The sequence below is a fragment of the Andreprevotia lacus DSM 23236 genome, assembly GCF_900176275.1.
Taxonomy (GTDB): Bacteria; Pseudomonadota; Gammaproteobacteria; order Burkholderiales; family Chitinibacteraceae; genus Andreprevotia; species Andreprevotia lacus.
In genome coordinates this window covers 1-48,483 of record NZ_FWXD01000025.1, presented here as the reverse complement: position 1 = coordinate 48,483, position 48,483 = coordinate 1, and the positions used below count along the sequence as shown (strand labels likewise).

Below are 48,483 nucleotides of genomic sequence, written 5' to 3'. Positions count from 1 at the left end.
TTGCCCGTGCGGCTTGATCCTATAACCTGAGGCGCGTTGCGTCAGGTGATGTTTGCGAGTGCAATCGAACCGAAAAATGAATTTGAGGGTAGCGTGAGAGAAATCTCACGAGACCGGGCAGTATGCTTCTTCTATCGAATCAGAGTCATGACTAACAGTCGTAACTCAACCAGTTACGTCTGGCGACCATAGCGAGTTGGCCCCACGCCTTCCCATCCCGAACAGGACCGTGAAACGACTTAGCGCCGATGATAGTGCGGATACCCGTGTGAAAGTAGGACATCGCCAGACTCCCCATGCAAACCCCCTGCCCAAGGCAGGGGGTTTTTGCTTTGTGGGCGCAGGCCAGACGGCAGCTCGGCTGCTGGTGGGCGGGTTTATGACTGGAATGCGGGAAAATCTTCCAGAATAAATCACTTGTGTGACAAATTTGGGTCTTGCTCTTGGCCCCGCCAAGCTAGTCTAATACGCAATTGGGTTTCATTTTTATCTACTAGTTAAGTTCGTCCGCAGGAGTCGATCCGGATGTTGTACCCGCAATTGTTTGCCGATCTTGAGAAAGCCCGCTGGAACATGGCTGATGATATTCCATGGGCCGAGTTCGATGCAGCCTTGCTCACCGATGAGCAGGCCCTCACGATCAAGATGAACGCGATCACAGAATGGTCGGCCTTGCCCGCAACCGAGATGTTCCTGCGTGACAACCGCGATGACAGCGATTTTTCCGCCTTCATGTCGGTGTGGTTCTACGAGGAGCAAAAGCATTCGCTGGTGATGATCGAGTATCTGCGCCGCTTCAAGCCCGAATTTGCGCCTACGGAAGAAGAACTGCATGCCGTGCGCTTCGAGTTTGACCCGGCGCCGCCGCTGGAAACGCTGATGCTGCATTTCTGCGGCGAGGTGCGTCTGACGCAGTGGTATCGCCGCGCGTCCGAATGGCATACCGAGCCGGTGATCAAGGCCATCTACAAGCATCTGTCCATGGATGAGGCACGCCATGGCGGTGCTTATCTCAAGTACATGAAGCGCGCGATCGAGCGCTGTGGTGATGAAGCACGTCGCGCCTTTGCCAAGATCGGTTTCCTGATGGCGTCGTCGAGCCGCTCCAACAAGCCGCTGCACCCGACCAATCTGCACGTGAACAAGGATCTGTATCCGAACGACACCGTGCAAAGCCGTTTGCCTGACCCGGATTGGCTGGAGCATTGGCTGGATAGCCAGATCCAGTTTGGCAAGGAATGGGAAGCGCGCGTGGTCGGCGGCATCTTGCGCAATCTGTCCAGCCTGTTCGACGTGGTGCTGGAAACCACCGGCGACCTCAACCGCTATCGCAAGCAACTGGGCGCCGCTGCATGAGCCAATACGCGCCCGCAGCGTTTGAAAGCAAGCTGTGCCCGCCAGAGCAGCTGGCGGAGCGGCTGCAGCAGCTGGCGCGGCCGCTGGTGTTTACCAATGGCTGTTTCGACATCCTGCACCGTGGGCACGTCACCTATCTGGCGCAGGCGCGCGCGCTGGGTGCCAGTCTGGTGGTGGCCCTCAATACCGATGCCTCGGTACGCCGGCAGGGCAAGGGTGACGATCGTCCCATCAATCCGCTGGCGCACCGTGCTGCGGTAATGGCTGCGCTGGAAAGCGTGAGCCTGGTGACCTGGTTTGACAGCGATACCCCGCACGCGCTGATCCTGACTGCCCGTCCGGACGTGCTGGTAAAAGGCGGCGACTGGCCGGTGGACAAGATCGTCGGCAGCAGCGAGGTGCTGGCCTGGGGCGGCAGCGTGCATTCCATCCCCTTCCTGTTCCAGACTTCGACCACGCAAACGCTGGAGCGCATACGTGCAGCCGGGCACTGAACGGCACAATCTGGTTGTCGAGCTACTGGCCGAGTTGAACCGCAGTGGCGCGTTGACGGCCTCAATGCTGTCGCAAGCCGGCATCCTGTTGCTGGCATTGGCGGTTGCCTGGTTGAGCAACCGCTACTTCAAGCCACACCTCGGGTTGGATCATGCGCGCTGGAAGTTTGGCGGCGAGGGTTTCTCGCGCGTTTACTTCCCGGTCAGCGCCTTGTTGCTGGTCTTGCTGGGCGGTGCGGCGCTGACGTTTGCGCAACCGCTGCCACATCACCTGCTGGCGCTGGCCAGCGTGCTGCTCACCGCCATGGTGAACATCCGCGTGCTGGTCTACATGCTCAAGCACGCGTTTTCGCAGGCGCAGTGGGTGCAGCGCTGGGAAAAATACATCGCCGGTATCATCTGGCTGATCTACGCGCTGCACGTGCTGGGTGTGCTGCCCGAGGTAGCCGACTTGCTGGACGGCATCAGCTTCCACCTGGGCAAGTCGCGGCTGTCGGTGCTGACCATCTTGCAGGGGCTGGCCTCGGTGGCGGGCACCTTGCTGGTGGCCATGTGGCTGGGGCGTCTGGTCGAATCGCGCCTGATGGCTGCGCAGCTGATGAACCTGAATGCCCGCGTGGTGATGGTCAAGGTAATCCAGACCTTGCTGGTGGTGCTGGCCGTGATGGTGGCGCTGCCGCTGGTAGGCATTGATCTGACAGTCTTGTCGGTCTTTGGCGGCGCACTGGGCGTGGGGCTGGGTTTTGGTCTGCAGAAGATCGCATCCAACTATATTTCCGGCTTCATCATCCTGCTGGACCGCTCGATCAAGATCGGTGACCTGATCACCATCGACAACCGCCAGGGCGTGATCAGCGGCATTACTGCACGCTATGTGGTGCTCAAAGGGGCCGACGGCACCGAGTCGCTGATTCCCAACGACACGCTGGTGACGTCTACCGTGGTCAACCAGTCGTACACCGACCGGGCGGTATGGGTAAAAATGCCGGTCAGCGTGGCCTATGAGTCCGATCTGGAGCTGGTGCTGCGCCTGTTGGAGTCGGCCGTGGCCGGCCATCCGCGCATTGCGGCCGAGCCGGCGCCGCGTGGCTATGTGGAAGCATTTGCCGACAGCGCCGTGAATATGTCAGTGGGTTTCTGGTTGCAGGATCCGGAGAATGGCACGTTAGGACTGCGGTCGGAGATCAACCTGAAGATCTGGCAATTGTTCCGTGAGCATGGCATCAACATCCCGTTCAACCGGCTGGATGTGGTGCATTTCAAACCCCACGAGCGGCTGGCCGGGGATGGAAACTTACAGGGATTGGAGTAAGCTAGAAGGGAACCATCCGTCTGCCCGCGTTTCAAACGTCGGCGCTTGGGGTAAAAATTGATTAGAATCAACCCCCTTGTGCACAGGCGGCGTTATTGTTCGCACCGCTAGGTTGCCTTCTGGAGAGTATTTGCATGGATTTGAGCTGGTTGAATGGTCTGGTAGACCTGCCATGGTGGGGTTATATCGTGGTCGCCCTGGTGTTCACACACATCACCATTGCTGCGGTTACCATTTACCTGCACCGCCATCAAGCGCATCGCGCGCTGGATCTTGGCCCGATTCCGAGCCATTTTTTCCGTTTCTGGCTGTGGCTGACTACCGGCATGGTCACCAAGCAGTGGGCGGCCATCCATCGCAAGCACCACGCCAAGTGTGAAACCGAGGAAGACCCGCACAGCCCGGTGGTCAAGGGCATCAAGAAGGTCTTCTTTGAAGGTGCCGAGCTGTATCGCGCCGAGTCCAAGGTCACCGAGACCATGGACAAGTACGGCCATGGCACGCCGGACGACTGGCTGGAGCGCAATATCTATAGCGCCCACAGCGCCAAGGGCCCGACCCTGATGATGATCATCAACCTGATGCTGTTCGGCCCGAACGGCATCTGGATCTGGGCCGTGCAGATGATCTGGATTCCACTATTCGCCGCAGGCGTCATCAACGGTATCGGCCACTACTGGGGCTATCGCAACTTCGAGTGCGAAGACGCATCCACCAATGTGCTGCCGTGGGGCATCATCATCGGTGGTGAAGAGCTGCACAACAATCACCACACCTTTGGTACTTCGGCCAAGCTGTCGTACAAGTGGTTCGAGTTCGACATTGGCTGGATGTATATCCGCATCATGGAAATGCTGGGTATGGCCAAGGTGCGCAAGGTTGCGCCGAAGATGAAGACCGCAGGCGTGCGCCCTGAGCTGGACGAACACGCGCTGGCCGCCATCGTTGCCAATCGCTACAGCGTGGCGGCCAACTATGCCAAGTCGCTCAAGCAGACCGTGGCCGACGAAGTGGACAAGCTGCGCGCCAATACGCACCTGCCGCAGTTCGACTTCAACCTGGCCCGCCAGATGAAGGTGTGGCTCAAGCAGGATGCCAAGGACACCCCGGCGGCACAACGCCCGCAGCTGGACGCCGTGCTGGCACAAAGCAATGTGCTGAACCAGGTTTACCAGATGCGCCAGGAGCTGACCCGTTTGTGGGAGCGTTCGTCGCTCTCGCGCGCCGAGCTGCTCAAGCACCTGCAGGACTGGTGCGCCCGCGCCGAGGCCAGCGGCATTGCTGCGCTGCAGGAATTCTCGCTGCGACTGCGTTCGGTCGCGGCGGTGTAAAAGCCGCATTACACTGAAAGGCGAGCCTGTGGCTCGCCTTTTTGTTTTTCATCGTCCCCTCATCTAAGGAGCGCACCATGTCCAGCATCCAGCGTTACCACGTCGGCCCGCGTCTGTCCGAAATCGTTGTCCACAACAACACGGTCTATCTGGCCGGCCAAGTGGCCGAGACACTGGAAAAGAGCGTGCGCGGCCAGGCCGAGGAAGTGCTGACCGCAATCGACCGTTTGCTGGGCGAAGTCGGCTCGGACAAGCAGAAGCTGCTGTCGGTCACCATTTATCTGGCCGACATGGCCGATTACGATGCAATGAACGAAGCCTGGTCGGCATGGGTCTCACCGGGGCACACGCCCGCGCGCGCCACCGTCGAGGCCCGGCTGGCCGATCCGCGCTACAAGGTTGAAATGAGTGTGGTGGCTGCGCTTTAATGTGTGCGCTGCATACCTTTCAGTATGCAAGCTCATTGCCGTGAACAGAGGAATCGAATGTCCAAGAAGAAAATGTTGCTGGCGTACATCGCCGGCTGGCAGCACTGGGAAGGACTGCCACTGGAGCGTGACGCCGAGCGCCTGACCCACATCTGTTATGCCTTTGCCAACATCCGTGATGGAGAGGTGGTGCTGCTGACGCAGGACGACCAGCATCAGGCACGCGATGAAAGCGGTCTGGCCAAGCTGGTGGCGCTGCGCGAGCGCCATCCGCACCTGAAGCTGCTGATTTCCATCGGTGGCTGGACGGCAGACGGCTTTTCGGAGGCGGCACTGACCGAAGGTGCGCGCGAGCGCTTCTCGCAGTCTGCCGTGGATTTCATGCAGCGCTACCAGCTCGATGGTATCGACATGGACTGGGAATACCCCAGCAACGACATGGCCGGCATCGTTGCGCGCCCGGAGGACAAGCAGAACTTCACGCTGATGCTGGCCTCCCTGCGCCGCCATCTGGATACGCTGTCCGACACGCAGGGCCGCAAGGGTGACGAGCGCTACCTGCTGTCCATTGCTGCCGGTGCAGGCCAGTATTACCTCGATGGTGTCGAAATGGACAAGGTCACCGCGCAGCTCGACTTCGTCAACCTGATGACCTACGACTACTACAACGGCTGGGCTACCCGTGCCGGCCATCACAGCAACCTCTACAACACGCCGGTTGATCCGGATGGCGACAGCTGCGCCAGGTCGGTGGCACTGTTCCTCGCCAACGGCGTGCCGCGCGAGAAGCTGGTGCTGGGGGTGGCCTTCTACGGCCGTAGCCTGGCCGGCACCACCGGCCTTGGCGAGCCGGGCGAGAAGGGGAGCAACGGTGCGCACAGCTATACCGAGATTGCCGAGACGTTGCTGCCGGCCGGCGCGGTTCGTCACTGGGACGATGCTGCCAAGGCCCCCTGGCTGTTGCACGAAGGTCGCTTCATATCGTATGAAGATGCCGAGTCGATTGCCGCCAAGACTGCATTTATTCGCGAACACGATCTGGCCGGCGGCTTCTTCTGGGAATACACCGAAGATCGCACCGATACCCTGCTGACCGCCTTGTGGCAGGGCTTGCAACACTGACGGCAGCTTGATCGCAGCTTGCCATTAGGCGCAGAAATGCCGTCGCCCGTCGGCGGCGGTATTTCCGCTCGCGCAGGAGCGGCCTACAGTGCAGGTACCGCTACCGAATGAGCAGGACTGATCGTGATGCTCTCGCCCGAACTGCCCGCAAACGAAATCGATCGTATTGCGACGCTGCAGCGCCTGCAGTTGCTCGATACACCGCCCGACCCGGTGTTCAACGAACTGATCGAATATGCCGCATCGGCGCTGGAAGTGCCGCATGCGCTGATCAGCATCGTGGATGAAACCCGCCAGTGGTTCAAAGCCAGCAGCCTGCCTGGTATGGATCAGACCGGCCGGGATATCTCCTTTTGTGCCCATGCCATCCTGAACCCGACCGAGCTGATGGAAGTCGAGGATGCGTTGCTGGATGCGCGCTTCTGGGACAACCCGCTGGTGATCGGCGAGCCGCACATCCGCTTTTATGCTGGCGCGCCCATCGTGCTGTCCAACGGCCACGCCATAGGTACCGTGTGCGTGATCGATACCAAGCCGCATGCGTTGACCGAAGAGCAGGCAATGATATTGCGTGCTCTGGCGCAGATTGCCGCTGGCGAGATCGAGCGCCAATACCCGCCCGAGCCGCTGGCGCACTGAGCCTGCCCCACCCATGAAAAACGCCTGCGGTTGCAGGCGTTTTTGTTGAGGTGCTCAGGCTGCTGCGGGCGGTGCCGTATCCTGAAACGAAGGGCGCTCGCCCAGTAGCGCGTACAGCCCGGCCAAGTTGGGGTGGCGCTCCGCCCAGTCCAGCTCGGGAAAGCGGAAGTTGAGATAGCCGAGGCAGCAACCGACAGCGATATCGGCCAGGCTGAAGTGCCCGCCATAACACCATTTGTGCTCGCCCAGATCGGCAGACAGCCCGGCAAGGCCCTGATCGATTTTCTGTTGCTGGCGCGTGAGCCAGTCGCCGCTTTGCTGGGCGGGCGGGCGGCGGCGCTCGTTCATGACCAGGATGGCGGCATCGATGATGCCGTCGGCCAGTGCTTCCCAGCGTTTGACGCCAACTGATTGGCGATGCTCGGCCGGCAGCAGCTTGCCCACCGGCGACACATGATCAAGGTAGTCCACGATCACGCTGGAGTCATACAGTGGCTTGCCATCGTCCAGAATCAGCACCGGCACCTTGCCCAGCGGGTTGACGCTGGCGATCTGGCTGTCGGGAGTGTTGGGCACGTCTTCAATCAACTGGCAGTCGATCTTTTTTTCCAGCAGCACCACGCGGACCTTGCGGCCGAACGGGCTGGTGAACGAGGTGTAAAGCTTCATCGTGTCGCCGGCATGGGGGGATGGACCGATTCTATCCACACTCGGCAGCCGGCACCATGTTGTGTTGCAGCGCAACCACGCTTGTTGGTGCCCGATCCGGCTTTGCTGCATCCATCGAATGTCAGCGGCATGCAAACCGGACGCAACCTGCCGCAGACCTGCCCCGGTTGTGCCGGGGCGGGTCTGATCAGATTTTCTCGTACAGCGGCAGGGTGAGGAACTCGGTGAACTGCTCGCTGGTGCTCATCTGCTCGAAAATGGTGGCGGCTTGCGTATACGGCACCTTGGCAAAGGTGGCATCGCCGTGTTCGTTGCGGATGTCGTCCAGCACCTGCGGAATGAGGGCGCGCACCATCTCGGCCGTGACCTTGCTGCCATCGTCCAGCACGCCCTTGGGCGAGCGTATCCACTGCCATACCTGCGAGCGGCTGATTTCCGCCGTGGCTGCATCTTCCATCAGGTTGTGGATGGGGACGCAGCCATTGCCGGCCAGCCACGAGCCAAGGTACTGGATGCCCACGTCGATGTTCATGCGCAGGCCGGCAGCGGTGATCGGCTGCTCGGGCTGGAAGTTAAGCAGGTCGGCTGCCGTGGTGTGGACATCCGGGCGCTGTTTGTCGATCTGGTTCGGGCGTTCGCCCAGCACTTTCACCCATTCTTCCATGGCGATCTGCACCAGCCCCGGGTGGGCTACCCAGCCGCCGTCGAAGCCGTCGCCGGCATCGCGGGTTTTGTCGGCACGCACGGCGGCCATGGCCTTGTCGTTGGCTTCGGGGTTACCCTTGATCGGGATCAGCGCGCTCATGCCGCCTATGGCCGGCGCACCGCGCTTGTGGCAGGTCTTGACCAGATTGAGCGCATAGGCACGCATGAAGGGCACGGTCATGGTGATCTGCGCCCGATTGGCCAGACAGAAATCGCGGTCGGTCTTGAACTTCTTGATGCAGCTGAAGATGTAATCCCAGCGGCCGGCATTGAGGCCCGCCGAGTGCTCGCGCAGCTCGTAGAGGATTTCGTCCATCTCGAACGCGGCCAGGATGGTTTCCACCAGCACTGTCGCCTTGATGGTGCCGCGCGGAATATTCAGCCCTTCCTGTGCGGCAACGAAGATGTCGTTCCACAGCCGCGCTTCCAGGTGCGATTCCATCTTGGGCAGGTAAAAATACGGCCCGGTGCCGCGCGCCAGCTGTTCGCGCGCGTTGTGGAACAGGAACAGTGCAAAGTCGAAGATGCCGCCCGATACCCGCTCGCCATCGATGGTGACGTGCTTCTCATCCAGATGCCAGCCGCGCGGGCGCACCAGCAGGGTGGCGATCTTGTCGTTCAGCTGGTAGCGCTTGCCAGCCTCGTTGCTGAAGCTCAGCGTGCGGCGCACCGCCTGCTTGAGGTTGATCTGCCCCTGGATCTGGTTCAGCCAGTTGGGCGTGTTGGAGTCCTCGAAGTCGGTCATGTAGCTGTCCGCGCCCGAGTTGAGCGCGTTGATGATCATCTTCTTTTCCACCGGACCGGTGATTTCCACCCGGCGCAGCGCCAGATCGGCCGGTAGCGGCGCAATGCGCCAGTCGCCATCGCGCACGGCCTGCGTTTCTGGCAGGAAGTCCGGGCGCTTGCCGGCATCCAGCTCGGCCTGACGCAGCTGGCGGTTGGCCAGCAACTCCTGGCGGCGGCCGTTGAACTTGCGGTGCAGCATGGCAACAAAGGCCAGCGCATCCGGCGAGAGGATTTCGGCAAATTCCGGGCTGAATTCGCCGTGGATCTGGATACCGTGGGGCAGGGCAGTCATGGTTGGCTCCGGGCGGTGTGGGTGGATGTCTCTATTATGGTGTGCGGTGCAGCAGATGGTGCGTTTAACGCCGCTGTATTGCGCGCGGCGAGGAGGCAATGCCGGCCCGGGAGCGTGGTCGGGCCGGCATTGCGGTTCCGGCCCGGGCGCCTTGTGGGCGCCGCGGCCGGTGTTGCGTGGTCTGGTACGGAACTGAAGGCGGCCTGATTGGCGCCCATGCAGCGCGTGCTCAGTGGAACTGCTCTTCCTCGGTCGAGCCGCTCAGCGCGGTCGTGCTCGACTGGCCTTGCTGGATTACTTGCGTTACCGAGTCGAAATAGCCGGTGCCAACCTCGCGCTGGTGCTTGACGGCGGTAAAGCCCTTGTCGGCAGCGGCGAACTCGGCCTGCTGCAGTTCGACGAAGGCCGTCATGCCGTTGCGGGCATAGCCGTGCGCCAGGTTGAACATGCCGTAGTTGAGCGCATGGAAGCCGGCCAGCGTGATGAACTGGAACTTGTAGCCCATGGCACCCAGCTCGCGCTGGAACTTGGCGATGGTGGCGTCGTCCAGGTTCTTCTTCCAGTTGAAGCTGGGCGAGCAATTGTAGGCCAGCATCTTGTCCGGGTATTCGGCGTGGATGGCTTCGGCAAAAGCCTTGGCATACGCGAGGTCCGGCTTGCCGGTTTCACACCAGATCAGGTCGGCATAGGGGGCATAGGCCAGGCCGCGCGAAATGGCTTGCTCCAGCCCCGGCACGGTGCGGAAGAAGCCTTCCGGTGTGCGCTCGCCGGTACAGAAGGGCTTGTCGTTGTCGTCCACGTCGCTGGTGATCAGGTCGGCGGCTTCGGCATCGGTGCGGGCGATCAGGATGGTCGGCACGCCCAGCACGTCGGCAGCGAGGCGGGCTGCGGTCAGCTTTTCGACGGCTTCGCGGGTCGGCACCAGTACCTTGCCGCCCATGTGGCCGCACTTCTTCACCGAGGCCAGCTGGTCTTCAAAGTGCACACCGGCGGCGCCGGCTTCGATCATGGCCTTCATCAGCTCGAAGGCATTCAGCACGCCGCCAAAGCCGGCTTCGGCATCGGCTACGATGGGGGCGTAGAAGTCGATGCTGTCATCGCCCTCGGCATGGTGGATCTGGTCCGCGCGCTGGAAGGCATTGTTGATGCGGCGCACGACCAGCGGCACCGAGTTGGCCGGATACAGCGATTGGTCCGGGTACATTTCGCCAGCGATGTTGGCATCGGCCGCCACCTGCCAGCCCGACAGGTAGATGGCCTTCAGGCCGGCCTTCACCTGCTGCATGGCCATATTGCCGGTGAGTGCGCCCAGCGCGTGCACATAGGGCAGGTCGTGCATCAGCTTCCACAGCTTGTCCGCACCGCGGCGGGCCAGCGTATGCTCGATGTGTAGTGTGCCGCGCAGTCTTTCAACATCGGCCGGCGAATAGGCCCGCTTGACGCCCTTCCAACGCGGGTTTTCACGCCAGTCGCGTTCCAGTGCTGCGATACGTTGTTCTCGAGTGCTCATGGCGTTCTCCCGCTACGGTATTGGCTTTGCGGCCATTTGGATGATGGTTTTGGTGTTGTTCCTGTTGCGCTGCAGAAAATTTTGCGTTGCACCATCAGTTTGTAGTCGTAATTTTATAACTACAACTTGGGGATAATCCGTATTTTGACGTTGGGCGGATTTTTTGAAATAAAATGCTTTTTATTCAATGCCTTGCGCGTGTTGCTGCGGTGCGGCGCAGTGCTGTCCCGACGGCATTGCAACGGGCAGACGCCTGCTTTCGCCATGCTTTCATTTTGTTGGTGTTTTGTTGCATCCGCGCAGTCTGCGGCGCTTGCTGGTCCGATTTGCGCAAACTCGCCGCCTGATCCCTTGAAAACCCTGCTGCCATCCCCACTTTAGCCGCTGACCCGGATTTCACGAGGTAATGACATGAGCAACGACCCGATTCAAAACGACAGCAACCTCGACGATGTGAGCGCTGTAGACACAGTGGCAGGCGAAGGCGTGGAAACGCCGGCCGTGGATGATCAGCTGGCCAATGCCCTGGCTGACCTCGACAAGGCCCGTCAGGACGTGCTGTACGCCAAGGCCGAAATGGATAATGTCCGCCGTCGCGCGGCCGAGGAAAACGACAAGGCCCGCAAGTTCGCGGTGGAGAAATTCGCCCGCGAGCTGTTGTCGGTAAAAGACGCGCTGGAAATGGCGCAGCTGGACAATACCGGTAATTTCGAGGCGCTGAAGATGGGTGTAGACCTCACCCACAAGGCGCTGGTGTCCGCGTTCGAGAAGTTCGAACTGACCGATATCGCACCGGCCATTGGCGACAAGCTCGACCCGCACCTGCATCAGGCCATCTCGATGGAGCCGTCCGAACAGGAGGCCAACACCGTCGTACGCGTGCTGCAACGCGGTGCCGCGCTGTCCGGTCGCGTGCTGCGCCCGGCCATGGTGATCGTGGCTGCGCCGAAATAAATGATGGCGGGATGATGTCACCGGCTTGAAATGATCGCCGACATCCCCACTTTCCCATCAAGGTTATTGAACAAACACCTGTTGGCTACGGCAACGGGTTGAATCAAAAAGGAAATCAGACATGGCTAAGATTATTGGTATTGACCTCGGCACGACCAACTCGTGTGTGTCGGTGATTGAAAACGGCCAGCCCAAGGTGATCGAGAATGCCGAAGGCACCCGCACCACCCCGTCCATCATTGCATATCAGGAAGACGGCGAAATCCTGGTTGGCGCCCCGGCCAAGCGTCAGGCGGTCACCAATCCGAAGAATACGCTGTACGCGGTGAAGCGCCTGATCGGCCGCAAGTTCACCGACAAGGAAGTGCAGAAAGACATCGATCTGATGCCGTACAGCATCGTCAAGGCCGACAACGGTGACGCATGGGTGTCTGTGCGCGACAAGAAAATGGCGCCGCCGCAAATCAGCGCCGAAGTGCTGCGCAAGATGAAAAAGACCGCCGAAGACTACCTCGGTGAAGAAGTGACCGAAGCCGTGATTACCGTACCGGCCTACTTCAACGACAGCCAGCGCCAGGCCACCAAGGATGCTGGCCGCATCGCTGGTCTGGACGTGAAGCGCATCATCAACGAACCGACCGCCGCTGCACTGGCGTTCGGCATGGACAAGCACGAGAAGGGCGATTCCAAGATCGCCGTGTATGACCTCGGCGGCGGTACGTTCGATATCTCCATCATCGAAATTGCCGATGTCGATGGCGACAAGCAATTCGAAGTGCTGGCCACCAATGGCGACACTTTCCTGGGCGGCGAAGACTTCGACCAGCGCCTGATCGACTACATCATCAGCGAATTCCAGAAAGAGCAGGGCATCAACCTCAAGAACGACGTGATGGCGCTGCAACGCCTGAAGGAAGCTGCTGAAAAGGCCAAGATCGAGCTGTCGTCGGCCACGCAGACCGAAATCAACCTGCCTTACGTGACCATGGACGCCACCGGTCCGAAGCACCTGGTGCTGAAGATTACCCGCGCCAAGTTCGAGTCGCTGGTGGAAGACCTGATCGAGCGCTCGATCGAGCCGTGCCGCGTGGCACTGAAGGATGCCGGCCTGAAAGTCACCGACATCCAGGACGTGATCCTGGTCGGCGGTCAGACCCGCATGCCCAAGGTCATGGAAAAGGTGAAGGAATTCTTCGGCCAGGAAGCGCGCCGTGACGTGAACCCGGACGAAGCCGTGGCCGTTGGCGCCGCCATTCAGGGTTCGGTACTGTCAGGCGACCGCAAGGACGTGCTGCTGCTGGACGTAACACCGCTGAGCCTGGGTATCGAAACGCTGGGTGGCATCATGACCAAGCTGATCCAGAAGAACACCACGATTCCGACCAAGGCGTCGCAAGTGTTCTCCACCGCTGATGACAACCAGAGCGCCGTGACCATCCACGTGCTGCAGGGCGAGCGTGAAAAGGCGGCGGCCAACAAGAGCCTGGGCCAGTTCAACCTGGGCGACATCCCTGCTGCGCCGCGTGGCGTGCCGCAGATCGAAGTGACCTTCGACATCGACGCCAACGGCATCCTGCACGTCGGTGCCAAGGACAAGGCGACCGGCAAGGAAAGCCGCATCACCATCCAGGCTTCGTCGGGTCTGTCGGAAGACGAAATCAACCGCATGGTGAAGGATGCCGAGCTGAACGCCGAAGAGGACAAGAAGCTGTCCGAACTGGTGGGCGCACGCAACCAGGGCGATGCAATGATCCACTCGGTCAAGAAGTCGCTGACCGAATTCGGTGACAAGATCGCTGCCGATGAAAAGGCCTCCATCGAAACCGCACTGAAAGAGCTGGAAGCAGTGGTGAAGGGCGACGACAAGGAAGTCATCGAAGCCAAGACCGAGGCACTGATGACCGCATCGCACAAGCTGGCCGAACAAATGTATGCGCAACAAGGCGGTGACGCCGGTGCGCAGCCAGCAGGTGGCGAAGTCAAGCAGGATGACGGCAACGTCGTCGATGCCGAGTTCACTGAAGTCAAAGACAGCAAGTAATCGGCAACGGAAAGGCACTGCGGTCCGCACAGGCGGGCCGTTGTGCCTTTTTGCTTAGGTAAAGATCATGGCAAAAAAAGACTTTTACGAATTGCTGGGCGTGAACGCCGATGCCAGCGAAGACGACATCAAAAAAGCGTATCGCAAGCTGGCAATGAAGTACCACCCGGACCGCAATCCGGACAGCAAGGATGCCGAAGCCAAGTTCAAGGAGATCAAGGAGGCCTACGAGATCCTCTCCGACGCGCAGAAACGCGCTGCATACGATCAATACGGCCATGCCGGTGTCGATCCGCAGGCGGGGATGGGCGGTGGTGGCGGCTTTGGCGGTGGCGGCTTCTCCGATGCGTTCTCGGACATCTTTGGCGACATTTTCGGTGGCGGCCAGCGTGGCGGGCGTTCCAACGTCTATCGCGGTGCCGACCTGCGCTACAACATGGAGATCACGCTGGAAGAGGCCGCGCGCGGCATTGAAAAGCAGATCAAGATTCCGTCGCACGAAGAATGTGGCACCTGCCACGGCAGCGGCGCCAAGCCAGGTACCGAGGCCAAGACCTGCCACACCTGTGGCGGTCATGGCCAGGTGCGTGTATCGCAAGGCTTCTTCAGCATCCAGCAAACCTGCCCGACCTGCCACGGCTCCGGCAAGTACATTCCCGACCCGTGCCGCCCGTGCAGCGGCACCGGCCGCATCCAGACCCACAAGACGCTGGCAGTGAAGATTCCGGCCGGCGTGGACGAGGGTGATCGTATCCGCCTGTCGGGCGAGGGTGAGCCGGGCGTGAACGGCGGCCCGCCGGGTGATCTGTATGTGGTGGTGCACCTGAAGGCGCACAGCGTATTCCAGCGTGAGGGCAACGATCTGCATTGCGAAATGCCGATCAGCATCACCGTGGCAGCGCTGGGTGGCGAGATCGAGATTCCGACGCTGGACAACAAGGCGCGCATCTCCATCCCGGCCGGCACACAAACCGGCCAGGTGTTCCGCCTGCGCGGCAAGGGCATCAAGGGTGTGCGCAGCGCGATTACCGGTGATCTGATGTGCCACGTGGTGCTGGAAACGCCGGTCAGCCTGACCAGCCGCCAGAAAGAACTGCTCAAGGAGTTCGAGGAGATCAGCCAGGGCGAACCGGGCAAGCACAACCCGCGCGCCAAGTCCTTCATGGACAAGGTGAAAGATTTCTTTTCTTCTTAGGGCTTGTTGCGGCAGGCAAGCAAAAAGGCGACCCTGAGGTCGCCTTTTTGCTGTCTCACGCGCCGATCAGGTCCACTGTGTGATCTTGTTGCCCTGCTTGTCGGTAAAGCTGCCGATCACGATCATGATGAAGTCAATCAGCACCCAGATGCCAAGGCCACCCAGGGTTACGATCTGCAGCAGTGCAGTGCCGATCTTGCCAACGTAGAAACGGTGTGCGCCAAAGGTGCCCAGAAAGAAGCACAGCAAAAAGGCGGGGAGAATGCGTTTTTCGGTCATTTGATTGGTTTCCAGCTCTTGTTATTTGATCAGACGCAGCGCGAACGGTACGCGGAAATTTTCTGTCTTGGGGCCGTTGACGGCGCCCAGGATGCAGAAAATCAGGTGGGCCAGGCCGATCACCGGCAGGATCAGCAAACCGATCAGGATGAAGCTGGTGATGGCGCCTGCGAAATAGCCGATGGTAGCCGTAATCGACCAGTTGAGGGCTTCCTTGGCTTGATCCTGTACGCGCGCATCGTCTTTCTGGGTCAGATAGAAGATCAGTGAAGGAATGAAGCCGAAGAAAATAGTGAGCACCCAGATCAACACAATGGTGTTGTTGACGTCGTTGGCAGATTTTGGGGCTGGCGTTTGGTTGTCGCTCATCTTTCCGTATCCCGATAAATAGGTGCGAATATCTTAGGCAGGGTGGGTTTGAATGGTCAATGTATTGTCAGCGGGTCGGTGGCATATGCAACAAAAAAGCCAGCTCAAGGCGCTGGCTTTTCTGCAGGGACGAGATCAGCGTGTTAGTGTCCCTGTGGGGGAAATCATCGTCAGGTCGATGAACTTGCTGCCCAGGCGGTTCTTTTCGTCGAAGTTGATCACGAAGCCACCGAGGTCATAGCGGTGCATCTGCGTCAGCGCGTTGTAGACGCCCGCACGGGTCGGCGCTTTACCAGCACGCTTGATTGCATCCACCACCAGTTTGGCCGACAGATAGCCCTCGAATACCGCATAGCTGGGGTAGTCACCCGAGCGCAGCACCGCATCGGTGTCCTGCTGGAATTCGCGGATGAACTTCATCTGTGCGTTGCCAGGGTAGGGATAGACCTGCGAGATACCCAGGCCGTGCGCGTATTTCTTGCCGATATTGGCAATCACTTCCTCGAACTGGATCGGCGACAGGCCATACAGCTGCGAGGTGCCGCCCAGCTCCTTGAATTTTTTGATGAAGGTGCCCGCCGGCTTGGAAATGGCCACCAGCACCACGGCCTCCGGGTTCAGTTTGGCGGCTTCCTGCGCAGCCTTGGTGGTGTCACCGGTGGCACGGTCATACCAGTATTCACCGGTCAGTGTCAGGTTGCGTTTTTGCAGCGCTGCCTTGAGCGCATCGACACCCGACTGACCATAGGCATCCTGCTGTGCCACCACGGCAATGCGGGTTACGCCCAGATTGCCGGCCAGCAGTTGCACCAGCCGGTCGATTTCCTGCTTGTAGCTGGCACGGGTCTGGAAAATGAACGGGTCACCCGGGTTGCGCACGGCTTCTGCGCCGCTATGCACGCCGACCAGCGGCACGCCAGCGTTATCCAGCACCTTGGATTTGATCAGCTCCAGCGTAGTGGCCGTGCCGTAGTAGGACACCAGCGCCAGTGCGCCTTTTTTCTCGACCAGCTCTTGCGTGTTGGCCACGGTACGCTTGGGGTCGTAGCCGTCGTCCAGCACCTGGTGGTCGATCGGCTCGCCGAAGAGACCGCCGCCGGCATTGATGCGGCCGAAATACAGCGAGGCGCCCAGCGCCAGCGCCTTGCCGGTGCCTGCCGCTACGCCGGTGGTCGGCACGGATTGGCCGATCACGATATCGGCCTGTGCCGTGGCAACGACAAGGCTCAGGCAGGCCAGCAGGGGACTTAACAAGGATAGGCGCAGCACGATGGGTCTCCTCCCCGTCTAGTGTTGTCCGGGCATCTTAAATGAGCGGGTGCTCACATACAAATCCGGCCATGTGCGCTGCACAATTCCGGCAGCTTGCAATGGTATAGTGACAGCCAATTCTATCGCTTCGAGCAGGCACAATGCGGCGTGGTGTTTATGCAGGCAGTTTCGACCCGGTGACCAACGGGCATCTGTGGATGCTCGAACATGGCGTGCGGCTGTTCGATGAGATGATTGTCGCCATCGGCGAGAATCCCGACAAGAAATACACCTTCAGCGTGGACGAACGGCTGGCCATGCTGCGTGAAACCACGGCGCATTTGCGCAATCTGCGTGTCGAGAGCTTCCAGAACCGTTTTCTGGTGGATTACGCGCGCGAGCAGAACGCCGATTTCATCCTGCGCGGCATCCGTGAAGCGGCCGACTACGAATTCGAGCGCAAGATGCGCTACGTGAACGCCGATCTGGCGCCGCACGTCGATACCGTGTTCCTGATGCCGCCGCGTGAAATCGCCGAAATCAGCTCGACCATGGTCAAGGGGCTGGTGGGGCCGGATGGCTGGGAAATGGTGGTTGGCAAATACGTGCCCGAGCCGGTGTTCCGTCGCCTGCTGGGCTGGCGCGCCTCCGGCACCGAAATTTAGCGGCTCTGGCGGCTGCCGCTGTAAAATAGCGGTTTGATTCAAAGACCTGCCGCCATGGCCAACTTGCAAGACTATAAAAACCGCCTCGCCAAGAACGCCAAGCACTGGGCCAAGTGGGCGCGCCGCCAGAATACCCAGGCCTATCGCCTGTACGACCGCGACGTGCCCGAGTTCCCGGTCATCGTCGATTGGTACAACGGCCGCATCCATCTGCAGGAAGTGCGCACCGGCTGGGTCGAGACCGAGGAAGACCACGAAGCCTGGCTGGCCGACATCTGGTATGCCACCGGCGAGGTGTTGGGCATCCCCGAAGACCTGGTGGCGCTGAAAATCCGCAATCGCCAGCGTGGCGATGCGCAGTACGAGAAAACCGGCCACGATGGCGAAGAGTTCATCGTTGAGGAAGACGGCATCAAGTTCATCGTCAACCTCGATGCCTATCTCGACACCGGACTGTTTCTCGATCACCGCAACACGCGGCGTACCGTGCGGGCCGAGGCAGCTGGCAAGCGCTTCCTGAACCTGTTCTGCTATACGGGGGCGTTTACCGTGCATGCCGCTGCTGGCGGGGCGCGCTCCAGCGTGTCGGTCGACATGTCCAATACCTATCTGGAATGGGCGCGGCGCAATCTGGAAATCAACGGCCTTGATACGCCGCAGCACGAGCGCATCCGCGCCGACGTGTTCCAGTTCTTTGCGCAGACCGGCCATCAGCTGGAAAAATTCGACCTGATCGTGCTCGATCCGCCATCGTTTTCCAACTCCAAGAAAATGGCCGGCATCCTCGACGTGCAGCGCGATCACCGCTTTCTGGTCGAATCGGCGCTGGAGCTGCTCAATCCGGGCGGCGTGCTGTATTTCTCCACCAACTATCGCCGTTTCAAGCTGGATGAAATGCTGGAACCCTTGTGTGCCGACATTTCTGCCCAATCGGTGCCGGAAGATTTCCGCAACAAGCGCATCCACCAGTGCTATCGCTTCGTGAAGGACTGAGCGGCGCGGCATGAATGCCTATTACAGCGCGCCGCTGGTGCTGGTGGATCTGGAAACCACCGGCGCCAATCCCGAGCGTGACCGCATTACCGAAATCGGCATCGTGCAGATCGACGAGGCAGGCGTGCGCACCTGGTCCAGCCTGGTCAATCCGCAGCGCGCCATTCCGGCCTTCATCCAGCAGCTCACCGGCATCGATGACGCCATGGTGGCCGATGCGCCGGCGTTTGCCGCGCTGGTGGATGAAGTGCTGCCGCTGTTGCAGGGGCGGGTATTTGTCGCACACAACGCACGCTTCGACTACGGCTTCTTGCGTGCTGAATTCAAACGGCTGGGGCTTGCTTTTCGTGCATCGGTGCTGTGCACCGTCAAGCTGTCGCGCGCGCTTTACCCCGATCAATACAAGCACAGCCTGGATGCCTTGATTGCGCGCCACGGCCTGCAACTCTCCGGCGGCCGCCACCGTGCGCTGACGGATGCCGAGCTGCTACAACAATTTCTCGACGTGGCCTTGCGCGAGCATGGCCACACGCACGTCCATGCCGCCATCGACGAGTTGACTCGCCAGCCGCCGCTGCCCGCCGCTATCGATCCGGCCCGCATCGACGAATTGCCCGAAGGGCCGGGCGTGGTGGCGTATTACGACGCGGCCGGCGCCGCGTTGTATGTCGATCGCCACAACAATCTGTACAAGGGCGTGCTGGCGCAGCTCAGCGGCGCACGCAAGGGGCAGGGCTATGGCGAGGCGCTGCGGCAGGACGTGGCACGTGTCGATGCGCAGGAATGCCCGGGCGAGCTGGGGGCGTTATTGCTGGAAGCGCGCTGGCTGCAGCAACTGCGGCCGCGCCTGAATCCGCAAACGCGTGCCGAGCATGCGCCGTGCTTTCTGCGTCTGATCGAGCGCGATGGCAGCCTCGTGTCGCAGGTCAGCCCAGCCGAGGATGTCGATCTGTCCGCCGGCGGCGCGCTGCTGTTCGGCCCTTTCCGCGCCAAGCGCGAAGTCACCCGCTTGCTGAACAAGCTGGCCGAGGGCTACGGCCTGTGCCGGCAAGTGCTGGGGCTGGACGCCCGCCCCAAGGCCGGCGCGGGCGCCTGCAATGCCGTCAGCCAGGGCAAATGTCGTGGCGCCTGCTGCGGCCGCGAACCGCTGGCCACGCACAATGCACGCCTGTTGATGGCGCTGGCCAAGCACCGCTTCGCTGCCTGGCCATACTCTGGCCCCATAGGCATTGCCGAAGGCCCGGAATGGGCACCGCAACTGCACGTGCTGGACCGCTGGATGTATCTGGGGACGGTGCACGATGACAGCGAGTTGCCATCACTGCTGGCCGAGTCTGCGCCCGAGTTTAATCTGGATGTGTACAAGTTGCTGGTGGCCGAGGTGAAGCGGGGGCGGAAGGTGATGGTGCTGGGGCGGGGCCTTGCAGGCTTGGCTGACGAAGACGGGGTTTAGCGCCTGCGGCGCGGCGTTTTAGGGCGGGAGTGCGTCCCGCAAGCCGCCTCCCTTTTCTTGCTTCGCCAAGAAAAGGAAGCAAAAGAAGGCGACCCTGCTAAAGCGCCCCTGCGGGGTACTCTGCGCTGCGCGCCAGCCCCGGCGGGGAAGGAACTCGCCCTGCGGGCTCAAACACCCTTCCCCTTGAATCCGGGTCTGGCTGTGCTGCTCGACGCTTCAGAAGGGATCAGGGTGGTGTGCCACCGGCAACACTTAATCGAAGCACCGCAGCCGTTCAGTCGCACACCACGCTGGCAGGAGCCGAACAGGAAAGAACGCCATGACAACGCATGAACTTAAAGATGTGCTGAAAGCACTCGAAGTCGCGCTGCACCAACCGGAGCGCCGGGGTGATGCCCACTTTGCTGGCAAGCTGCTGCACGATGACTTCGTGGAGTTCGGCAGTTCCGGCCAGGCGTATGACAAGGCCCGGATCATGGACTACCTCGTTCGAGAGGAGCCCGCCGCGCCGATCCGGGTCTGGTCGCAGGATTATCAACTGCAGGTGCAAAACGGGCAGCTTTGCCTGTTGCTCTACAAATCAGCGCATATCGGCGCAGAAGGGAGCCTGTCAGGCCATGCGCTCCGCAGCTCCGTGTGGCTGCAGACCGGCGAAGGCTGGCAGATGATTTTCCATCAAGGCACGCCGATGGCACCGTTTGACGTGGCACTGGTCAACGAATCGCAGCTTGGGGTAGAGCCCTGACCGAGTTTGCAGGACATCACGGTCAATCCGAATGTCGTACAGTGTAGTTGCAGGTGGGCAATGGCCTGGTGGGGGCCAGATTGGCTGCGCGCAACAGGTGCGAGGTGGGGCGATGACGGGTTGGCTCAGGCTGGGTGTCGTGCTTGGCGCGATAGGCGCCGTGCTGTTGCTTGTCTGCTTCGGCCCGATCCACTTCCAGTTCCGTGCCGGTGAGGAGCCACCACCGTCATGTGACGCGGGGGGAGATGGCCCGGTTGCATGGGCTTGCCAGCCGCACCCGGCGTGGGTCAACGGGCTGCGTCTGGTCCTGCTCTGGACACTGCCAGTCGCGTTTGCGCTGGCGCCGTTCGCGCTGCTCTATGCCATTTTCTGGGTGAGGGAGGGCTTTGCCAAGGCACCGCCTCAGGTCGAACACACTGAGTAGCCAGGCTGGCTGATTGCAGGGATGAAAAAAGGCAGCCCGCAGGCTGCCTTTTTGACTGGCTGTGACCCGATCAGGCCAGCACAGCCTTGATGTCGTCGCTGTCGCTGATGGTGTACTTCTGCGTGCTGTCCTGCAGCTTTTCACCGTCAAACTTCGTTACCTTGTAGATGGTGCCAAAGCTGAAGGTCGGCGCAGCGGCGCCCTGGCCGCCGCAGACTTCGGCGCCACGGCGCACGTTGTCGGCCATCCAGCCCGGCAGGCGCAGGTGGTAGGGGTTGCGGCGCACTTCTTCCACGTGGCAGGCCAGCGCGGCGATCAGGTCGGCGGTGTCGGTGTTGTTGGTGGCGATGAGTGCGTTCGGGCCATCCATCTGGCGCCAGAATTCGGTCAGTGCCACCACACAGTCGTGGCCGGCTTCTTTCAGCGCATCGACCACCAGATAGTGGGTGCCGATGTGGGCCGAGTGGTAGTCGTTGTCATGCGGGAATACACAGACGGCCGGCTTGTGCTCGGCGATCAGCTTGGCCACCACGCTGACCTTTTCGGCCCAGGCCACCGGGTCGCTGTCACGGGTCTTGGTGCCCACGCCCATCAGGCCACCCGGAATGGTTTCCAGCAGGTCCCAGCCGAGGTAATCGCAGGCGTTCTTCAGCTCGGCCCAGCGTTCCGGCTGGCGCTTGAGGTTGGAACCCTGCGTCACCGCCACGTTGATGACCTTGAAGCCAGCCTCGCGGCCCAGGCGCAGCGGCAGGGCGCCGATGATGCATTCGTCGTCCGGGTGCGGCGCGAAGATCATCACGACGGGCGCTTCGGTGCTGCCAGTGGCTGCGCTGGCAGTCAGGCCGGCCAGCGAGGAAAACAGCGGGGCATCCTGCTTTTGCAGCAGCGCGTCATGGGACTGGACGAGGGCGAGGTAGGGATTGCTCATGCAAGGCTCCGAACGGGAAGGCGGCAGGACGCCGCAAGAATGCGGGCAGTATAGGCCCGTTTGCGCGGCGCTTCCAAGCTGGCGGCAGGCTAGATCTTGTCGACAAACTGCCCGCTCATGCGGCGCAGCCGCTGCGACAGCACGCGGCTGATCTTGAGCAGCAGCTTCACGCCCAGCCCGGCGCGTTCGGAACACAGGCGGTAGAAATTGTCGCGGCTGAGCACGGCAATCAGCGTGGGTTCCAGTGTAGTGAGCGTGGCCGAGCGTGGCTCCTGATCCAGAATGGCCATTTCGCCGAATACCTTGCCTGGCCCCATCACATACAGCTCGCGCGCTTCGCCGGCCAGGTTGCGCTTGGTCACGCGCATGCGGCCGCTGATGACGATGCCCAGATAGCCGGCTGCATCGCCCTCGTTGAACAGCACTTCGTCGCCCGGAATCCTGTAAGCGCGTACAAAGCCGATCAGAGTCGTCATTTCGTCGCCGTCCAGCTCTTCGGTGAGCGGAATGGCGATCAGGTGGTCACGGATGACATCCTTGTAGGCCGTGCCTAGCCCGGCCAGTTCGCGATGATCAAGACTTCGGTCGTAGGGCATGGGCGCCGTGTCCCTTTACAGCTTTAAACTTACAAACTCAGTATCGGTCGCCCAGCGACAAGCGGTAGGCCGTATGCGGCATAATGTGCGACCGCTGATCGGAAAACTGCCATGTTTCACTACTTTCGCGACTCCTTCATCGTCACTGCGGTTGGCTTGGCGCTGGCCGGCGCCATCGGCGGCGTGACCGGCATCTGGCTGGCGTTCAACCTGGCGCTGCTGGAAACCAGCCTCAGTTTCGACAACGCCGTCGTGAATGCCTCGGTGCTCAAGGATTGGGATGAGAAATGGCGCAAGCGTTTCCTGCTCTGGGGCATGCTGGTGGCGGTATTCGGCATGCGCATCGTGTTTCCGCTTGTCATCGTTGCCGTCATCGCCGGCGTGGCTCCCTTGCCGGGGCCGGTGGCGCTGTGGGACTGGATCAGCAGCGGCCAGTGGGCCGGGCACGATGTGCTCTCGATGGCGATTGCCCGCCCGCATGAATACGCCAGTACCTTGCAATCGGCACACATCAGCGTGACCGCTTTCGGGGGCGCCTTTTTGCTGCTGGTGTTCCTGAATTTTTTCCTCGACCACAACAAGGATGAACACTGGTTCGTGCCGGTGGAAAAAGTGCTGGTGCGGCTGGGCCGTTTGCAGATGAGCGCGTTGCTGGTCACCCTGATCGTGCTGCTGGCTGTGGTGCGCCTGTTGCCGGCCGAGGATGCCATGCCGTTTCTGGTGGCCGGCCTGTGGGGCGTGATCGCGCACAGCGTGGTCGATGGTCTGGGCGACCTGATCGGTGATGAAGGTGCTGCCGCCAAGACCGGCTGGAGCGGTTTCATCTATCTGGAGCTGCTCGATGCCTCGTTCTCGTTCGACGGTGTGCTGGGCGCGTTTGCACTGACCACCAATATCTTCCTGATCGCCATCGGCCTCGGCATCGGCGCGATGTTCGTGCGCTCGTTCACCCTGTTGCTGGTCGAAAAGGGTACCTTGTCCACGCTCAAGTATCTGGAGCATGGCGCATTCTGGGCCATCGGTGCGCTGGCGCTGGTGATGCTGCTGTCGGCCCGCTGGCATATCCCCGAGGCGCTGACCGGCGGCATCGCAGCGGTGCTGATCGTGCTGGCCGGCCTGCATTCGTGGTGGGAGCTGCGGCGCAGCCAGCAGTAATGCCATAAGGCCCGCACGGGCCATGCAGGCGTTGCCACCGGGGGTATAATCGGCGTTTTGCTCCCGGCCTTGCCATGCCCCGTATCCAGGTCCTTTCCGATACCCTCGTCAACCAGATCGCCGCCGGCGAGGTGGTCGAGCGGCCGGCCAATGCGCTCAAGGAATTGCTGGAAAACAGCATCGATGCGGGGGCGCAAAGCCTGAACATCGAACTGATGGCGGGCGGCACCAAGTTGATCAAGGTGATCGACGACGGCATCGGCATCGAGAAGGACGATCTGGCGCTGGCGCTGCACCGGCACGCCACCAGCAAGATCAAGGATTTCGATGACTTGCAGCGCGTTGGCACCCTGGGCTTTCGCGGTGAAGGGCTGGCGTCGATTGCGTCGGTGTCGCGGCTGGTGCTCACCAGCCGTTTCGATGGTGGCGCGCATGCGTGGCGGGTCGAGGCCGATCATGGCCGGCTGTCTGATGCCGAGCCGGCCGCGTTGGCGCTGGGCACCAGCATCGAAGTGCATGACCTGTATTACCAGCTGCCGGCCCGCCGCAAATTCCTCAAGTCGGACAGCACCGAGTTCGCGCACTGCGCCGAAATGGTCAACCGGCTGGCGCTGGCCAACCCGGACAAGCAATTCACGCTCAGCCACAACGGCCGTGCCTCGCTGCGGCTGATGCGTGGCGACGTGCACAAGCGCTGCGCCGCCGTGCTGGGCGACGAGTTCGTGCAGTCTGCCGTCGCCATCGACGAACGCGCCGGCCCGCTGCGCCTGTGGGGGCTGGCCGGCTCGCCCACCTTGGGCAAGAGCAGCCGCGATGCACAGTATTTCTTCGTCAATGGCCGCTTCGTGCGCGACAAGGTGATCCAGCATGCGCTGCGCGAGGCCTACCGCGACGTGCTGCACCATGACCGCCATTCGGCCTATTGTTTGTTCCTTGAGCTGGAGCCGGAGGGCGTGGACGTAAACGTGCACCCGACCAAAATCGAGGTGCGTTTCCGCGAGAGCGGTGCCATTTACCGCTTCCTGCTCACCAGCCTGACACGCGCGCTGTCGGCCACCAAGGCGGGCGCAGTGCCGGCCGGCGTGGACCCGGAAACCGGCGAGGTACTGGCTGCATCGGCGCAATACACCGCCGCTACGCCCGCTACCCCGCAAAGCTATGCCGATCTGGCCGCGCGCGGCGCCTATCGCCAGCAGCCCATGCCGCTGCCGGTGGCCAACGAGCCGCTGGCGCTGTACGAGCGCATGTTTGGCGACCTGCGGCGTGATCCTGCCACAGCAGGTGCGCAAGCCAGTGCAGCGGCCGACATCGCCCCCTTCATTGCCACCGGTTTTGCCCCCAATCCGGTGCAGACCACCATGCCGGCCGACCGCGACGGCATTCCGCCGCTGGGCTTTGCCATTGCACAGCTGCATGGCGTGTATGTGCTGGCGCAGGCGGCCGAGGGGCTGATCGTGGTCGACATGCATGCCGCGCACGAGCGCGTGGTGTACGAAAAACTCAAGACCGCGCTCGATCTGGACCACATGCCGATGCAGCCCTTGCTGATCCCGCATGTGTTTGCGGCAGACCGGCTGGACGTGGCGACGGTGGAAGACCATCAGGAGGCACTGCGGCAGATCGGCTTCGATCTGTCGGCCACGTCGCCCACGCAACTGGCGGTACGCGGCGTGCCGCTGCTGCTCAAGGATGCCGATGCGGTCGAGCTGGCCAAATCGGTGCTGCAGGATATCCGCGAGGTCGGCATGAGCCAGGTGCTTACCGGCCGGCGCAACGAATTGCTGGCCACCATGGCTTGCCATGGTGCGGTACGCGCCAACCGGGCGCTGACCATCACCGAGATGAATGCGCTGCTGCGTGAAATGGAAGCCACCGAGCGCTCCGGCCAGTGCAACCACGGCCGGCCGACCTGGTTCCGCTTGAGCATGAAAGAGCTGGACGGCCTCTTCATGCGGGGGCAGTGATGAACAGTGCGATGCTGGTCAAGCTGTTTGCCGGGCCGGCTGTGATTGGTCTGGCCAGTCTGGCCGGCAAGCGCTGGGGGCCGGGCGTGGCCGGCCTGCTGGGTGGCATGCCACTGATTTCCAGCTGCGTCATTGCTGCTCTGTGGCTGCAATATGGCCAGGACTATGCCACCCAGGTGGCCAGCGCCTCGCCGGTGGGCCTGTGGGGCAATCTGGTTTACATGCTGGCGGTGGGCTACGCGTCCATCCGTTTTGATGGCCAGCGCTGGGGCTGGCTGGGCATACTGCTGTGTGGCTGGTTTGCTTATGCGGCAGTTGCGCTGCTGGTGGTATGGGCTGGCATCGAACGCAGCCTGCTGTGGGGGCTGCTGGTGTTGCCATCGCTGCTGCTGGCGGCCCGCTATCTGCTGCCCGCACCCAAGGCGGCACCACGGCTGATGCCGCTGCCGCGCGTCGAGCTGCTGGCGCGCATGCTGGCGGCCTTCCTCTTGGTGACGGTGCTGACCGGGCTGACGCAATTGCTCGGCCCCGGGCTGACCGGCCTGCTGGCGCCCAGCCCGGTGGTGGCGACGGTGTTGCCAGCCTTCACCATGGCCGGTGCCGGCAGCAATGCCGTGTTGCTGCAGATGCGCGGTTTCCTGATCGGTCTGGTCGGCATGGGCGCCAGCCTGATCTGTCTGGCGCCACTGGCCGTGCACCTGAATGCATGGGCTGCGCCCGTTGCCATCCTGATTGCGATTGCCAGCGGCCTGGGCGCCAACTGGCTGATGCAACGAGTATCCCGATGACTACCTTGTCCCCGGCAGTTTTCCTGATGGGCCCGACCGCATCGGGCAAGACCGCCAGCGCCATCGCACTGGTCGAGGCCGGCTTGCCGGTCGAGCTGATTTCGGTCGATTCGGCGCTGGTATTCCGCGACATGGACATCGGTACTGCCAAACCAGATGCCGCCGAACTGGCGCGCGCGCCGCATCACCTGATCGACATCATCAGCCCCGAGCAGAGCTATTCCGCCGCGCAGTTTCGCAGCGATGCACTGGCGTTGATGGCGGATATCACCGCGCGCGGCAAGGTGCCGGTGCTGGTGGGGGGCACCATGCTCTACTACAACACCTTGCAGCACGGCATACACGACCTGCCGCAGGCCGATGCTGCGCTGCGCGCCAGCCTGCATGCTGAGGCCGACCAGATCGGCTGGCCGGGCATGCACGCAAAGCTGGCGGGGCTGGACCCGGCGACGGCGGCCCGGCTGGCACCTAACGACCAGCAGCGTATCGAGCGCGCACTGGAAATCTGCCTGCTGGCGGGGCGGCCGATGTCCGAACTGCTGGCCCAGCCGGCCAGCGATCCGCTGCCCTATGCACTGAGCAAGATCGCGCTGGTGCCGTCCGACCGCGCCGCGTTGCATGCTCGCATCGAGCAGCGCTTTGACTTGATGCTGCAAAATGGCCTGCTGGACGAGGTGGCGCGGCTGCGCGAACGCTATACCTTGTCGCTCGACCTGCCGTCGATGCGTTGTGTGGGCTATCGCCAGGCGTGGGAATACCTTGATGGCCTGGTGAGCGAGGCGGAAATGCGCGACAAAGGCCTGGCTGCCACGCGGCAGCTATGCAAGCGCCAGCTCACCTGGCTGCGCGGCATGGATGACGTGCAGGAAATCGATTGCCTGCAGCCGGATGTGCCGGCGGTGGTGAGGGATGTGGTGTCGAAGGTGCTGGCTGGCGCTTGAGCCGGATTCAGTCTTGCGCGGCCTCGTCGGCATCGCGCTCCAGCCCTTCTGCGATGCTGCCGGCTGGCACGGGCGTGCTGGTGGTCGGCATGGCGTCCTCACGGTACACCATCACGCGGTTGCGGCCGGCCGCCTTGGCGGCGTAGCAGGCCTGATCGGCGTGGCGCAGCGCATCGGTGGAGGCGCTGTCCTGGCTGATCGTTGCAATGCCGATACTGGTGGTGACCGCGTAGCTTCTGGCCTCGCACACAAAGGGTTGCGCCGCGACGGCCAGCCGCAGCTTTTCGGCCACCTGCGCGGCCTTTTCTGGCGCACAGTCGTTCAGCAGCACGGCAAACTCATCCCCGCCCAGGCGCGCCACCACATCGCGCGAGCGCACCTGTGCGGCCATCAAACGGGCAATCTGCACCAGCAAGGCATCGCCCGCCGCGTGTCCACCCAGATCGTTGACGGGCTTGAACTGGTCAAGGTCAATCAGCAGCAGCGCAGCAAGGTCGCCGTTGCGGCGCGCGCGCGTGACCGCATCGGCCATCTGGGCCTCAAACTCGCGCCGGTTGGGCAGGCCGGTCAGTGCATCGTGGCTGGCTTCCCATTTCACCTGCCGGGCGATCTGGCGGCGGTGGGTGACATCCTGCAACACCAGCACGATGCCGACGATGCGGCCTTCGGCGTCGTGGATGGGCGCGGCCGAGGTATCGACTGCCAGCAGTGCGCCATCATTGCGGCGCGGCAGCGCATGGCCCTCCAGCATAAGGGCGCGGTTTTGCTGCAGCGCCAGCTGGGCGGGGGAATCGACCGCCTCCCCGTGCACCTCGTCCTGCAACGGTGCAACAGTGATGAAGTCCTTGCCGCGTGCGTCGTGCAGCATCCAGCCGGTCAGCCGTTCGGCAGCCGGGTTCAGGTAGTCGATGCGCCCCTGCGCGTCTGTGGTCAGCACCGGGTCACTGATGGCGCGCAGGGTGATTTGCAGCCTTTCCTTTTCGGCAAACAGCGCGTCCTGCATGTGGACCTGATCGGCCATCAGCTTGTTGAAGGCTTCTGCCACCGCGCCGATTTCGTCCTGCCTGTCCGGCAGGGCAATGGGCTCATAAGCGCCCAATGCGGCGTGCTGGCGGGTGATGCCGTCACGCAATTGCAGCAGCGGGGTCATCAGCCAGCGCATCAGCAACCACGCGCCCAGCAGCGCCACCAGGCTGGCGGCGGCAAGCGCGATGATCAGGCGCTGTTGGGCCTCGCGTATCGGTGCATAGGCTTCTCCGGTGGGCAACACGGCCACCATCCGCCAGTTGGCCTGTTGCATGCGCGCAAAACTGGCCAGCACGCTGCCGCCATCCAGCCCCGGGCCTTCGTGCGTGCCATCCGCTTGTTGCAGCCCCTGCGCGGCGACGTTGGGGGCTGCCTGCGTGAACGAGTCGACGTTGCGCAGCAGTGTGCCCGCATCCGGGTGGCTGATGATGGTGCCACTCCCCGTCATCAGGAACAGGTAGCCGGTCTTGCCGATACGGCTCTGGCCGATGGCTCCGATCAGGTTGGGTTTGAGCAGGTTGAAGCTGCAGCCTATCACCGCCAGCAGCCTGCCTTGCCGATCACGTACCGGTGCGGTGAACATGATCTGCGGGATGCGTGCAGCCCCGGCAAGGTAGGGGGCGGAGATGACGGGTTTGTTGCTGCCCAGCGTCTGACGGAAATGGGCGAGGGTGGCGATATCGCTGACCGGGGGGGCATCCGGCAGGGGATTGCGCCCCAGCAGCTGGCCATCGGGGGCGAATATCATCACGTCGTCGAAGGTGGCAGCCAGTGCCGGGCGTTCGTGCAGGAATTGGTTGTAGTCGACCTTGCCGGCGGCCAGTTGCTGGCTGAGCAGCTCGGCCACGCCGGCGAGCATGCTTTGCGTGAGTTGCAGGCGCTGGTCGAGGTTATGCGCAGCGGTGCTGGCCAGGCCGTATTGCTGGCTGGCCAGTACCTCGCCCACCTTGTTGCGTATCAGGTGCAGTTGCGCAAAGCCCAAGGACAGGACCACGGCAATGCTGAGCACTGCGGCGCACAGGGTGATCTTGGTCTTGAGGCTGCTCATGCCTGCACAGTGCCGCAGCGCGGCGTGCCTCCGCAATGGTTTTATGGAATATATGCGTAATTCTACGGCGACCTTGATGCAATGCCGATGAAATCAGTTGCTGCGCTGCGGCATGAACGCCGGATCGTGCAGCAGGTCGCTGGCGCCGTTGATGAGGAACTGCACGCCGATGCAGATCAGCAAAAAGCCCATGATGCGCGAAATGGCGTTGATGCCGTTCTCGCCCAGAAAGCGGTACAGCCGCGTCGAGGCACGCAACGTCATCCACGACAGCCAGGCGGTGATCAGGATGCCGGTGCTGACCGCTGCATAGCCCAGCCACACCGGCAGCCCGCCGATCTGGCTGTGCACGCCGGACGAGAGCGAAATCACCACCGCGATCGAGCCGGGGCCGGACAGCGAGGGCATGGCCAGCGGCGTGAACGAGATATCGCGCCTCGATACCGCCTCGGCCTGCGCGGCGTCGGTCAGGCTGCCGCCCTCGTGCGGAAACAGCATGGTGAAGCCGATATAAGCCACCACCAGCCCGCCGGCAATGCGCAGGCCGGGAATGGAAATGCTGAAGAAATCCATGATCAGCGCGCCGGCCAGCAAAAAGGTGATCAGGATGCCGGCCATGTAATAGCACGCGCGCTGCACCTGTTTTCTGCGTTCTTCCTCGGACAGATGGGCCGTCAGCCCCGGCAGGATGGTGACGGCAAACAGGGGGTTGGCAATAGGCAGCAGCGCCGCCAGCGTGGCGAGGATGGTGGAGAAGATTTCCAGCAGCATGGTCAGTCTCTGCGCACTAGCAGTGATCCACGGCAAGGTGCGGCAGGGCGACAGGCATGGGCTTGGCTCCGTTCACGGCTTATACCGCATTAAAGCCCGTCAGGCGGGGCGAAACCAGCTCGAATTGCCAGCTTGGGTAAGCGGGCAGCCCGTCCAGATAGGGCGGCGGGGCCTCACCCTGGAGCAGCGGCAAGAAATAGTCGCGGCCGGCCGCAGACAAATGCATGCCGTCGCTGGTGAGATATTCCAGCGGCAGCGGCTTTTCGCGGTTGGCCACGTCCAGCAGCGGCACCGGTTCCAGCCGCCAGCGATAGGGCTCGCTGTCCTCGCGAACGATGGCGGGCATCACGCTTTTGATGCCCGCCAGCGCGTAATGCACCGCTGCCTCGCCCACGGCGATGGCTTGCGCCAGATCGGTGGCGCTGGCGATGTGGCGCGCTGCGCGTTGCAGGTAGTCGGCCACGGCCCAGTGGCATTTGTGGTGCAGCTCGGTCTTGATGAGATTGGCCAGCAGCGGGGCAACGCCGCCCAGCTGTGCATGGCCGAAGGCATCGGTGCTGCCGGCATCCGACAGGAATACGCCATGCGTATCGCGCAGCCCCTCGGACGCGACGATGGCGCAATAGCCAACGCGGGCAACGGTCTCCTGTACCGCCTTGAGAAAGCGCCCGGCTTCAAACGGTACTTCCGGTGTCAGGATCAGGTGTGGCGGGGCGCCATCGCGGTCGCTCGCCAGGCCTGCGGCTGCGGCAATCCAGCCGGTATGGCGGCCCATTACTTCCAGAATGAACACCTTGGTGGACGATGAGGCCATCGATGCCACATCCAGCCCGGCCTCGCGGATCGAGGTGGCGACATACTTGGCTACCGAGCCGAAGCCGGGCGAGTTGTCGGTCAGCGGCAAGTCGTTGTCTATGGTCTTGGGCACGTGTACTGCAGTCAGCTCCAGCCCCTGGTACTGTGCGTATTCGGCCACCTTCAGGCAGGTGTCGGCCGAATCGCCGCCACCGTTGTAAAACAGATAGCCGATATCATGTGCGGCAAACACCTCGAACAGGCGCTTGAGCTCGGCACCGTGCTTGAGCTTGTGCCGGCAAGAGCCGAATGCGCCACCCGGTGCGTTCTTGAGCAGTGCCAGTTGGGCATCGGACAGTTGTGCGGTGTCGATCAGGCGCTCGTTCAGTATGCCCAGCACCCCGTTTTCGGCCGCATAGACGGTGCCGATACGATCACGGTGCTGGCGTGCGGCGTGAATGACGCCGAAGGCGGAGGCATTGATGACAGGGGTGACGCCGCCGGATTGGGCGTACAGCGCGTTCTTCGGCATGGAGCATACCTCGCTTGCGATGGGCGGTTCTGCGCGCAAACCCCGGTTGGGCTGCGCGGCTTCTATCGTGGCCTTGATTCATTGTGCGTGATGCTGCAGGGCACAACATCGGGAGTTTCCGCTAGGGGATAGCGGTAGTGACCACGCTTGGGGCGGCGCGCAGCATGCCAGAAAACAGCCAGTCAGGATACGCACAAATCCCTAGGGCTGCGGCGGCAAGCGCCCGCTATGCTGGAATTTCAAACACAAGGGAGAACAATCATGGGAGAGCGCCGTTTGAACAAGGCCGTCGGCACCGTCGAGGACGATTTTGCACTGCGCATCGTGTCCGACGTGGTGCTGAAACTGTGGGATTCGGTCGATGAGCTGACCCGGCTGCGCCCGGCCCACACCCCCTATTACCACGTGACGATCTTTGGCTCGGCACGCATCCAGGACAACACGCCGTCGTATGAGGCGGTGAAGCAGCTGGCCTCGCAACTGGCGGCCATGGGCTGCCGCATCGTCACTGGCGGCGGGCCCGGCCTGATGCAGGCCGCCAACGAAGGTGCCCGGCAAGGCGCGCCGGATAATCTGGATGCCTCGGTCGGCATCCGCATCGATCTGGACTTCGAGCAGAACGTCAACGACTACGTTGGCCGTACCTTCGAGCACAAAACCTTCTTCTCGCGCCTGCATCACTTCGTGCAGCGCTCGAATGCCTTCATCGTCACGCCGGGCGGCATCGGCACGCTGCTGGAGCTGTCCATGGTCTGGCAGTTGCTGCAGGTGCGCAAGCTGTATGGCACGCCACTGATCCTGGTGGGCGAGATGTGGCATGAGCTGGTCGACTGGGCCGATCACTATATGGTCGACAGCGGTGCCGGCCTGGCCAGCCCGGTGGACATGGAAATCCCGGTGGTGGTCGACACGATAGAGGACGCGGTGCAGCTGATCCGCGAGCACCACGCCAAGTGGCTGGCAGAGGGTCAAATGCTGGATGCCGATGACAGCGAGGATGACGAATGAGGTAGCCCGCTATGGTATTTGCATCATATCCCCACTGGCGAGGTTGAGTTTTTCGGTGTAATGGGGTGAAATCGGGTGCTTTCTTTTGTCTTTCGCCCAGAGATCACCCGATGCAATGTCCTCAGTGCAACCACGAAAACAAGAGTTCGGCCAAGTTCTGCCTCAATTGCGGGATTACGCTGCAACAACCTTGCCCGCATTGTGGTGTACCCAATGCACTGGGACGCAAGTTCTGCAACGGTTGCGGCAAGCCCGTGGTGGCGCTGGAGGCGTTGAACGACAACGCGCAGCAGCCTGCTGCGCCTGAGGTGGCCGGCAACCGCCAGCCGGATGCCATCGACGCCATACTGGGTGGTGCCCCCGCAGTGGCCGCACCGCATGCCGAAGTGCATGCAGCGCCTGCCGTTGTTGCCAGCCCTGTAGTCGCTGCTGCAGCGGCAGATCCGCTGGCCGACCTGCTGGGTGCCGCGCCCGCTGCCCCGGCGACATGGCAGCCTGCCGAGCCGGCAGCTGCTGACGTCCCCCCAGCGGTTTCCTACGCCCAAGCCACAACACCTGCCCACGCAGAGGCCCCCGCAGCGCCGGTCGCAGCGGCGCCAGCCGCCGATCCGTTGGCTGATTTGCTGCAGGCCGCTCCTGTGGCGCATGAACCGGTTGCGCCTCCGGCAGTGGCCCAGCCGGCAACGGCTGCGACCGCTGCCAATACCCATATCGATCCGCTGGCTGATCTGCTGCGGGCGGCCCCTGCCTCTGCCACGGTTGAGTCTGTAGCCCCGTCGATTGCACCAGCAGCGCAGCCGGACGTCGTCGCTACGGCGGAAGCCCGGGTCGATCCGCTGGCCGATTTGCTGCAGGCTGCCCCAGCCGAGCCAGCCGTTGCCCCGGTAGCCGACGCTGTTCAGCCGGAGGCCGTGGCCGAAGTAGCAGCGAGTCATGTCGATCCACTGGCTGATTTGTTGCAGGCCGCGCCCGTCGTGGCGGAAGCCGCTGCCGAGCCTCAACCTCAGCAAGCGATTGCATCGCATGTGGCCGAAGCTGCCGCCCCGCAAGCGGCGGTGGCAGACACGTTGGCCGACTTGCTCGCCCCGGCCCCGGCCCCTGCCGTTGTACCGCCGGCTGTCGGTCACGCGGCCGAAGTGGCCCATGTTGCCGATGAGGCTGCCGCAGCCGTGAGCAAGGCCGACCCGGTGGCTGACCTGCTGGCTGCTGCGCCCGGGCAAGCACCGCAACCAGCCTCCGTAGCGGCCCACCCGGCCGGGATGGACAACAAACCCGACCCCCTGGCCGACCTGCTTGCCGCCCCGGCAGCCGAAGCGAAGCCGGCAGCCAAGGCCGAAGTACCCGTTGCTGTGACAAGTCCCAAACCGCCGGAGCCTCGTGCCGAGGCTGCCGCAGCTGCCCCAGCGCCGGTACGCAGTGCCCCGGCACCGCAGCCACCTGCTGCGCCACCAGCCGACAAGGCCGTACCGTCCGAGCGTGGTGGTCAATCGCCGTTCAGGCTGGGTTTGATCATTGGCACGCTGGTTGCATTGTTCACGGTCATCGCGGGCGGGGTATATCTGTTTGGGCCGGGCAAATCGTCTGGTCTCAAGAGCCCGGCGGCATCGGTTGCCAGCACCGCCGTGGCGGCAACGCCAGTGCCGACCGCTGCGCCGACCGAGCAGCCGGCGCCGACCGCCGCGCCCAGCCCGCAGACAACGGCCGAGCCCACTGTGCTGCCGGCGGTAGCGCCGACGGCTGTTGTCGATACGGGCAACAAACCCAAACCTTCGCCGACCCCCAAGCCCAAGACCAAGCCGACCGTCACGCCGGCACCGACGCCGCGCACGACACAGGCGCGTGAAGCTGCGCCGACCGCGGCGCCGACGGCTGCACCTGCCGTCACTCGTACCAACGGGTTTGCCGCTTGCGCGGAGAAGCCCACGTTTGTGGCGCGTGAGTTGTGCAAGGCCACGTATTGCAACAACAACACAGGCGATCCGGAGTGTGTGAAGCTGCGCGATTCCTCCCAGGGCATGGATCGCCGTCGCTAGTACCTTGATGTAGCGTCGGCCGCTGCGATGGTCAGTGCAATACAGGGAGCTTGGCCGGGTTCTCTCCTTGGGCTATGAGAGGGCATGCAATTGTTCGGCAGTGGTGCGGGCCGGTGTTTTGCAAATCAACCGTCTGGGGGCGTGAGTGCCCCAAACGAAGACTGGGAATATAAAAACGATGAGTACGATTTCGCAACAAATCAGAACTGCTGTGCGTGTGTTTGACGCCGTATCGGCCGTACAGCGCTGGCAGGCAGGTGCGCTGGGGGCCGCGACAGCCGTGTCGGCCATGATCATCATTGCGCTGGGTGGATATCTGGCCGCGGCGCTAGGCGGCGGCTTCGGCGGTTTGCTGGCCATGCTGTTCACGCTGACGGGGGCGCTGGTGTTTTTCTACGGTGTGTTTGCCGTGGGCATTTATCTGATGCGTGAAGTGCAAACCGGTGCCGTGCCAACCGTGCGCGAGGCCGTACTGGCAGCCCTGGCTACCGGGCATCGCCAGATTCTGTTCTTTCTGCTGATCTTTGTCGGCATACTGGCCCTGGTGCTGGTATTGGCCTTGTTGTTGTTCATCTGCAAGATTCCGGTGCTGGGACCGGTGCTGTTCCTGATCGTGCATCCTGTGGCTACGCTGATTTTTGGTGTGGTGTTCTTTGCGCTGACCTTTGTCGTCTACCCGCTGACTGCCCCGGCATTCTGGGCCGGCAATACCATTGCGCAGGCCGTGGCCAAGCTGTGGGCGATTGCGCGCCAGAACCTGCTGCAGGTGATGATTTATGAGCTGGTGCTCTATTTCGTGCTCGGCATCGTGGTGTTCTGCTCGTTCATGATTTTCTTCTCAGGGTTTGGATTGACCACCGGCATGGCAGCGTCGATCCTGCGCCAGGCCGCTGAAACCGGCGCTGATTACAACAGCGCCGCTGGCTTTGGCTCTGCACCGGGCGGCCCGGGCATGCTCGGCATGCTGCTGGCGGGGGCAAGTGGCCTCAAGCCGGCTTACTCCGGCGTGATGGGCTTTACCGGAGGCCTGCTTGGCGCGCTGGCGCTAGTGCTGCCAACGCTGGTCGCGATCAAGGGGATTGCCATCACCTATTTCGACGCAGCGGCTGACGTGGATGCCAGCGAGATCGAGGCCCGGCTGAACAAGGCTGGCGGCGAAATGAAGCAAAAGCTGGATGCGGCCGCCTCTCACCCTCAGGCTCCGGTTGCGCAGGCCGAGCAGGTTGCCGCCGATCCTGTGGCGACGTCAGCAGCAAGCTGCCCGTCCTGCCATGCGCCGGTTGGTGCGGCAGACGGCTTCTGCGGCGAATGCGGCCACAAGCTGCGTTGATCCCGTGAGCATGACCTGCCCGCGCTGTAAAGCCGCAGTGGATGACAAGGCGCGTTTCTGCGGCGCGTGTGGTGCAGCCATGCCGCAGCCCCCCGTTTCCATCCCTAATGCGGTATCTGCCCGGATCGGGCCGCCGGATGACGAAGACGAGCCGCCGCCCAGACGCTGGGTCGTGCCAGCCTGGCTGCGTAGCCCCGCGGTGCTGGCCGGCTTCGGCGGTGGAACTGTGCTGCTGATTGCACTGGTGTTGCTGGCGCGCTGGCTGCTGCCGGATTCTGCCTCGGTTGCACGCTTTCAACCGCTGCTGGCCGATGCGATCCGCCAGCAGCCCGCTGCCTTTGCCGAGGCCACGCTGTGTGACCGCAGTGTGGATTATCAGCCCCGCTTGGAGCTGGATGCCTACGACACACGCCGGCGCGCGCTGGAGCAGCTGGTGCTGTTCGGGGCCTACGAGAAACCGCAGCTCAAGACGGTGGGGGACGGTTGGAATACGCGTACCCACCTGATTTTCGTCGCGACGCCTGATGGTGAGGCTGCGTTGCGTCATGGCGCGATTTGCGCGGCAGAGGGCTATGTGGTGCGGGATGTGCTGCTGACCGGCCCACGGCAGAAATCCGGTAAGCTGACCTTGATGCAGGTGCAGGCCGTGCTGGAGTGGCAATCCCCCAAACCGTGGGCGCGTGATCCGGGTATGAGCAAGGCATTCCCGAATATCCAGCCCAGCCGCAGCGTGCTATTTACCATGGTACGAGAACACGGGCACTGGCGCGTAGCGAGTGATTGAGCGCGGCTAACAAAACCGGGCTGTCTGCGCTACGCGCCGTATGGTCGAGTTCTGTCTGTGTTTCGCGTGCCGTGTCAGCACCGCTTCACCAGGGGGCCAAATACCCCCTAGCCTGTCGCGCATGACATCGCGCCGTTGGCCGGGATGTAGCGTCGGCAGCGCTGCCACTACAAAAAAAGCCCATCACGCGATGGGCTTTTTTTTGTGAGCCTGAACTACTCAGTTCAACGCCAGCTTTACACCCGGTGCCACCGCTGCCTTGTTGCCCAGCTTGTTGATGCGCTTGAGGTCGGCCACGGTCAGCTTGTAGCGCTTGGCAATGGAAGCCAGCGTGTCGCCGCGCTTGACCACCACGAAGTCGTGCTCGGCCTTGGCCTGGGCCGCTGCTGCAGCCTTGCCGCGCGGTGCTTCCACGGCGGCCACCTTCAACACTTGCCCGGCATGGATGGCATTGCCACGCAGGCCGTTGGCCTCGCGCAGTGTGGCCACGCTCACACCGTAGCGCTTGGCGATGTTGAAGACGGTGTCGCCCTTGGCCACCTGATGTTCGCGGGCGCGATTGACGGCGCGCGGTGCATCCTGCGCACCGGTATCCAGCGGGTCGGCCTGCTTGTTGGCAGCCAGTGCCACCAGCGTCTGCCGCTCGGACAGATCAAGCCCGGCCACCATGGGCACCAGGATGGTCTGGCCGCGCGCACTGCGCTCGCGCTGGGCAATGTCGTTGATGTCTCTGAGCTCGACGGCCGAAATGCCGAAGGTGCTGGCCATCTTGTCGAACGATTCGCCCGGCTTGGTCACATAGGGTTGCCAGTTCAGCAGCGGTTTGTCGAACACGGCCAGATTACGCTGGAAGGTGTCGACCTTGTCGGCCGGCAGCACCAGCTTGCGCTCGTCCTTGTAGGCGATCACCGGGCGGATGAAGCCCGGGTTGAGGCGCAGCAGCTCATCCACCGGGATTTCGGCCAGCTCGGCGGCAACCTTCACGTCCATGTGGCGGCCGGTCTGGATGGTGGCGAAATAGGGGCTGTTGGGCAGGCTGGACAGCTGGATGCCATAAGCTTGCGGGTTGGCGATGATGTTGCGCACTGCCAGGAGCTTGGGCACGTAGTTGCGTGTTTCATCCGGCATGCGCAGGTTGGCGAAATCAATCGGCAGGCCGGCAGCCTGATTCTTGTTCACCGCACGTGCCACGGCGTTCTCGCCCCAGTTGTAGCTGGCCAGTGCCAGTTGCCAGTCGTTGAACATGCCGTTCAGCGTGGTCAGGTAGTCCAGCGCTGCATCGGTGGCGGCAACCACGTCGCGGCGGCCGTCATACCACCAGGTACGCTCCAGCCCGTAACGCTTGCCGGTGTCGGGGATGAATTGCCACATGCCGGCCGCTCGCGCTGGTGATTCGGCCTTGGGGTTGTAGGCCGATTCGATCATCGGCAGCAGCGCCAGCTCCATCGGCAGGCCACGGCGTTCGACTTCGTTGGCCACGAAGTACAGATAGCGGCTGCCGCGCGCAATGATGCGGTTCAGGTATTCCGGCCGTGCTGCGTAATAGTTTTCCCATTTCTCGGTCAGCGCATTGTCCACGTCCGGAATGGTGAAGCCCGCGCGCACGCGCGACCACAGGTCGGTATACGCGGGTACTTGATTGATTTCACCGAACAGGGCGTTGATGGTGCCGTCCGCATCGCCACGGTTGGCAGGGTCGGTCAGCTGGAAGTCGAGGCGGGAAATTGCAGGGGTATCGGCAAGGGCGCTGGTGGCATAAAAACTGGCCAGCAAACCGGCAATCAGGCCGGCGATCAGGGAGCGCTGCATGGGCCGCGTGCCTTCATGATTTTCTAATTCATTGATGGTGCCCGCCGATATGGGGATGTGTCAACCAAAACAGGCGCTTACGGCAAGGTCGTGCCAGCTTTTTCAGGTTTGGCGAAAGTGATTTTTCCAGTTGCGCAAGGCGGCAAAAACCACCTCGGGCGCATCGCTTGTCGCACCTTGTTTACGCGCGCTCGCAATCAGTGCCGGCTCGCTGCAGCGCAGATAGGGATTGGTGGCTTTTTCGAGCGCAATGGTCGAGGGCAGGGTGGGGCGATTGGCGGCCCGTTTGGCCGTTTCGGTAGCGATGCGCGCGGTCAGTGCCGCATTGGCCGGGTCGGCCGCCTGGGCAAAGGCCAGGTTGGCCAGCGTGTATTCGTGCGTGCAGCACACCAGCGTGTCGTCCGGCAGTGCGGCCAGCCGCAGCAGCGAAGCATGCATCTGCGCCGGCGTGCCCTCGAACAGACGACCGCAGCCGCCGGCAAACAGGGTATCGCCGCACAGCAGCAACCCGGCGCCGTAATAGCTCAGGTGGTCGAGCGTATGGCCGGGGGTGGCCAGCACGTCGAACGCGTGGCCCAGTACCGGGGCCGTTGCGCCGTCATCCAGCGGATGCGTGATGTTGGTGAGCCCGCGCGGGCCATAAACCGGTAGGTTGGGCCACGCACTGCGCAGGGCCGGCAGGCCATCCACATGATCGTGATGATGATGAGTGATCAGCACGGCGGCCAGGGTGAACCCTTGCGCCTGCAGCCAGTCCATCAACGGAGCAGCATCGCCCGGATCGACCGCGACGACCTGGCGGCGGTGTTCGATAATCCAGATATAATTGTCTTCGAATATCGGCAGGGGAATGACGTTGAACATGGCATTGCCTGAAATGATGGGATCGCCCTTCGACCATTTTGCCGCTTGGCTGGCCACGCCGCTAGGCCGCTATGTGCTGACCGAGGAAAGCGCCTGGTTTGACCGCACCGTGGTCGATATTTTCGGCTACAAGGCGGCCCAGCTCGAATTGCCGCAGATCGATGCGCTGCGCAGCAACCGCATGCCCTGGCGCAGCACGCTGGGCCTCAGTCAGGGCTGCAGCTTGCGCTGCGACCCGGGCGCCTTGCCGGTGGCCGAACAATCGCTCGATTTGTTGGTGCTGCCGCATGTACTCGATTTCTGCCTTGATCCGCATGCCGTGCTGCGCGAGGCCGAGCGGGTGCTGGCACCGCAGGGGCGCCTGGTGGTAACCGGCTTCAATCCGTGGAGTCTGTGGGGGATGCGCAAGCTCAAGCGCCGCGACGAAATGCCATGGCAGGGCCAGTTCGTGGCACTGCCGCGCCTGAAGGACTGGCTGTCGTTGCTGGGGCTGGAGGCCGTACGGGGCGATTACCTGTGCTACCGCCCGCCTGTGCAGCGTGAGGGCGTACTGGCCCGTAGCGGCTTTCTGGAGAGTGCTGGCGATCGCTGGTGGCCGGCAGCCGGCGGCGTCTATTGCCTGGACGTGATCAAGCGCGTGCGCGGCATGAACGTGATCGAGCCGCAGTGGAAGCGCGTCAAGGTACCTGCCGGCAGCCCCGCAGCGGCGCTGGACCGGTTCAAGGTGCAGGCCGGCAAGGACAAGTGCAAATAAGGTGCGGTTGGGCTACATGTGGAAGTGGCGCTGCCGCGCCGCATGCTTGTGCCGGTTGCGTCGTCGCTGGTATAGCACCACGATGCCGGCTGCCAGCAGCGACAGAGCCGACAGATAGCGCGCCGATGACTCCATGGTCAGCAGGACCAGTACGGCCAAGGCGAAATAAACGAATGGCAGGACTTCGTAGACCGGTTTCGGCAGCATGACGGGTACCTCCCCACGCATGCTTGTACGCTAGGTGGCTGCGGGCCGTCCGGCAAATCGGCTGGACATGTGGTAAGTTGCCGCCGCGATGGCGCTTGCAGCGTCAGGGGGCTTGATCGCAGCGGCGCGCGGTATCGCGCATCTCCTGCAGCAGCTTCTGACCCTCTTCGCGGTTTTTGAGCGGGATGCGCACATCATGGCCGCTGCCCAGATTGCCGCCGCCATAGGCGATGTGCAGCTCGTTGTCGGCCAGCTCGACATACTGCACCACAGTCAGATTGATATGGCGTTCCGGCTTGGCATCACCCGGCACCTTCCACAGGCAGAATGGCGCGGCAACGGCCGGGCCGGCACAACACAGCAGTAACAGCAGCAGGCGCATGGCGTCTCCGGGCTGATGGGATAACGATGACGACAGTCGAGATTTACACCGATGGCGCCTGCAAAGGCAACCCCGGCCCCGGCGGCTGGGGCGCACTGTTGCGCTACGGCACGCAGGAGAAAGAGCTGTGTGGCGGCGAGCCGGACACCACCAACAACCGCATGGAACTGATGGCGGTGATTGCAGGCCTGGAAGTGCTCAAGCGCCCGTGTTCGGTGCGGGTCTACCTCGACTCGCAATACGTGAAGAACGGCATCCAGACCTGGATACACGGCTGGAAGCGCAACGGCTGGAAAACGGCCGACAAGAAACCGGTGAAGAATGCCGATCTGTGGCAACGGCTGGACGCCGCCACCCAGCAACACCAGATCGAATGGCAGTGGGTAAAAGGCCACGCCGGCCACGAGGGTAACGAGCGTGCCGATGCGCTGGCCAATCAGGGGGTCGAGGTGGGGCTGCGCGGCGCTCGCTGAGAGGCTGGCTGCGTTCAACGTTGTGACCGGCAACGGCATGGCGTGACGGTGGTGTTAAAATCTGCCGCTTGCATAAACGCGTTACAGCAGGACACCAAGCCATGGCTACCCGGCAAATCATCCTCGATACCGAAACCACCGGCCTGCGCCACGAGGACGGCAACCGCATTCTGGAAATTGCCGCCGTCGAAATGATAGACCGCAAGCTGTCGGCGCCCGATCGCCACCTGCATTGCTATATCAACCCGGAGCGTGATTCGGAAGAGGGCGCGCTCAATGTGCACGGCCTGACCACCGAGTTTCTGGCCGACAAACCCAAGTTTGCCGACATCGTCGATGGCTTTCTGAATTTCGTGCGCGGCAGCGAGCTGATCATCCACAACGCCCCGTTTGACGTCGGCTTCCTGAATATGGAGCTGGAGCGGCTGGGGCGCGGCAAGATCACCGATTACGTCAGCAGCATCATCGACACGCTGCGCGATGCCAAGGACATGTTCCCCGGCAAGCGCAACAGCCTGGATGCGCTGTGCGACCGCTTTGAAATCGACCGCAGCGGCCGTACGCTGCACGGCGCGCTGATCGACTGCGAACTGCTGGCCGAAGTCTATCTGGCCATGACGCGCGGGCAGGACAGCTTGCTGATCGACTTTGCCGGTGGCGAGCAGACCAGCGGCGCTGATGGCGCACCGCGCCGCCAGCGCAAGCCGCTGATTGTTGCCGCGTTGAGTGACGCCGAGCAGAGCGAGCACGAGGCGTATCTGGACGGGCTGGACAAGGCGGTGAAGGGGCAATGCCTGTGGCGCGCGATCAACGCGCCAGCCGGCGAAGCTGCATGAGCGCGATTGCCCTGCTGCCGGCCGCCGGCAGCGGCAGCCGCATGGGCGGCGCCCTGCCCAAGCAATACCTTGATCTGCTCGGCAAACCGCTGATCTGGCACACTTTGCACGCCTTGCATGCCGTACCCGAGCTGGCACGCATCGTGGTGGTGCTGTCGCCCGACGATGGCTGGTGGGACGGCTACGACTGGCAGTCGTTCGCGCGCCTGACCGTCTTGCGCTGTGGTGGCGACAGCCGCGCGGCGTCGGTGCTGGGCGGGCTGCAGGCGCTGGCGATGTCCGAGCCGGGCAACAGCTGGGTGCTGGTGCACGATGCGGCGCGTCCCTGTGTGGATCCGGCGCTGGTCAGCGGCATGATCGCGCAACTGGCCGAGCATCCGGTGGGCGGCATCCTTGCCGTGCCGGTGGCGGATACGCTCAAGCTGGCCGATGCCGCACGCCACATCGATCACACCCACCCGCGTGATCAGCTCTGGCAGGCACAGACCCCGCAAATGTTCCGCCTGGCCGATCTGGCCGGCGCCCTCGAAGCCGGCATGGGCCCGGACATCACCGATGAGGCCAGCGCGCTGGAAAAGCTGGGCCAGTCGCCGGCACTGGTGATGGGCAGCCCGTGGAATCTGAAAGTCACTTACCCGCAGGATCTGCAGCTGGCGGCATTGATCCTGCAAGCAAGGAATACAACAGCATGAGTCTGCCGTTTCGCATTGGTCAGGGCTGGGATGTGCATCGTCTGGTCGAGGGGCGCAAGCTCATTCTCGGCGGCGTCGAGATTCCGTTCGACAAGGGGCTGCTGGGCCACTCGGATGCCGATGCGCTGCTGCACGCCATTACCGATGCCGTGCTCGGCGCGGCTGGCCTCGGTGATATCGGCCGGCACTTTCCCGATACCGCAGTCGAATTCAGGGGTGCCGACAGCCGCGTGCTGCTGCGCGAGGCCGTGGCACGCGTGCGCGCCACTGGCTGGCAGGTGGGCAATGTCGATGCCAGCATTTTGATCCAGCAACCCAAGATGGCGCCGCATATTCCGGCCATGGTGGCCAATATCGCTGCCGATCTGGGGGTCGAGCCGGCGGCGGTCAACGTCAAGGCCAAGACCTATGAAAAACTGGGTGCGGTAGGCCAAGGTGAATCGGCCGAGGCACAGGCCGTGTGTTTGTTGTTGCCGCTGAGCTGAGACAGCGTCATTCCAGAAACAAGCCCCCGGCATGCCCGGGGGCTTGTTTTTGCTCCCTTTGGGTGAGGGAGAACAGCCCTCAGAACCACGCGCCGAAGTTGAGCTGGAACGACGGTTTGAGGTTTTCACCGGTCAGCATGCTGACGCCAATGCGATAGTCGGTTTCCTTGGCGTGTGCCGGGCGGCGCGTACCCCAGGTAACGCCGAGTTCATCCTGGTGGTTGCTGAACAGCTTGGTGCCGGTGAAGTAGGTGTCGATGATGTAGACCTCCAGCGTCTTGTCATCGCCGCTCATGCGCCGTGCGTACAGCAGGCCGTTCTTGAATACGGTGTTCTGCAGGTCCGGATTGTACGAAGTGCCGTTGATGCGGCCGGACAGCGAGCGAAACAGCGTGACCATATTGCCCATGGTCAGTGTCCAGTCCCCGTCCGGGTCGCCGAACATATAGCTGCTCATGATCGAACCGGATGCAAGCGCCGCGCCCGACAGCAGGTCTACCGAGCCGACCGCGCGCACATTGCCGCCCACGGTCAGCACCCAGCGTTCCTGCACCGGAAAGCGGTAAATCACCCCCAGGCCCGCATCGTAGCTCTTGGCATCGTTGGCCTTGCTATAGGCCAGCGGAATGTTGATGATGATCTCGTGGTTGGGTTGCTCGAACTTGTGCGCATAGCTCAAGGGCAGGCTGATGGTGTCGGTGTCTTGCGAGTCGAGCCCGTTGGCCGCTTCTGCCACCATGTGGCTGTAACTCACGCCGATGCCGAACTTGTTGCTGGCATCGCCGCCCGTGGCTGTGGGCGAGTTCAGCGCAAAGCCTTGGGCAAAGTCCATGCTGGCGGTACGGGACATCAGGCTGTTGGGGTTGCCGGCCACCGGGTCTACCGGCGACACGCGCACCAGTTCTTTCTGCATGCGCGCCAGCAAGTCCGGGTTTTTCTTCAGATAATCCTTGAATAGCGCCTGGCTTTCATCGCGTGTGGCACCCTGGAAGGACTGTGTGATATTCAGGCTGGGGATGGCAAACACCAGCTGGGTATTGTTGGCGGTCGGATAAGCCAGATTGACCGGCAGGCCGCGAAAATTGAGGGTGGACGTGACGGCCTGGGTGCCGTTGTAGCCGGACAGGAACTGGCTGAGCTGGCCGCTGGTGTAAAGGTCGGCGGCTTCTTCGGCAGTATTGAAGCCGGTCTTGCTGTTTTGACCGTTCATGTTTGCGTCGATCAGGAACAGGTCACCGGCCATCGCCGCACTACTCAATAGCGCACAGCCGGTTGCGAAAATGGAGAGCAGGCGGGGCATGGTGGACTCCTGTGCAGAGACTCGTCATTCGGGGTGGGTGGTGTACTACGGGAATAGATGTTGCGGGGCAGCAAGTCAAACCCCGGCCGTCAGGAGATGGACAAAATGCCGACAATAGTAAGATGCTTGTGCGCGCTTGCCTTGCTGGCGTGTGCGGCGGGCAGCCAGGCCGATGTGGTCGACGTAGTGCCCCTGCATCACAAGCTGGCAGGAGAACTGGCGCCGACGTTGCAGCAGGCGTTTCCGGATGCCTCCATCCAGGCGTTCAACGGGCAGCTGGTGGTGCGCGCGGTCGATGCGGTGCAGTTTGGCCGCATTGCGAGGCTGGCCAGCCAGCTTGATACCCCCAATCACCAGCTGACGGTGACCGTCGAGCAGCGCAGCAACGATGCCGTGCAGCGCAATCATGTCGATGTGGGCGGGCGGGTGATCGTGTCGCCGCGTCATGTGGGTGGCAGCGTGGAGATCGAGGGACGCACGGACGAGCACGATGAAGACAGCGCCAGCATCCAGTCAGTCAGCACCATGGATGGGGGGCGGGCCATGATCGCGCTGGGGCAGACGCGCTTCTATCCGGCGCTCGACTTCATCTACCGGCCCGGCTATGTCATCGCCACGCACGGCGGCGCATGGCAACAGGCTGAAACCGGCTTCTGGGTGGAGCCGCATGTGCTGGATGATCGCGTCCAGCTCCGGCTTTACCCGCGCAGCAACCGGCTCAATGCCGACGGCTCGGTCAGTGTGCGCGGCGTGGTCAGCGAGGTGAGCGGCCGGCTGGGCGAGTGGTTGCCGGTGGGTACCAGCGATCAGCACTGGGATGGCAGCAGCGGCCAGCGCCAGGGGCGTTATACGGTGTGGGTACGGGTGGAGTTGCGCTGAGGATTCGGTTCAAGCCGGCAGCACAAACGGACTGCCGTCCAGCTGGTGCATGCTGATGCCATCGGCATCCAGCTGCAGATAACCGCCCTGGCCGGCGTGCCAGTCCGGCAGCACCCAGCGTGTGCCGGTGGCGTGTGCGTGCTGGGCCGGGCGGTGCGTGTGGCCGTGGATCAGGGTCTGGCTGGCGGCTGTGCGCATGGCGTGCTCCACCGCTGCAGCGTTCACATCCATGATGTAGGCTGCTTTCTGCCGATTGTGCGCCTGCGATTGGCGGCGCAGCTTGGCGGCTTCGCGGTTGCGCAGCGCAAACGGCAGCCTGCGCCACAGCCATTGCGTGAGCGGGTTGCGCACGATGCGGCGAAAACGCTGATAGGCCGCATCGTCGGTGCAGTAGGCATCGCCATGGGCCAGCAACAGCGGCAGGCCAAACGGCGTGATGACCGTGGGATCGGGCAGCAGCGTCAGCCCGGCTGCGCGTGCCAAGCGCTTGCCGACCAGAAAATCGCGGTTGCCCGGCATCAAATAAACCGGCACGCCGCTGTCTGCCAGCCCACGCAGGCTGGCGGCGATGTCGGCATAAGCCGGCTCGGCCAGCTGATCGTCACCGATCCATACCTCGAACAAATCACCCAGGATGTACAGCACTGCGGCTGCGCGCGCCGTGCCGGCCAGAAAGGCATGCAGGGCCGCCAGCGTGGCCGGGTCGGCCGGCGACAGATGCAGGTCGGCAATGAAGAGGATGGGGCGCGGGGTGGTCGTCATGATCTCGGGCGTAAAAAAGCGCGGCCGTGCAAGGCCGCGCTGCAGGAGCGTGCTGCGATCAGGCCAGGACTTCGGCCTTGACGATCAGCACGTCTTCCTTCGGCACATCCTGGTGGAAGCCGCTGCTGCCGGTGCGCACACCCTTGATGGCATCAACCACTTCCTTGCCTTCGACGACCTTGCCAAACACGGCATAGCCAAAGCCCTGTGGCGTCGGGGTCTGGAAGTTCAGGAAGTCGTTATTGGCCACGTTGATGAAGAACTGTGCCGACGCCGAGTGCGGATCAGGCGTACGTGCCATGGCGACGGTGTACGCTTCGTTCTTCAGGCCATTGGTGGCTTCGTTCTTGATCGTGTCACGGGTGTCCTTCTGCTTCAGGCCGGGGGCAAAGCCGCCGCCCTGGATCATGAAGCCGTCGATCACGCGGTGGAAGACGGTGCCGTCATAGTGGCCGTCCTGCACGTACTGCACGAAGTTGGCTACGGTCAGCGGTGCCTTGTCGGCATCGAGTTCCAGCACGATATCGCCGTGATTGGTGGTGAGTTTCACTTGAGTCATGTCTTTATCCTTGTTGCATGCTGGCGGCGCGGCCGCCGGGCTGATTATTTGCTGTTCTTGCCGGTTTTCTTGTCGGCATCCTTGGCGGCCGGCAGTTCGCGCACACTGGTGATCACGATGGGCTCGACCGGCACATCGCCGGGCTGGGTTGCTACCTTGGCCATTTCATCCACCACGTCCATGCCGGCAACGACCTTGCCGAAAGTGGTGTAGCCAAAACCGTCACGGCTCGGCCAGTTCAGGAAATCATTGTCCTTCAGGTTGATATAGAACTGGCTGGTGGCCGAGTTCGGATCATTGGTGCGGGCCATGGCCAGCGTGCCGCGATCATTCTTGAAGCCGGCCTTGAACGACTTTTCGGCTTCGATCTTGATCGGCGGACGGGTGTCCTTCTGCTTCATCTTGACGTCGAAGCCGCCACCTTGTGCAACAAAACCGGCAATTACCCGATGAAAGATGGTGCCATCGTAAAACTTGTCCTTTACATACTGCTGGAAGTTGGCGACCGATTCCGGTGCGGCTTCCGGGAACAGTTCGATCACGATCTTGCCCTTGCTGGTGACCATTTCGACTTGCGGATGCACCGGTTTGGCATCGGCAGCCTTGGGTTCGCTGGCCTTGGCGGCAAAGCCGAGGGTGCTGGCACAGAGCAGGGTGGTGGCAAGAATCCAGTGTTTCATGTGACAAATTCCAGACAGGGTGAAATGGGCCGAATAATAGCACGTGGCGAATGATAAAATCGGCAATGGAAAGGAGTGTTGCCCATGCTGAAACTGCCCACACTAGATCAATTGATCGGCGAGTTCGATCTTGCCTTGCGTACGCTGTCCGCTACTGCGTCCAGCGTGCGGCCGCACCCCGATGCACATATCGAGGAATCCGGGCTTTCTGCCGCTGAGCAGCAGCACGCCGCCGGGCTGATGCGGGTGAATCACAGTGGCGAGGTCTGCGCGCAGGCGCTTTATCAAGGACAGGCGCTGACCGCACGCGACCCGGCCACGCGCGACGCGCTGCGCGAAGCCGCGCATGAGGAAGTCGAGCATCTGGCGTGGACCGAACAGCGCCTGCACGAGCTGGGCAGCCACAAGAGCGTATTCAATCCGCTGCTGTACGCGGGCAGCCTGGCCATAGGTGTGACGGCCGGTCTGGTCGGGGATCGCTGGAATCTGGGCTTTCTGGCCGAAACCGAGCGCCAGGTCGGCGCGCATCTGGCCAGCCACTTGCGTACCTTGCCAATACAGGACAGCAAGAGCCGCGCCATTGTCGAGCAAATGCACCGCGATGAACTGGGACACGCTGATCTGGCCGTCGAGCTGGGGGCTGCCGAGCTGCCGGCGCCGATCAAGGCAACGATGACCGCATCGTCCAAAGTCATGACCACACTGGCATACCGCCTTTGAGCCAGGGCCTCACGAATGAAAAAACCCGGCCATGGCCTAATGCCAGTCAGTTAAGCCTGACTGGCATTTTTGTTTGGGTATTTCGCCGAACGCCGTTTGACCACTCGAGGATAAGTCCGCCCCTCGCGCCGAGGCGGCAGCACGAATAACCGTGCCTGTTCAAAGAGCAATGCCAGTCGTTTAGGCAGGTTTCCAGCAGACTCCAAGGGCGCAAAGCGCAGTAGATCGATGATCGCCATCGCTGCAACATGAAAGCCGATTCGCTGCGGGGCCACCTGCAGCTGCTCCGCCATCAGACGCATCAGCCGTCGCAACAAGGTGTAGGCAATCAACACGCCCCACAACTCCTGACGCACCAAGGCCGGTTGC

General features: G+C 62.5%; 49 protein-coding genes, 1 rRNA gene and 1 pseudogene. 31 read left to right on the top strand and 20 right to left on the bottom strand.

The annotated features are described in order from the left end of the window. Positions 1–178: 178 nt before the first annotated feature. The 8 genes from rrf to B9A19_RS17130 all read left to right on the top strand — a co-directional run bounded on the left by rrf (position 179) and on the right by B9A19_RS17130 (position 6,682). Positions 179–291: ribosomal RNA gene (gene rrf, locus B9A19_RS17165) — 5S ribosomal RNA — on the top strand. Positions 292–525: 234 nt separating this feature from the next. Next, complete coding sequence (locus tag B9A19_RS17160; RefSeq protein ID WP_084092390.1) at positions 526–1,356, top strand: ferritin family protein; 831 nt, start codon at positions 526–528, stop codon at positions 1,354–1,356. Further along, positions 1,353–1,850: a D-glycero-beta-D-manno-heptose 1-phosphate adenylyltransferase gene (rfaE2, locus tag B9A19_RS17155; RefSeq protein WP_084092389.1), complete on the top strand. Its 498-nt coding sequence runs from the start codon at positions 1,353–1,355 to the stop codon at positions 1,848–1,850. Before B9A19_RS17160 ends, rfaE2 begins: the two co-directional genes overlap by 4 nt. Next, entirely contained in the window at positions 1,834–3,162 is a 1,329-nt protein-coding gene (locus B9A19_RS17150; RefSeq protein ID WP_084092388.1) for a mechanosensitive ion channel family protein, read from the top strand. The genes rfaE2 and B9A19_RS17150 overlap by 17 nt, the downstream gene beginning before the upstream one ends. A gap of 140 nt (positions 3,163–3,302) precedes the next feature. Next, entirely contained in the window at positions 3,303–4,493 is a 1,191-nt protein-coding gene (locus B9A19_RS17145; protein WP_084092393.1) for a DesA family fatty acid desaturase, read from the top strand. 77 nt (positions 4,494–4,570) lie between these two features. Further along, entirely contained in the window at positions 4,571–4,921 is a 351-nt protein-coding gene (locus B9A19_RS17140) for a RidA family protein (RefSeq protein ID WP_084092387.1), read from the top strand. Between the two features lie 57 nt (positions 4,922–4,978). Continuing rightward, the gene (locus B9A19_RS17135; RefSeq protein WP_176216993.1) at positions 4,979–6,043 is read left to right on the top strand and encodes a glycoside hydrolase family 18 protein; all 1,065 of its coding nucleotides are present in this window, start codon (positions 4,979–4,981) and stop codon (positions 6,041–6,043) included. Between the two features lie 126 nt (positions 6,044–6,169). Then, positions 6,170–6,682, top strand: a complete 513-nt coding sequence (locus tag B9A19_RS17130) for a GAF domain-containing protein (protein WP_084092385.1) — start codon at positions 6,170–6,172, stop codon at positions 6,680–6,682. A gap of 54 nt (positions 6,683–6,736) precedes the next feature. Here the strand turns inward: B9A19_RS17130 and B9A19_RS17125 are convergent, their stop codons facing one another. The 3 genes from B9A19_RS17125 to aceA form a co-directional block, all read right to left on the bottom strand. Continuing rightward, the gene (locus B9A19_RS17125; protein ID WP_084092384.1) at positions 6,737–7,351 is read right to left on the bottom strand and encodes a glutathione S-transferase; all 615 of its coding nucleotides are present in this window, start codon (positions 7,349–7,351) and stop codon (positions 6,737–6,739) included. 187 nt (positions 7,352–7,538) lie between these two features. Continuing rightward, a complete protein-coding gene (gene aceB, locus B9A19_RS17120) occupies positions 7,539–9,134 on the bottom strand; it encodes a malate synthase A (RefSeq protein ID WP_084092383.1) in 1,596 nt (531 codons plus the stop codon). 229 nt (positions 9,135–9,363) lie between these two features. Continuing rightward, a complete protein-coding gene (gene aceA / locus B9A19_RS17115; RefSeq protein ID WP_084092382.1) occupies positions 9,364–10,644 on the bottom strand; it encodes an isocitrate lyase in 1,281 nt (426 codons plus the stop codon). Between the two features lie 411 nt (positions 10,645–11,055). On the opposite strand from aceA, the gene grpE reads away from it, so the two are divergent. The 3 genes from grpE to dnaJ all read left to right on the top strand — a co-directional run bounded on the left by grpE (position 11,056) and on the right by dnaJ (position 14,834). Continuing rightward, a complete protein-coding gene (grpE, locus tag B9A19_RS17110) occupies positions 11,056–11,598 on the top strand; it encodes a nucleotide exchange factor GrpE (RefSeq protein WP_084092381.1) in 543 nt (180 codons plus the stop codon). 121 nt (positions 11,599–11,719) lie between these two features. Next, positions 11,720–13,639: a molecular chaperone DnaK gene (dnaK, locus tag B9A19_RS17105; protein ID WP_084092380.1), complete on the top strand. Its 1,920-nt coding sequence runs from the start codon at positions 11,720–11,722 to the stop codon at positions 13,637–13,639. Between the two features lie 67 nt (positions 13,640–13,706). Beyond that, positions 13,707–14,834: a molecular chaperone DnaJ gene (dnaJ, locus tag B9A19_RS17100; RefSeq protein WP_084092379.1), complete on the top strand. Its 1,128-nt coding sequence runs from the start codon at positions 13,707–13,709 to the stop codon at positions 14,832–14,834. A 66-nt stretch (positions 14,835–14,900) separates the two neighbouring features. On the opposite strand, the gene B9A19_RS17095 is transcribed toward dnaJ, so the two are convergent. The 3 genes from B9A19_RS17095 to B9A19_RS17085 form a co-directional block, all read right to left on the bottom strand. Beyond that, a complete protein-coding gene (locus B9A19_RS17095) occupies positions 14,901–15,113 on the bottom strand; it encodes a TM2 domain-containing protein (RefSeq protein WP_084092378.1) in 213 nt (70 codons plus the stop codon). A 21-nt stretch (positions 15,114–15,134) separates the two neighbouring features. Beyond that, entirely contained in the window at positions 15,135–15,482 is a 348-nt protein-coding gene (locus B9A19_RS17090) for a DUF4870 domain-containing protein (RefSeq protein WP_084092377.1), read from the bottom strand. A gap of 135 nt (positions 15,483–15,617) precedes the next feature. Then, complete coding sequence (locus tag B9A19_RS17085; protein ID WP_176216992.1) at positions 15,618–16,751, bottom strand: ABC transporter substrate-binding protein; 1,134 nt, start codon at positions 16,749–16,751, stop codon at positions 15,618–15,620. A 143-nt stretch (positions 16,752–16,894) separates the two neighbouring features. On the opposite strand from B9A19_RS17085, the gene coaD reads away from it, so the two are divergent. From coaD to B9A19_RS17060, 5 genes are all read left to right on the top strand, one after another. Next, positions 16,895–17,398, top strand: a complete 504-nt coding sequence (gene coaD / locus B9A19_RS17080) for a pantetheine-phosphate adenylyltransferase (RefSeq protein WP_084092375.1) — start codon at positions 16,895–16,897, stop codon at positions 17,396–17,398. A 54-nt stretch (positions 17,399–17,452) separates the two neighbouring features. Then, on the top strand, positions 17,453–18,391 hold the full coding sequence (locus tag B9A19_RS17075; protein ID WP_084092374.1) for a class I SAM-dependent methyltransferase: 939 nt from the start codon (positions 17,453–17,455) through the stop codon (positions 18,389–18,391). 10 nt (positions 18,392–18,401) lie between these two features. Further along, complete coding sequence (locus B9A19_RS17070; RefSeq protein ID WP_084092373.1) at positions 18,402–19,844, top strand: exonuclease domain-containing protein; 1,443 nt, start codon at positions 18,402–18,404, stop codon at positions 19,842–19,844. 319 nt (positions 19,845–20,163) lie between these two features. Beyond that, positions 20,164–20,589, top strand: coding sequence for a nuclear transport factor 2 family protein (locus tag B9A19_RS17065; protein ID WP_084092372.1), 426 nt, complete (start codon positions 20,164–20,166; stop codon positions 20,587–20,589). A 112-nt stretch (positions 20,590–20,701) separates the two neighbouring features. Next, positions 20,702–21,013 carry a hypothetical protein gene (locus B9A19_RS17060; protein ID WP_139798931.1) on the top strand — a complete coding sequence of 104 codons (312 nt, stop codon included), beginning with the start codon at positions 20,702–20,704 and terminating at the stop codon, positions 21,011–21,013. Between the two features lie 70 nt (positions 21,014–21,083). Here the strand turns inward: B9A19_RS17060 and B9A19_RS17055 are convergent, their stop codons facing one another. Together B9A19_RS17055 and B9A19_RS17050 are read right to left on the bottom strand one after the other, a co-directional pair. Further along, positions 21,084–21,941 (bottom strand): PIG-L deacetylase family protein, encoded by an 858-nt coding sequence (locus B9A19_RS17055; protein WP_084092370.1) that lies wholly within the window; start codon positions 21,939–21,941, stop codon positions 21,084–21,086. Positions 21,942–22,030: 89 nt separating this feature from the next. Beyond that, complete coding sequence (locus B9A19_RS17050) at positions 22,031–22,537, bottom strand: Crp/Fnr family transcriptional regulator (RefSeq protein ID WP_084092369.1); 507 nt, start codon at positions 22,535–22,537, stop codon at positions 22,031–22,033. Positions 22,538–22,648: 111 nt separating this feature from the next. Between B9A19_RS17050 and B9A19_RS17045 the strand changes: the two genes are divergently transcribed. From B9A19_RS17045 to miaA, 4 genes are all read left to right on the top strand, one after another. Further along, a complete protein-coding gene (locus B9A19_RS17045; protein WP_084092368.1) occupies positions 22,649–23,692 on the top strand; it encodes a DUF475 domain-containing protein in 1,044 nt (347 codons plus the stop codon). Between the two features lie 74 nt (positions 23,693–23,766). Beyond that, a complete protein-coding gene (gene mutL, locus B9A19_RS17040) occupies positions 23,767–25,656 on the top strand; it encodes a DNA mismatch repair endonuclease MutL (RefSeq protein WP_084092367.1) in 1,890 nt (629 codons plus the stop codon). Continuing rightward, a complete protein-coding gene (locus B9A19_RS17035; protein ID WP_084092366.1) occupies positions 25,656–26,444 on the top strand; it encodes a hypothetical protein in 789 nt (262 codons plus the stop codon). The genes mutL and B9A19_RS17035 overlap by 1 nt, the downstream gene beginning before the upstream one ends. Beyond that, entirely contained in the window at positions 26,441–27,385 is a 945-nt protein-coding gene (miaA, locus tag B9A19_RS17030; RefSeq protein ID WP_084092365.1) for a tRNA (adenosine(37)-N6)-dimethylallyltransferase MiaA, read from the top strand. Before B9A19_RS17035 ends, miaA begins: the two co-directional genes overlap by 4 nt. 7 nt (positions 27,386–27,392) lie before the next feature. Here the strand turns inward: miaA and B9A19_RS17025 are convergent, their stop codons facing one another. The 3 genes from B9A19_RS17025 to B9A19_RS17015 form a co-directional block, all read right to left on the bottom strand. Beyond that, positions 27,393–29,459, bottom strand: a complete 2,067-nt coding sequence (locus B9A19_RS17025) for a diguanylate cyclase (protein ID WP_084092364.1) — start codon at positions 29,457–29,459, stop codon at positions 27,393–27,395. 93 nt (positions 29,460–29,552) lie between these two features. Further along, positions 29,553–30,230: a MarC family NAAT transporter gene (locus B9A19_RS17020; RefSeq protein WP_084092363.1), complete on the bottom strand. Its 678-nt coding sequence runs from the start codon at positions 30,228–30,230 to the stop codon at positions 29,553–29,555. 79 nt (positions 30,231–30,309) lie between these two features. Then, entirely contained in the window at positions 30,310–31,557 is a 1,248-nt protein-coding gene (locus B9A19_RS17015) for a 6-phosphofructokinase (RefSeq protein WP_084092362.1), read from the bottom strand. A 261-nt stretch (positions 31,558–31,818) separates the two neighbouring features. Here B9A19_RS17015 and B9A19_RS17010 point away from each other — a divergent pair, with 261 nt between their 5' ends. The 4 genes from B9A19_RS17010 (at position 31,819) to B9A19_RS16995 (ending at position 36,712) form a co-directional block, all read left to right on the top strand. Continuing rightward, positions 31,819–32,565 carry an LOG family protein gene (locus B9A19_RS17010; protein ID WP_084092361.1) on the top strand — a complete coding sequence of 249 codons (747 nt, stop codon included), beginning with the start codon at positions 31,819–31,821 and terminating at the stop codon, positions 32,563–32,565. A gap of 110 nt (positions 32,566–32,675) precedes the next feature. Beyond that, positions 32,676–34,598 (top strand): zinc ribbon domain-containing protein, encoded by a 1,923-nt coding sequence (locus tag B9A19_RS17005; RefSeq protein WP_084092360.1) that lies wholly within the window; start codon positions 32,676–32,678, stop codon positions 34,596–34,598. A gap of 178 nt (positions 34,599–34,776) precedes the next feature. Further along, entirely contained in the window at positions 34,777–35,928 is a 1,152-nt protein-coding gene (locus B9A19_RS17000) for a zinc ribbon domain-containing protein (RefSeq protein ID WP_139798930.1), read from the top strand. 79 nt (positions 35,929–36,007) lie between these two features. Next, positions 36,008–36,712: a hypothetical protein gene (locus tag B9A19_RS16995; protein WP_139798929.1), complete on the top strand. Its 705-nt coding sequence runs from the start codon at positions 36,008–36,010 to the stop codon at positions 36,710–36,712. A gap of 219 nt (positions 36,713–36,931) precedes the next feature. Here B9A19_RS16995 and B9A19_RS16990 read toward each other — a convergent pair whose 3' ends face one another. Then, a complete protein-coding gene (locus B9A19_RS16990; protein WP_084092357.1) occupies positions 36,932–38,521 on the bottom strand; it encodes a lytic transglycosylase in 1,590 nt (529 codons plus the stop codon). 102 nt (positions 38,522–38,623) lie between these two features. After that, on the bottom strand, positions 38,624–39,385 hold the full coding sequence (gloB, locus tag B9A19_RS16985) for a hydroxyacylglutathione hydrolase (protein WP_084092356.1): 762 nt from the start codon (positions 39,383–39,385) through the stop codon (positions 38,624–38,626). A gap of 13 nt (positions 39,386–39,398) precedes the next feature. On the opposite strand from gloB, the gene B9A19_RS16980 reads away from it, so the two are divergent. After that, on the top strand, positions 39,399–40,139 hold the full coding sequence (locus tag B9A19_RS16980) for a class I SAM-dependent methyltransferase (RefSeq protein ID WP_245804371.1): 741 nt from the start codon (positions 39,399–39,401) through the stop codon (positions 40,137–40,139). A 12-nt stretch (positions 40,140–40,151) separates the two neighbouring features. Here the strand turns inward: B9A19_RS16980 and B9A19_RS16975 are convergent, their stop codons facing one another. Together B9A19_RS16975 and B9A19_RS16970 are read right to left on the bottom strand one after the other, a co-directional pair. Then, entirely contained in the window at positions 40,152–40,346 is a 195-nt protein-coding gene (locus B9A19_RS16975) for a hypothetical protein (protein ID WP_084092355.1), read from the bottom strand. Between the two features lie 103 nt (positions 40,347–40,449). Beyond that, positions 40,450–40,728: a hypothetical protein gene (locus B9A19_RS16970; RefSeq protein ID WP_084092354.1), complete on the bottom strand. Its 279-nt coding sequence runs from the start codon at positions 40,726–40,728 to the stop codon at positions 40,450–40,452. Positions 40,729–40,754: 26 nt separating this feature from the next. Here B9A19_RS16970 and rnhA point away from each other — a divergent pair, with 26 nt between their 5' ends. The 4 genes from rnhA (at position 40,755) to ispF (ending at position 43,214) form a co-directional block, all read left to right on the top strand. Beyond that, positions 40,755–41,201: a ribonuclease HI gene (gene rnhA, locus B9A19_RS16965; RefSeq protein WP_217807103.1), complete on the top strand. Its 447-nt coding sequence runs from the start codon at positions 40,755–40,757 to the stop codon at positions 41,199–41,201. 101 nt (positions 41,202–41,302) lie between these two features. Further along, positions 41,303–42,037 carry a DNA polymerase III subunit epsilon gene (gene dnaQ / locus B9A19_RS16960; protein WP_084092353.1) on the top strand — a complete coding sequence of 245 codons (735 nt, stop codon included), beginning with the start codon at positions 41,303–41,305 and terminating at the stop codon, positions 42,035–42,037. After that, the gene (gene ispD, locus B9A19_RS16955) at positions 42,034–42,729 is read left to right on the top strand and encodes a 2-C-methyl-D-erythritol 4-phosphate cytidylyltransferase (protein WP_084092352.1); all 696 of its coding nucleotides are present in this window, start codon (positions 42,034–42,036) and stop codon (positions 42,727–42,729) included. The genes dnaQ and ispD overlap by 4 nt, the downstream gene beginning before the upstream one ends. Next, the gene (gene ispF, locus B9A19_RS16950; RefSeq protein ID WP_084092351.1) at positions 42,726–43,214 is read left to right on the top strand and encodes a 2-C-methyl-D-erythritol 2,4-cyclodiphosphate synthase; all 489 of its coding nucleotides are present in this window, start codon (positions 42,726–42,728) and stop codon (positions 43,212–43,214) included. Before ispD ends, ispF begins: the two co-directional genes overlap by 4 nt. Before the next feature lie 79 nt (positions 43,215–43,293). Here ispF and B9A19_RS16945 read toward each other — a convergent pair whose 3' ends face one another. Beyond that, on the bottom strand, positions 43,294–44,514 hold the full coding sequence (locus B9A19_RS16945) for a hypothetical protein (RefSeq protein WP_139798927.1): 1,221 nt from the start codon (positions 44,512–44,514) through the stop codon (positions 43,294–43,296). A 105-nt stretch (positions 44,515–44,619) separates the two neighbouring features. On the opposite strand from B9A19_RS16945, the gene B9A19_RS16940 reads away from it, so the two are divergent. Beyond that, positions 44,620–45,393, top strand: coding sequence for a hypothetical protein (locus tag B9A19_RS16940; RefSeq protein ID WP_139798926.1), 774 nt, complete (start codon positions 44,620–44,622; stop codon positions 45,391–45,393). 9 nt (positions 45,394–45,402) lie between these two features. Here B9A19_RS16940 and B9A19_RS16935 read toward each other — a convergent pair whose 3' ends face one another. The 3 genes from B9A19_RS16935 to B9A19_RS16925 are packed head-to-tail and all read right to left on the bottom strand — an operon-like array spanning position 45,403 to position 47,280. After that, the gene (locus B9A19_RS16935) at positions 45,403–46,155 is read right to left on the bottom strand and encodes a UDP-2,3-diacylglucosamine diphosphatase (protein ID WP_084092348.1); all 753 of its coding nucleotides are present in this window, start codon (positions 46,153–46,155) and stop codon (positions 45,403–45,405) included. A gap of 58 nt (positions 46,156–46,213) precedes the next feature. Next, a complete protein-coding gene (locus tag B9A19_RS16930; RefSeq protein WP_084092347.1) occupies positions 46,214–46,714 on the bottom strand; it encodes a peptidylprolyl isomerase in 501 nt (166 codons plus the stop codon). Between the two features lie 44 nt (positions 46,715–46,758). Then, positions 46,759–47,280, bottom strand: a complete 522-nt coding sequence (locus tag B9A19_RS16925; protein ID WP_245804372.1) for a peptidylprolyl isomerase — start codon at positions 47,278–47,280, stop codon at positions 46,759–46,761. A 198-nt stretch (positions 47,281–47,478) separates the two neighbouring features. Here B9A19_RS16925 and coq7 point away from each other — a divergent pair, with 198 nt between their 5' ends. Then, complete coding sequence (coq7, locus tag B9A19_RS16920) at positions 47,479–48,114, top strand: 2-polyprenyl-3-methyl-6-methoxy-1,4-benzoquinone monooxygenase (RefSeq protein ID WP_084092345.1); 636 nt, start codon at positions 47,479–47,481, stop codon at positions 48,112–48,114. Positions 48,115–48,164: 50 nt separating this feature from the next. Here the strand turns inward: coq7 and B9A19_RS16915 are convergent. Next, positions 48,165–48,483: pseudogene (locus B9A19_RS16915) on the bottom strand (IS4 family transposase); the annotation flags it as partial.

Coding starts and splice junctions, on each gene's coding strand:
- B9A19_RS17160 (WP_084092390.1), top strand. CDS start 526: ATGTTGTACCCGCAATTGTTTGCCGATCTTGAGAAAGCCCGCTGGAAC.
- rfaE2 (WP_084092389.1), top strand. CDS start 1,353: ATGAGCCAATACGCGCCCGCAGCGTTTGAAAGCAAGCTGTGCCCGCCA.
- B9A19_RS17140 (WP_084092387.1), top strand. CDS start 4,571: ATGTCCAGCATCCAGCGTTACCACGTCGGCCCGCGTCTGTCCGAAATC.
- B9A19_RS17135 (WP_176216993.1), top strand. CDS start 4,979: ATGTCCAAGAAGAAAATGTTGCTGGCGTACATCGCCGGCTGGCAGCAC.
- B9A19_RS17130 (WP_084092385.1), top strand. CDS start 6,170: ATGCTCTCGCCCGAACTGCCCGCAAACGAAATCGATCGTATTGCGACG.
- B9A19_RS17125 (WP_084092384.1), bottom strand. CDS start 7,351: ATGAAGCTTTACACCTCGTTCACCAGCCCGTTCGGCCGCAAGGTCCGC.
- aceB (WP_084092383.1), bottom strand. CDS start 9,134: ATGACTGCCCTGCCCCACGGTATCCAGATCCACGGCGAATTCAGCCCG.
- aceA (WP_084092382.1), bottom strand. CDS start 10,644: ATGAGCACTCGAGAACAACGTATCGCAGCACTGGAACGCGACTGGCGT.
- grpE (WP_084092381.1), top strand. CDS start 11,056: ATGAGCAACGACCCGATTCAAAACGACAGCAACCTCGACGATGTGAGC.
- dnaK (WP_084092380.1), top strand. CDS start 11,720: ATGGCTAAGATTATTGGTATTGACCTCGGCACGACCAACTCGTGTGTG.
- dnaJ (WP_084092379.1), top strand. CDS start 13,707: ATGGCAAAAAAAGACTTTTACGAATTGCTGGGCGTGAACGCCGATGCC.
- B9A19_RS17095 (WP_084092378.1), bottom strand. CDS start 15,113: ATGACCGAAAAACGCATTCTCCCCGCCTTTTTGCTGTGCTTCTTTCTG.
- B9A19_RS17090 (WP_084092377.1), bottom strand. CDS start 15,482: ATGAGCGACAACCAAACGCCAGCCCCAAAATCTGCCAACGACGTCAAC.
- coaD (WP_084092375.1), top strand. CDS start 16,895: ATGCGGCGTGGTGTTTATGCAGGCAGTTTCGACCCGGTGACCAACGGG.
- B9A19_RS17075 (WP_084092374.1), top strand. CDS start 17,453: ATGGCCAACTTGCAAGACTATAAAAACCGCCTCGCCAAGAACGCCAAG.
- B9A19_RS17070 (WP_084092373.1), top strand. CDS start 18,402: ATGAATGCCTATTACAGCGCGCCGCTGGTGCTGGTGGATCTGGAAACC.
- B9A19_RS17065 (WP_084092372.1), top strand. CDS start 20,164: ATGACAACGCATGAACTTAAAGATGTGCTGAAAGCACTCGAAGTCGCG.
- B9A19_RS17060 (WP_139798931.1), top strand. CDS start 20,702: ATGACGGGTTGGCTCAGGCTGGGTGTCGTGCTTGGCGCGATAGGCGCC.
- B9A19_RS17055 (WP_084092370.1), bottom strand. CDS start 21,941: ATGAGCAATCCCTACCTCGCCCTCGTCCAGTCCCATGACGCGCTGCTG.
- B9A19_RS17050 (WP_084092369.1), bottom strand. CDS start 22,537: ATGCCCTACGACCGAAGTCTTGATCATCGCGAACTGGCCGGGCTAGGC.
- B9A19_RS17045 (WP_084092368.1), top strand. CDS start 22,649: ATGTTTCACTACTTTCGCGACTCCTTCATCGTCACTGCGGTTGGCTTG.
- mutL (WP_084092367.1), top strand. CDS start 23,767: ATGCCCCGTATCCAGGTCCTTTCCGATACCCTCGTCAACCAGATCGCC.
- B9A19_RS17035 (WP_084092366.1), top strand. CDS start 25,656: ATGAACAGTGCGATGCTGGTCAAGCTGTTTGCCGGGCCGGCTGTGATT.
- miaA (WP_084092365.1), top strand. CDS start 26,441: ATGACTACCTTGTCCCCGGCAGTTTTCCTGATGGGCCCGACCGCATCG.
- B9A19_RS17025 (WP_084092364.1), bottom strand. CDS start 29,459: ATGAGCAGCCTCAAGACCAAGATCACCCTGTGCGCCGCAGTGCTCAGC.
- B9A19_RS17020 (WP_084092363.1), bottom strand. CDS start 30,230: ATGCTGCTGGAAATCTTCTCCACCATCCTCGCCACGCTGGCGGCGCTG.
- B9A19_RS17015 (WP_084092362.1), bottom strand. CDS start 31,557: ATGCCGAAGAACGCGCTGTACGCCCAATCCGGCGGCGTCACCCCTGTC.
- B9A19_RS17010 (WP_084092361.1), top strand. CDS start 31,819: ATGGGAGAGCGCCGTTTGAACAAGGCCGTCGGCACCGTCGAGGACGAT.
- B9A19_RS17005 (WP_084092360.1), top strand. CDS start 32,676: ATGCAATGTCCTCAGTGCAACCACGAAAACAAGAGTTCGGCCAAGTTC.
- B9A19_RS17000 (WP_139798930.1), top strand. CDS start 34,777: ATGAGTACGATTTCGCAACAAATCAGAACTGCTGTGCGTGTGTTTGAC.
- B9A19_RS16995 (WP_139798929.1), top strand. CDS start 36,008: ATGCCGCAGCCCCCCGTTTCCATCCCTAATGCGGTATCTGCCCGGATC.
- B9A19_RS16990 (WP_084092357.1), bottom strand. CDS start 38,521: ATGCAGCGCTCCCTGATCGCCGGCCTGATTGCCGGTTTGCTGGCCAGT.
- gloB (WP_084092356.1), bottom strand. CDS start 39,385: ATGTTCAACGTCATTCCCCTGCCGATATTCGAAGACAATTATATCTGG.
- B9A19_RS16980 (WP_245804371.1), top strand. CDS start 39,399: ATGATGGGATCGCCCTTCGACCATTTTGCCGCTTGGCTGGCCACGCCG.
- B9A19_RS16975 (WP_084092355.1), bottom strand. CDS start 40,346: ATGCTGCCGAAACCGGTCTACGAAGTCCTGCCATTCGTTTATTTCGCC.
- B9A19_RS16970 (WP_084092354.1), bottom strand. CDS start 40,728: ATGCGCCTGCTGCTGTTACTGCTGTGTTGTGCCGGCCCGGCCGTTGCC.
- rnhA (WP_217807103.1), top strand. CDS start 40,755: ATGACGACAGTCGAGATTTACACCGATGGCGCCTGCAAAGGCAACCCC.
- dnaQ (WP_084092353.1), top strand. CDS start 41,303: ATGGCTACCCGGCAAATCATCCTCGATACCGAAACCACCGGCCTGCGC.
- ispD (WP_084092352.1), top strand. CDS start 42,034: ATGAGCGCGATTGCCCTGCTGCCGGCCGCCGGCAGCGGCAGCCGCATG.
- ispF (WP_084092351.1), top strand. CDS start 42,726: ATGAGTCTGCCGTTTCGCATTGGTCAGGGCTGGGATGTGCATCGTCTG.
- B9A19_RS16945 (WP_139798927.1), bottom strand. CDS start 44,514: ATGCCCCGCCTGCTCTCCATTTTCGCAACCGGCTGTGCGCTATTGAGT.
- B9A19_RS16940 (WP_139798926.1), top strand. CDS start 44,620: ATGCCGACAATAGTAAGATGCTTGTGCGCGCTTGCCTTGCTGGCGTGT.
- B9A19_RS16935 (WP_084092348.1), bottom strand. CDS start 46,155: ATGACGACCACCCCGCGCCCCATCCTCTTCATTGCCGACCTGCATCTG.
- B9A19_RS16930 (WP_084092347.1), bottom strand. CDS start 46,714: ATGACTCAAGTGAAACTCACCACCAATCACGGCGATATCGTGCTGGAA.
- B9A19_RS16925 (WP_245804372.1), bottom strand. CDS start 47,280: ATGGTCACCAGCAAGGGCAAGATCGTGATCGAACTGTTCCCGGAAGCC.
- coq7 (WP_084092345.1), top strand. CDS start 47,479: ATGCTGAAACTGCCCACACTAGATCAATTGATCGGCGAGTTCGATCTT.